Below are 55,592 nucleotides of genomic sequence, written 5' to 3'. Positions count from 1 at the left end.
GATCTCTTCGATCCGGCCGCACCCTTACTTTTGCCTCCCGGTCCTTACTTTTCGTTAGTCGTCCAGCGGGGCTTTCACGACGCGGCCGTCCGGTGCCGCATTCGGTGCGGGCAGCGAGTTGACGGTTGCGTAGACGGATTCACCCCTGATGTCGACGTCGGCCGTGAGCACGCCCGGAAGCACCACCGTCTGCCTCCCTGAGTGGGCGGACAGCCTCAGGACGCCCTCGCCGAACAGCGACGCAACGTACACGTGCCCGTCGTCGTCCATGTCCAGGCCGGTCGGTGACATCACGTTGTCGGCGAACAGCTTAACGTGGCCGTTGTGTGGGTTGACCTTGTACACCGCCCCGCGGGCACCCAGCGCAGGGTCCTCCGGGCCGCCAGGCAGCACCGAGACGTACAGCCAGCCGTCCGGTCCGCGCTTGACGTCGGTGGGCACCGGCTCGAAACGGTAGGTGTGGCCGGCGACGCAGCCCGGAAGCTTGAGGGCCGCGGCTTCCTTGGCGGTGAACGTGTGTGGCCGGGCGGGAAGCACGGCAACGGTTTCGGCCTCGCCTGACTCCACGTCGACCGAGACGATGGCGTTGGCTCCGGCGTCGGCGACGTAGATGGTGCTGCCATAGACATCGATCCCGTAGGGATGCGAATCGATCTGGCCCTTGTAGGAGACCGGAACATCCTTGGGCAGTTTCGCAATGCAGGCGGCAGGAAGGTCCTTGAAGCCGTAGCTGGTGCCGGCGTCGGCGTTGTGCTTTATCTCAAGGGCCGCGAGGTCGCCGAAGGTGCGGTGCTTGCCGTCGGCGTCAATGCTTCTGATGTGACCGGCCAGCGGCTTCGGGTCCATGGGGCCGGCGCCTTGGCTCTCTGCAAGGTAAATGGTGCGGCCGCGGCGGTCGCTGCCGGCCACGTCCCAAGCCGCGTTCCGGTAGACCACCGATTTGCTGCCGTCCCGGGCGATTTTCGTCAGCTGCCCCTTGAATTCCTCGCTGACCAGAACCGAACCGCCCGGTCCGTCGCTGAGGTGGAGCGGGCTCAGCAGGCCCTTGGCAAGCACAGTGTGTGCCGACTGGGTTGCTGCGGCCTTGCCTGCCGGGGCCGCGTGGCCAGCCGGGGACGCCGACAAAAGGAGTGAGGCAGCCGCGACAGCCGCCAAAAGTGCTCGTTGCTTTTCCATGCCGTCTCCAATGTCTTTGTTGCGCATCCAGAAACATTGAGACCGATATGTGGTCCGAAAAACGGGTCCCCCGACGCGCGCATTTTAAGCCCGGCCTTGGCGGCATGTCGATGGGCCGGCGTCTGCTTGCACCGGCGAAAAAGTGTTCGGGGAGCCGGCCCGCGGGGCAGAAAACTGTCAGACCGCCTCTTCAAACTGGATCTATGGAAGCCGTTGGGGGATTCACCGCGGGGAGCGCTGCAGACCGGGCCGGACGGCCCCGTGCTGGTGGGTTGGCTGTTGTTGCGGGGAACGACGGCGGTGGCTGGGACAGCGAGGTTGCTCCCGACGGCGGGGCTGTTAATGTCAGACCCCCTCATCACAATGGATCTATGGAAGCCGTTGGGGGATTCACCGCAGACCGGGCCGGACGGCCCGGTAGCGGTGGGTTGGCTTCCGTCGGAGGGAACGACGGCGATGGCCGGGACAGCGGGGTCGCTCCCGACCCCGAGGCAAAAAATGTCAGACCCCCTCAGCACAATGGTTTTATGGAAACCGTTGGGGGATTCACCGCAGAGGGTGCCGCACACCGGGCCGGACAGCGGGCCGGACAGTCCGGCGGCGGCGGGTTGGTGTCCATGGGGGCGAACGCCCTGCAGAGCCTTCCAGCCGCGGCCGACGCGGTCGACCAGTCCCTTGCGTTGCTGGCCTCGGACCCCATCAGCGCCGAGGACACCGGGCTGTGGGGTTTCCGTCAGTCCGCTGATTTCGCGGACCGGGTCGAGGAGCTCTCCCGGAAGGTGGAGCATCTGCAGGTGCTCGCCGCCGGGGCGGTGGACCGGTCCCGCACCGAGGCCCTCACCGCCGCCGCGGCACCCCTCGTCCCCACCGCTGCTTTGGGCCAGGATTCAGGCGCGGATCCGGGCGCTGACGGTTCCCGGAACACCGTCGAATTCCTCCGCGGCAGGCTGCGGATCAGCGCCGGCGAGGCCAGCCGCCGCCTCGCCCTTGCCGATTCGGTCCTGCCCCGGGCCGGTTTCGGCGGACAGCAGCTCCCGCTCCGCTACGAAGAGCTCGCCGCCGCCATCAGCACCGGGCAGGTCAGCTCACGCGCCGGGACCACCATCACCCTCGCCCTGGACCGGGCACGGCATTTCACCACCCCCGCCCGGGCCGCGGAGATGGAACACGACCTGACCGTCACCGCCGTCGAGAACGACGCGGACTTCCTGACCCGGGTCGCCCGGCACTGGGCCGAAGCGATCGACCAGGACGGCACCGAACCCTCCGAAGCGGCCCTCCGCCAGATCCAGGGCGCCTTCATCCGCCGGCCCAAACACGGCCTGCAGCACCTGGAAATCTTCGCCACCACCGAACAGTTGGAAACCCTCACCACCGTCATGAACACCGCCACCAACCCCCGCACCATCGCACCGGGACACGAAACCGACGGCGGGAACGACAGTGACGGGACCGGTGGTGCCGGGTCCAGCCCCGCCGGCACAGCGGCGGGTGAACAGAGCGATCCAGCCAGGTGGGACACCCCGGGCATCCCGGAGATCACCCTGGACCACCGGTCCGATGCGCAAAAACGGCTCGACGGGCTCGTCGGCGCCTGCCAAACAGCCCTCACCACAGATACCCTGCCCGCCAACGGCGGGCACCGGCCCCAAATCCTGGCCACCATCGATTACCGCGACCTCCTCGCCGAACTCCAACAACGCCAAGACCATCAAAAAGCGCCAGACGCACAGTGGGCCCAGGATGCTCAGGGACGGCAACCGGCCAATACGGGCCGGACCGGCGACGGCACCGCCCTGTTCGCGTTCAGCGGGCCGGTGAACCCGGCCACGATCCGCAAAATCGCCTGCGACGCCGACATCATCCCCGTCGTCCTCGGCACCCAAGGACGCATCCTGGACATCGGCCGCGCCGCACGCGTCTTCCCACCCCACATCCGCAAAGCCATCACCGCCCGCGACCAAGGCTGCGCATTCCCCGGCTGCACCATCCCCGCACCCTGGTGCGAAGCCCACCACATCACCTACTGGTCCCGCGGCGGAACCACCAGCACCGGAAACGGCGTCCTCCTCTGCAGCCACCACCACCACCTCATCCACAAGGAAAACTGGCACATCGACGTCACCAACGAGGTGCCCTGGTTCAAACCCCCACCCGAACTCGACCCCCACCGAAAACCACGCCGCAACCAATACTTCCGCTCACGACCCCAACGGGAATGAGTGCGGCCGACGAGGAGATTCCGCGGGACCGTGCCGTCCTCGCCGTCGAACTGGCACCGGCTACCGCATGTCGACTACCGGGAGATGGCGCCGCCCAGTCCCGCAGTGCCATCCGGCTGGCTATGATCAGACCATGCGCGCCCACCCATCAGCTGCAGACGTGACCGAATACTTGACCGAGGCTGTGGCATTGGCCCAACGGAACGTCGCGGCCGGCGGCGGGCCCTTCGGTGCGCTGGTGGTGACGGCCGACGGCACCGTCCACGAAGGGGTCAACCGCGTCACCCGGGACAACGACCCCACCGCCCACGCCGAGGTGGTGGCCATCCGGACTGCCGCGGCGGAGACTCGGAACTTCGACCTCAGTGGCGCCGTCCTGTACGCCAGCTGCGAGCCCTGCCCGCTGTGCCTCGCGGCAGCGCTCTGGGCGCGGATCGACCGGGTGTACTTCGCCGCCGACCGGCACGGCGCAGCGTCCGCTGGATTTGACGACGCACTCTTCTACGAATACTTCGGCGGCTCCCGGCCGGAACTGCTGCCGGTCAGCCACACCCCGGTTCCGACGTCGGCCGACCCGTTCGATGCCTGGCGCAACAACGCCGAACGCACCGACTACTGAATTCTCTTACCGGGCAGGCTACCGCCCTGGGAGCCTGCCCACGCCCTCGACCAATTCGCTCTGGTCGCCGCACAACGCGATCCGGATCCAGCCCTCGCCGATGGAGCCAAAGGCGGTTCCGGGAGCAAAGGCGACACCGGCCTCGGCGAGGAATTGCTTGACCCAGGCCCGGACGTTTCCGCCGCTCACGTGCGAGACGTCCGCCCACAGGTAGAACGCCCCTTGCGCGCTCAGGAACGGAATGCCCTTCTGTGCCAGCACAGCCGACGCCGCGTCGCGGTTGCCGCGGTAATGCGCGTGGGCCTGCGACACATAGTCCTGTGGTCCGGTCAACGCGGCGAGCGCCGCGTACTGGGACGGCGACGCCACGCAGGAGACGATCGCCTCCATGACGTTGTTCATCCGCTGCTCCAGCCCGGGCGGGCAGATCAGCGCCCCAATACGCAATCCGGTGAGCCCATAGGTTTTGGACAGCGTCAGCGAGGTGAACACGCGCGCCTCGCCTGGGGCAGTGCTGTCGAACCGGGCAGGACTCACGTGCGGGACGTCGTAAGTGAAGGCCTCGTAGCATTCGTCCGAGATGATCCACAGGTCGTGGCGGCGGGCCAGTTCCACCAGTTCACGGGTCAGGTCCTCCCGGAGGACTGCACCCAAAGGGTTCGACGGCGAGTTCAGCATGAGCACACGTGTACGGTCCGTGATGAGCGCCTCGATGTCCCCGATCCGGGGCTGGAAATCGTGCGCGGGGTACAGGGGATACTCCACGGGGACGGCGTGCAGCAGCCGGCTGGTCATGGCAAACGTGGGATAGCCCGGATTGGGGATCAGGATTTCGTCGCCGGGAGCGAGAAGCAGGCTCATGGCGAAGTGCAGACCCTGCTGGGCGCCGTCGACCACGTATACGCGGTCCGCGCCGATGTCTACGCCGGACTGCTCCCGGAACCTGGTGGCGAAAGCCTCCCGGAGCGGCGGGATGCCGGCATTCGGCGTGTAGTTGGTCTCGTCACGGTCCAGGCACGCGATTCCGGCATCCAGGACATGGCGGGGCAGCGGGAACCCGGGCTCTCCGATGCTCAGGATCAGCGCCCCAGGTGTGCGCCACGCCGCCTCGGTGATCTCGCGGATCTGGTTGACGGGAACGTCGCGTATGTGCGCGGAAAGCTCGGGCATGAGTGCCATCCTAGCGCCGGGTGTCGCCGCGTGGCCGATGAGCGGAGCGCGTCCCCAATACCTCCTCCGCGTCCCCGATATACTGATAGGCGTGCTTTCTGGACTGGTAATAGTGGACAAACCGCAGGGATGGACCAGCCACGATGTGGTTGGACGGATGCGGAGAATCGCCGGTACCCGGAAAGTGGGCCACGCGGGAACGCTGGATCCCATGGCCACCGGTGTGCTGGTACTCGGCATCAACAAGGCCACGCGGCTCCTCACGTACATCGTGGGCACGTCCAAGACCTACACGGCGACCATCCGGCTGGGGGAGTCCACCATCACCGATGACGCCGAGGGCGAAGTTGTCAGCCGGGCGAGCGCCGCATTCCTGACCGAGGACGCCATCCGCTCCGGCGTGGAGTCCCTGACCGGGGAGATCCAGCAGGTCCCCAGCAGCGTCAGCGCCATCAAGGTCAACGGTGAGCGCTCTTATGCCCGCGTCCGTTCGGGGGAGGAAGTCAAGCTGGCTGCCCGGCCGGTCACCATTCACCGCTTCGACATTCATGGAATCCGCCGGGACCAGGCCGCCGGACACGACACTGATGTTGTGGACGTCGACGTCACAGTGGAATGTTCATCGGGCACCTACATCCGTGCCCTCGCCCGCGACCTTGGCAACTCCCTCGGCGTCGGCGGACACCTCACCGCACTGCGGCGGACCAACGTGGGACCCTACTCGCTGGACCAGGCGCGCACCCTCGAACAGCTCGCCGAAGATCTCGAAGTCCTGGAAATGTCGCAGGCGGCCAGGGCTCTCATGCCCAACCGGGAACTGAGCGCCGATGAAACCACTGAGATTTCGTTTGGCCGGCGCATTGCCGCCGGCACCGCGGCGGGCACACCGGGAGCCCCCACCGCGGACAAGCCCGCAGCCGCGTTCGCACCTGACGGATCGTTGGTGGCGCTGCTCGCGGACAGCGGAAGCTTCGCCAAACCCGTGCTGGTCTTCGCCCCGGGAACGGGACCCGGCAGCTCCAACAGTTCCGGCAGCTCCAACAGTTCCGGCGGCTCCAGCAGTTCCGGGACAGACGCCGGCGTTCGAAGCGGTTCACCGGCCGACGGCGGCGGGCAGGCCTAGCGTTGGACGCGTATTTTTACATCATCCTGGCCGTCGGCCTGCTCTCCACGCTCATCTGTGTGGCGGCCGGCCTTATGAAGAAGGCCCCGAACGACATCACCATCCTTTCGGTGGCCGCCGTCGAACTGGCCCTGCTGGTCTACCTCGTGGGCTCCATAGTACGGGTGATCGCGGGGGAGCAGATCGCCGGTGAGGCATGGGAGTTCTGGGGCTACCTCGCCACCGCCCTCCTGCTGCCGGTCGCGGCCGTGTACTGGTCCATCCTGGAACGGACCCGCTGGAGCAATTTCGTCCTGGCCGCCGTCGGAGTCACTGCCCTCGTCATGGCCGCCCGCATGAATCAGATCTGGTACTGAAGTGGAAGAAGCACGCAAGTTGACTGATACGTCCGAACACACCGGCAAGCGCCCCGCCGACACGAGGAACACCGGCCCCGGCCGGCTCCTCATCGCCGTCTACGCCATCTTTGCCATATCGGCCACCGCACGGGCCGGATACCAGATCCTCACCAAGTTCTCCGACGCCCCGCTGGCCTACCTGCTTTCCGCCTTCGCCGCCGTCGTCTATGTCGTGGCCACGGTGTCGCTGGCCAAGGCTGGCCGCACGTGGTTCAAGGTTTCCCTGGTCGCAGTGCTGGTGGAACTGGTGGGCGTCATTATCGTGGGGGCGCTGAGCCTGTTCGATTCCGTGCAGTTCCCGCACGAGACCGTGTGGTCCGCGTTTGGCCGCGGCTACGCTTTCGTTCCGCTGATCCTGCCGATCCTGGGCCTCATCTGGCTCTACCGACGTCGGCCGTCGGCCCGGGCGGTCTAGGAACCACCGTTCCGGGCTGCCGGAATGGGCATCCGGCCGGTCTTGAATGCGGCCGGTTTAATAATCCGGTCGCCCGGGTGTCCCCGATCTAGCGGTTCTCGTCGGGCAGGTCCACTTCGATCAGCTCGCCAGGCGTCACCGACCGGTGCGCCGGTGGCGCTGGGTCGTTCGTTGGCGCTGAGCCGTTCGCCTGTCCCGCGTCAATCGGATCCGGTGCCGGGCCGGATTGCGCGGGCGGTTCCTGGTCCTCCCCGGTCAGCGGAGCCTGCTGCGGTTGCGGGCCGCCGCCAAGAATGCCGCCCAGGATATCGCCAAGCCCTCCTGAACCAAGCCCACCGCCGCCCTGTCCGCCGGAACCAAGGCCGCCGAGGCCGCCGCCCAGGATTCCCCCGAGGATGCTTCCCAGATCAATCCCGCCTCCGCCGGCCGGGGATGACTGTGTTCCGGGACTCTGCGCGCCGGAATCCTGCCGGCCGCCGAGGACCTTTTTGGCCAGATAGGACATGACGATCGGTGCGAGGATCGGCAGAAGTTTCCGGACGAGGTCCCCGCCGACACCGCCGAGGTTCGCTGTCCCCGCCAGCCGGTTGGCCACCTGGTCCTGCTGGCCGCCAAAGACATGGCCAACGATCTTTTCGCCGTCCTGGGTGTCAACCTGCGACGGATCCACTCCGCCGTCGGCCAGTCCGTTACGGTGCCTGGCCAGCTCGGATTCCAGCGCCGCGGCACCGTCCGGCGCCTGGGCATTGCTCTGCATTCCGGCAAGCAGCGTCGGCACGGCGGCTTCCACAGCGGCCTGCGCGGACGCCGTATCAGTCCCCAACAGGGAAGCAATCTGCTGGACAGGGATCTGTCCCAGCAGCTCCTGGATATCACTCATGGCGTGGCTCCTTCCGGCCCGCTCATCTCGCGGGCGATCCGTGCGGTTGTAACGCGGATGACACTCAGATAGCTCGGGGCAAGGATGCCCGGGCGCTGGCTTTGCATCCTAGCCGCACGTGCCTGCAGAAGGTAGGCCCTTCCTGACCGCCCGCCCCGCCGCGCACTCCGCGACGCGTCGGGGCCTCCGCGCCGCCGCTCATCTGGCCACTCATCCGGGCGTCCGTGACAGGCAATGATTGCGGGTAACCTTAGAGAGTTCCGGCCCCGGCGCGCCGGAAACACGTTCTGTCAGGCAGTAAAAGGCGAGGTTGATGGTCCACATCTGGAATGATCCGACCGAGGTCCCCGAAGACTTTGGACCTTCCGTTGTCACTATCGGCAATTTCGACGGCGTCCACCGCGGCCACCAGCAGGTGCTGTCCCAGCTCATCAGGACCGCGCGGCTGAACAACGCCAAGTCGGTTGCCGTGACGTTCGACCCCCATCCGGCCCTGGTCCACCGGCCGGAAAGCGCGCCCGAACTGATCATGGGCCTGGAGGACAAACTCCAGGCGCTCGGCGAGCTCGGACTGGACGCCATTCTGGTCATGAAGTACTCCCTGGAGCTCGCCGGCCTCACCCCGGAAGAGTTCGTAGGCTCGGTCCTGGTGGACAGCCTCCACGCGAGCCACGTGGTGATCGGCCACGACACCCGGTTCGGCAAGGGAAACTCGGGCGACCTGAACACCATGCAGGAACTGGGGGAGAAGTTCGGCTTTGAGGTGCTGGTGATTAGCGAGTTCGGCTCCGAAGGCTTCCCGCTGCATGACGACGGCGGAACGGACCGCCGCTGTTCCTCCACCTGGGTGCGTGAAGCGCTCCGGGAAGGAGACGTCGGCACCGCCGCCGCGGTCCTGGGCCGGGCACACCGGATGCGGGGCGAGGTGGTTCACGGAGCCGCGCGTGGACGCGACCTCGGTTTCCCCACTGCCAACCTCTCCAGCGACGCGAGCGGCCTGATTCCCGCGGACGGCATCTACGCGGGCTGGCTCGTGGACGAGGCCGGGACCCGCTGGCCGGCCGCCATCTCGGTTGGCTCAAACCCCACGTTCGACGGCGTGAGCCGCCAGGTTGAGGCACACGTCATCGACAGGCCTGAAGAGCGCATCGAGGACTTCGATCTGTACGGCCAGACAGTAGTCGTGGAATTCGTGGCCAGGCTCCGCGGCATGGTGGCATACCGTGGGCCTGAAGCCCTCGTGGAGCAGATGCGCCAGGACGTCCTGCAGACGCACGACATCCTGCTCAGGCGCTGACCGGCGGCACCTCGCGTTCCTGCACCACACAGGTCCGCACCACACAGTATTGGCAAGGAAGGCGACGCTGTGACCGTAGAGAAGAACACCCGGAAACTGGACAAGGGGATTGTGCGGGATTTCAGTTCCCGCATGAGTTATGCGTCCTACCTTCAGCTGCCCACGCTGCTCAGCGCCCAGCAGCCCGTCAGCATCCCGGAACACCATGACGAACTGCTGTTCATCATCCAGCACCAGACCACGGAGCTGTGGCTGAAGCTCGTGCTCCACGAGCTCCGCAGTGCCGCGCAGTGGCTGCGTTCCGATGACCTCGGCTCGGCCCTGAAGGGCATCGCGCGGGTCAAGCACATCCAGAAGACCCTCACCGAACAGTGGTCCGTGCTGGCCACGCTGACACCCACCGAATACGCGGAATTCCGCGGGTTCCTGGGCAATTCGTCCGGTTTCCAGTCCAGCCAGTACCGTGCCGTGGAGTTCGTCCTGGGCAACAAGAACAGGAAGATGCTTCCCGTCTTCGAGTCCGATCCCGAAGCCCACGCGCTGCTGACCGAGGTCCTGCACGCGCCGAGCATCTATGACGAATTCCTCGCTTACCTGCACCGCCAGGGCTTCGATGTTCCGCCGGAGGTGCTGAACCGGGATGTGACCCGGGCGCATGAGTTTGAGCCCGCGCTGGTGCCTGTCTTCAAGCACATCTACGAGAACGCCGCGCAGAACTGGGGAGCATATGAGGCATGCGAGGAACTGGTTGACCTGGAGGACAACTTCCAGCTGTGGCGGTTCCGGCACCTGCGCACCGTGCAGCGCACCATCGGTATGAAAGCTGGCACCGGCGGCTCCTCCGGAGCAGCCTTCCTGCAAAAGGCGCTCGAGCTGACGTTCTTCCCTGAGCTGTTCGCCGTGCGCACGGAGATCGGACAGTGACCACGCAGGCAGGCGACGCCCTGCTGGAAAAGGCCGCAAGCCTCGACGCCGAAGACCCGCTGTCCCGGTACCGGGACCTGTTCGTCGGCGCGGACACCGAGCTGTCCTACCTGGACGGCAACTCCCTGGGACGTCCGCTCAAGCGGACCGCCGGGGACATTGCCACGTTCATCCAGGAGGGCTGGGGCGGGCGGCTGATCAGGGGCTGGGACGAGGAATGGCTGGACATGCCCCAGGCCATCGGCGACCAGCTGGGGCGGGCGGTGCTGGGCGCCGCCACGGGACAGGCCATCATCGCCGACTCCACCACCGTGGTGCTGTACAAGCTGATCCGGACTGCGCTGGCCGCCGTCGGGGATCCGGCGCGCACAGAGATCGTGGCGGACACAGACAACTTTCCCACCGACCGTTATCTCGTCGAAGGCATCGCCAGGGAGGCGGGCCTGACCCTGCGCTGGATCGAGGCGGATCCCGCCTCGGGTGTCCACCTCGACCAGGTGAGGGAGGCCGTGGGGCCGGCCACCGCCGTCGTCCTCCTTAGCCATGTGGCTTACCGCTCAGGGTATCTTGCGGACCTGCCGGCCATTACGGAGGCAGTGCACGACGCCGGCGGGCTGGTGGTCTGGGACCTGTGCCATTCCGCCGGGGCCGTGGAGTTGCAGCTGGATGCCTGGAATGTGGACTTTGCCGCGGGCTGCACATACAAGTACCTGAACGGCGGGCCTGGCTCGCCCGCCTTCGCCTACGTCAATGACCGGCACCTGCCCGGACTGGCGCAGCCCATCTGGGGATGGATGGGCCGCAAGGACGCGTTCGAGATGGGCCCGGGCTACGAACCGGCCGCCGGCATCCGCGGTTTCCTGAGCGGAACGCCGGCCATCTTTGGAATGATCGCCATGCGCGGCACGCTGGACCTGATTGACGAGGCCGGAATGGCCGCCATCCGCGAAAAGTCGCGGCAGCTCACCGGCTATGCGCTGGAACTGCACGACGCCTGGCTGGCGCCGGCCGGGGTGAGGCTTGCCACGCCCCGGGATCCGGACCGCCGCGGTGGCCACATCACCGTTGACCATCCCGCTTTCCGTGAGGTGACCGCGGCACTCTGGCAGAGAGATGTGATCCCGGACTTCCGCGCACCGCAGGGCATCAGGATCGGACTGTCGCCGCTGAGCACCGGCTTTGCCGAACTCCACCGCGGCATGGCAGCCATCCGGGACCTGCTTCCGGAGGCCTGAGCGGGTTTCGTGCGGTTTGACCGGCCCCGTTGCCGTTTCGACAAGATTGCAACGCGGCCGGTAAACTAAGCGGTGGATCCGGCTGCAGTCCGTGGTTGCTGGGTCCTGTCTTGTGCGGAACGTTCCTCGGAAGTCCGCGCCGGCACCCCCGGCAGTGAATTACTGACTCGGGCCTCACGGCACATCTCTAGGAGTTATTGTGGCACTTGACGCCGCCGTAAAGCAGTCCATCATCAAGGATTTCGCAACGTCCGAGGGCGACACCGGTTCGCCGGAGGTCCAGATTGCGGTCCTGACTCAGCGGATCAAGGATCTGACTGAGCACATGAAGGAGCACAAGCACGACTTCCACACCCAGCGCGGTCTGCTGGCCATGGTTGGTCGCCGCAAGCGCATGCTGACTTACCTGAAGAACACCGACATCGCCCGCTACCGTTCGCTCATCGAGCGCCTCGGCCTGCGCCGCTAGTCTGGTTTGGAGGCGGCCCTTTCCTCCCGGAACGGGCCGCCTCGTCAGTACATAAAAACTAAACAGGAGGATCAACCGCATCACGCATTCGCGGTCCTCGGTAGTGATTCCCGGGAAGCTTCGCTGATTGAAGCCGGCCCGAGGGTCTCGATCGATGACCGGGTGCAGGGCCAGTAGACAGATGCTGGGCTGGGTTGATGCGGCTGGACTTCCGTTACATAGGAAACGGAGGTGACTCTCTTGGAGGGTCCCGAAATCCAGTTCTCAGAAGCAGTCATTGACAATGGCCGCTTTGGCAAGCGTGTAATCCGCTTCGAAACCGGCCGTCTTGCCAAGCAGGCAGCCGGCGCAGCCATGGTGTACATCGACGAGGACACCGCGCTGCTCTCCGCCACCACCGCAGGCAAGCACCCGCGTGAAGGCTTTGACTTCTTCCCCCTGACGGTGGACGTCGAAGAGCGCATGTACGCCGCCGGCCGCATCCCGGGCTCGTTCTTCCGCCGCGAAGGCCGCCCGTCCACCGAAGCCATCCTGGCCTGCCGCCTGATGGACCGCCCGCTGCGCCCCGCGTTCGTCAAGGGCCTGCGCAACGAGGTCCAGATCGTCGTCACCGTTCTGGCGATCAACCCGGACGAGCTCTACGACGTCGTGGCCATCAACGCCTCCTCGATGTCCACCCAGCTGTCCGGCCTGCCGTTCTCCGGCCCGATCGGCGGCGTCCGCGTTGCCCTCGTCGCCGACGAGCAGGGTTCGCAGTGGGTTGCCTTCCCGAAGCACTCCCAGCTTGAGAACTCCGTGTTCAACATGGTCGTTGCCGGTAGGACTGTGTCGGGAGCCGACGGAGACGACATCGCCATCATGATGGTCGAGGCCGAAGCCACTGACAACTCCTGGAGCCTCATCAAGGAACAGGGCGCCACCGCTCCCACCGAAGAGGTTGTTTCCGAGGGCCTCGAGGCTGCCAAGCCGTTCATCAAGGCACTCTGCGAAGCCCAGCAGGACCTGGCCGCCCGCGCCGCCAAGCCCACCGTCGAGTTCCCCGTCTTCCTGGACTACCAGGACGACGTGTACGCCGCCGTCGAGGCTGCCGCAGCCGAGAAGCTCACGTCTGTCTTCCAGATCGCTGACAAGCAGGAGCGCGACAACGCAGCCGACGAGCTGAAGGACGAGGTTGTTGCCTCCCTGTCCGGCCAGTTCGAGGGCCGCGAGAAGGAAGTTTCCGCAGCGTTCCGCTCGGTGACCAAGCACGTTGTGCGCCAGCGCATCCTCAAGGACCAGGTCCGCATCGACGGCCGTGGCCTGACGGACATCCGCCAGCTCACCGCCGAGGTCGAGGTCCTGCCCCGCGTTCACGGCTCTGCCATCTTCGAACGTGGCGAAACCCAGATCATGGGCGTCACCACGCTGAACATGCTCAAGATGGAACAGCAGATCGACTCGCTGTCGCCGGTAACGCGCAAGCGCTACATGCACAACTACAACTTCCCGCCGTACTCCACCGGTGAGACCGGCCGCGTCGGTTCCCCGAAGCGCCGTGAAATCGGCCACGGTGCCCTCGCCGAGCGCGCGCTCGTCCCGGTGCTGCCGTCCCGCGAGGAATTCCCGTACGCCATCCGCCAGGTGTCCGAAGCCCTCGGCTCCAACGGCTCCACCTCCATGGGCTCGGTCTGCGCCTCGACGCTGTCCATGCTCAACGCCGGTGTTCCGTTGAAGGCCGCCGTCGCTGGTATCGCCATGGGCCTGGTCTCCGACCAGGTGGACGGCCAGACCCGCTACGCCGCCCTGACCGATATCCTCGGCGCCGAAGATGCCTTCGGCGACATGGACTTCAAGGTTGCCGGTACCTCCGAGTTCGTCACGGCCATCCAGCTGGACACCAAGCTCGACGGCATCCCGGCATCCGTGCTGGCAGCAGCACTGAAGCAGGCCCGCGAGGCCCGCCTGCACATCCTCGAGGTCATCAACGCCGCGATCGACACCCCGGATGAGCTCTCCGAGTTCGCTCCGCGCGTCATCGCCGTCAAGATCCCCGTGGACAAGATCGGCGAGGTCATCGGCCCCAAGGGCAAGATGATCAACCAGATCCAGGAGGACACCGGCGCGGACATCTCCATCGAGGACGACGGCACCGTCTACATCGGCGCCACCAACGGCCCGTCCGCCGACGCCGCACGCTCCGCGATCAACGCCATCGCCAACCCGCAGGTTCCGGAAATCGGCGAGCGCTACCTGGGTACGGTCGTCAAGACCACCACCTTCGGCGCCTTCGTTTCCCTGACCCCGGGCAAGGACGGCCTGCTGCACATCTCCGAGCTGCGCAAGATCGCCGGCGGCAAGCGCGTGGACAACGTCGACGACGTCGTCTCCGTCGGTCAGAAGATCCAGGTCGAGATCACCAAGATCGACGACCGCGGAAAGCTGTCCCTGTCTCCGGTAGTGGCTGAAGAGGAAGGCGCCGGCGAAGCCGACCGCGTCCACGCTTCGGCTCCGGCAGAAGGCTCGGACGCTTCCGAGTAGTTCCGGGCTCCGGCAGCTGCGTGCTGCCGGAACCCATCAGGGCGGGGCCGTTGGTTGTACCACCGGCCCCGTCCCGTTTAACCCGCACCCCAACCCCGCTTGCGGCGGCAAACAGCCCATGTCAGAGCCACGCCGACGGCGGGGCCCGCTGGTACGATTGCAGGCAGATTTGGCTCCGCTTCCCGAAAGGCCTTGATGACTGTCGTACCCCTGCCGCTGGCGCAGAACCACCCCGGCGACACCCTGATCCATGGAGCCGACGGCGGTTCGGAAGTCCGCCGCTCGGTCCTCCCCGGCGGGGTGCGCGTCCTGACTGAGGCCATGCCGGGGCAGCGTTCAGCCACCATCGGATTCTGGGTGGGCGTCGGGTCCCGTGACGAAGCCCCAGGTCAGCACGGCTCCACGCACTTCCTTGAGCATCTGCTGTTCAAGGGCACCAAGAGGCGCACGGCCCTGGAGATCGCGTCAGCCTTTGACGAGGTGGGCGGCGAATCCAATGCCGCCACCGCGAAGGAAAGCACTTGCTACTTCGCCCGGGTACTGGACACGGACCTGCCGATGGCCATCGACGTCATCGCCGACATGATCACCGGCGCCGTGCTGGATCCCGCAGAGATGGAGCAGGAGCGGGACGTCATCCTCGAAGAGATCGCCATGGACAGCGACGACCCCACGGACGTCGCCCACGAGCATTTCGTGGCCGCCGTGCTTGGCACCCATCCGCTCGGACGCCCCATTGGCGGCACGCCGGACGCGATCCGCGCCGTGGCGCGTGACTCCGTCTGGGACCACTACCGCCGCTACTACCGCCCGGATGAGCTGGTGATCACCGCCGCCGGCGGTTTGGAGCACGACGTCGTCTGCCGGCTTGTGGTGGATGCCCTCCACTCAGCCGGGTGGTCGCTTGAGTCCGGGGCGGCTCCCGTGGAGCGTCGCTCCACCGAGCGCGCGGAGATCACCGGCACCGCCGGGCTGCACGTGGTCACCCGGCCGGTGGAACAGGCCAACATCATCATGGGCTGCCCCACCATCGTTGCCACCGATGAACGCCGTTACGTCATGAGCGTGCTGAACGCCGTGCTCGGCGGCGGAATGTCGTCACGGCTGTTCCAGGAGATCCGCGAGAAGCGCGGGCTCGTGTACTCCACGTATTCCTTCGCGTCCTCCTACGCCGACGCAGGCTACTTCGGCATGTACGCCGGCTGCACGCCCACCAAGGTCCGCCAAGTCCTGGAACTACTTGGCGCCGAACTCGACGACCTCGCGGCCGGCGGCATCTCCGAGGACGAGCTCCGCAAGGCGGTGGGACAGCTCTGCGGCGGAATCGTCCTGGCCCTGGAGGATACCGGCTCCCGCATGTCCCGGCTGGGCCGCGCCGAACTGGTCTCGGGCGAATACCAGGACATCGACGAGACCCTGCGGCTCATCAAAGCCGTGACGGCGGAACAGGTCCAGGAGCTGGCCAGCGAGCTTGCCGCGGCCCCCCGGACGGTCACAGTGGTAGGCCCCTTCGACGAGTCGGAAACCTTCGGGCTCTGAATTCACGGTAGTTCCGGCATAGGAGGAACGATGGACCAGCCGCAACCGGGAACAGCGCATGAAGCGCTGGAGATCTTTGTGGGGCGCTGGCTGGGAACCACCGAACTGGCCGCCTCGCCGTGGGGTCCGGCACGTACGGCCACCGCGGAGGTGACGTTCACCCGCGCGGCCGGCGGGTTCGCCGTCGTCCAGTCCTACCGCCATACCGAAGCCGACGGCACGCATTTTGAGGGGCACGGGGTCTTCACGGTGGATCCGGACCACGACGAAACGCTTTGGTACTACGTCGACAGCATGGGCAGGCCCCCGGCGGCTCCGGCCCGTGGTGTCTGGCACGACGCGACCCTCACGGTGGAGCGGCGCAGCGACCGCGGCACCGCCCGGCACACCTTCCGGGTGGACCAGGACGTGCTGATCCACACGGCCGAACTGCGGCTGGGGGAGGCCCAGGGCTTTCAGCCGTTCATGACCTCCATCTGCCACCGCGCCTGACGTAAGTCCGCCCCAAGTAAGGGCGTGGGGCTCAGCCCACCAGTTCGATGACCCGGGTCTGCGGGGAGCCGGACAGGGCGGGCGCCACATCAGGGGAGCTCCACACATTTTCGCGCAGCTTGGCCAGGAACGCCTCGGCCTGGTCCTGGCGCTCGAAGTCGAGGTCCACCACGATGTACCGGTCGTCCTCCACGGGGCGGCCGATCCGGTGGGCTATGACGCCGGAGCCGGCCCGGTCCACGGGGTCGCGGTCAAAGGCCGCCTTCCACGTGTCGAAGTCCTTGATGGCGTGCTCAATCTGCAGGGTGAACATTTCCGGTCTCCTTTGGCCTGCCTCAGGTCCATTCCCGGTGCGGTCCAATGCCGGCGCGCGTAAATGGCGAGGTAGTGCCATGGTAGGTCCGGGCGTCCGGCCGGACCACCCAACGGGGTGCGACCCAACCCGGTAGCAGCACAGGGCGTTCCCACGGCTGGGAACGCCCTGTGCTGTTACACAGTTGGGTTAGCCGCCGGCGAAGGGCGGCAGGACGTCCACCACGTCGCCGGCCGCAAGGAGGGTGGTGCGGTCCCGGACAGCGACCTCGTTCAGCAGGAAGCTGCTGCGGGCCAGGATCCTGTCCAGCGGCGGCGTTCCGGCCGGAGGCTCAGGGCGTTCGACGCCGAGCACGGCAGCGAGGAGCGCCTCCACCGTGGAGCCGGCGGGAAGTTCGAAGCGCTCTTCATCCACGCCGGCCGCGGCGCGTGCGGCAGCGAAGTATCGTACGTTCAAGGATTAGCCTCCGATGGCGCTCATGCTGCGGTCCGGCTGGACGAAGTCCGGAGCGTCGAGTCCCACGTGGTCCATCCCGTGGGCTTTGGGCTTCAGCCACATGGCGTCCTGCCAGCGTTCGGCGAGCTGCTCGTCGCTGGCGCCTTGCCGCAGCAGGCCGAGCAGGTCGAATTCCTCGCGGGAGAAGAGGCAGCTCATGATCTTGCCCTCGGCGGTGATCCGGGTCCGCCGGCAGTCGGAACAGAACGGCTCGGTGACGGAGGCGATGATCCCCACCGTGCCCAGCACCGGGCCGTGTGAATCAGCGGAGCCGTGTGAATCAGCGGAACCGGATGAATCACCGGAACCGGCCATCCGGCGTCGTACTTCAAAGCGTTCCGCCGGTGCGCCGTCGCGGGCACGCGGATCCGGGCTCAGCACGAACTCCCCGGAGAGCAGTTCGCGGATCTCGGCCGCGGTAATCATGTTCCGGCGGGTCCAGCCGTGGTCGGCGTCCAGCGGCATCTGCTCGATGAACCGCAGCTCGTAGCCGCGCTCCAGCGCCCAGGCGAGGAGGGACGGCGATTCGGTGTCGTTGATGCCCCGCATCAGCACGGCGTTGAGCTTCACGGGTCCCAGGCCGGCGGCCCAGGCGGCGTCCACGCCCGCGAGCACCCGGTCCAGGAACGGGCGCCGGGTCAGTTTGGCGAAGGTTTCCTCGTGCAGCGAGTCCAGGGAGACGTTGATGCGGGTCAGGCCGGCCGCCTTGAGCGCTGCGGCCTTGCGGTCCAGGCCCACGCCGTTCGTCGTCATGGAAATCGGAAGTTCGGGGTGGGCCTGGCGAAGGGCGCCAATGATGTCGACGAGGTCGGCCCGCACCAGCGGCTCACCGCCGGTCAAACGCAGTTCACGCACGCCCAGCCGGTTGACTCCGATGCCGACGATCCGCGCGATTTCCTCGCCGGTCATGACTGCCTGTTTGGCGAGCCACTCCAGCCCCTCGGCCGGCATGCAGTAGGTACACCGCAGGTTGCACTTGTCCGTCAGCGAAAGCCGCATGTCCGTGGCCCTGCGGCCGTACCGGTCGGCGAGGCCGGCGGGAGCCTCAGCCGGGCGGCGGTCGGGAACCCCTGCCGGGCGCGTAGCGGGAAGGGACTGCGAACCCGAATTGGATGCCACTCCCTCGCGGCGCTGCGGTATGCCAAGCTGAACACTCATTACTTAAGGCTACGCCACGATAGGGCGCCGATCACACCGGACCCGTCCCCTGACTGCGCTGCGGCTGTGCCGCCACTGCCGCCCCGCAACTGCGGCGGCCGCAGGAGGGCGGCGGCAGTGCCGGAACGGGCTGGTGAATCTATGCTGGAGGGGTGAACGGGTCCCATGAGCCAAGCCGAAGCCGGCGCAAGTGGGCGGCGGCCGCCGGCGTGGTGGCTGCCGGCGCAGGACTCGTCGCCAGCGAACTCATCGCCGGCTTCGTCAGTCCTTCACTTTCAACGATGACAGCGCTGGGCGGCGCCGTCATCGACGCTGCACCGCCGGGCGTCAAGGACTGGGCTGTTTCCCTCTTCGGAACAGCGGACAAGCTGGCCCTGCTGGCCGGCATGGCGCTGGGCATCGCCGCTTTCGCTGCCCTGGCAGGCGTCCTCGAGCTGCGCCGGCGCTTCGCGGGTGCCGTTGTCTTTGCCGTCTTCGGCGTCGTGGGCCTGGCCGCCGTCCTGACCCGCGCCCAGGTGACGGCCGCCGCCGTCGTCCTGCCTCTCCTTGCAGCCGGGATTGGGATCGCGGTGCTGCTGAAGCTGGTTCGGCGGTTGGCTGATGCGGGCGTTGCCGGTGATGCCGCCCCTGGACCGGCGAGGCGGGGTTTCTTCCAGCTGCTGGGAGGCACCGCCGCCGGTGTCCTGGTGGGCGGCGCCGTCGTTACCGTATGGCGGGGCGGGGCCGCGGGCATCAACGAGGTTCGCCGGACCCTGCGGCTGCCCGTGCCGGAGTCCCCGGCGCCGCCCATTCCGGCCGGCGCTGACACCGGACTCGCGGGGGTTGCCCCGTTGGTGACACCCAACCCGGACTTTTACCGCATCGACACCGCCCTGTCTGTCCCCGTGCTTGATTCCCGCGAGTGGAAGCTCAAGGTCACCGGACTGGTGGAACGCGAGGTGGAGCTCACGTTCGACGCGCTGCTGGCCAAACCCCTGATCGAGCGGTATGTGACCATCGCCTGCGTGTCCAACGAGGTGGGCGGCGACCTGATCGGCAACGCACGCTGGCTGGGCTGGCCGGTGCGGGAGCTGCTCGCCATGGCCGGACCCAGGCCGGACGCGGACATGGTCCTGTCGCGAAGCTCGGACGGCTTTACGGCCAGCACCCCGCTCGAGGCGCTCACCGACCGCCGGGATGCGCTGCTTGCCGTGGGCATGAACGGCGATCCGCTTCCACTCGAACACGGCTTCCCCGTGCGGATGATTGTGCCCGGGCTGTACGGATATGTCTCGGCGACCAAGTGGCTCACCGAACTCAAGGTCACCAGGTTCGCCGACGACGTTGCCTACTGGACGCCGCGCGGCTGGTCTGAGCACGGTCCCATCAAGATCTCATCCCGGATCGACGTGCCCAGGGACGGAGCCTCGGTTCCGGCCGGGACCGTGGTGTTCGGCGGTGTGGCCTGGGAGCAGCACACCGGAATCGGCAGGGTCGAGCTCCGCGTGGACGGGGGGAGCTGGCAACCGGCCAAGCTGGCTCCGGGCATCTCGGTGGACACGTGGTACCAGTGGCAGCTCGGCGTCGACCTGCAGCCCGGGCAGCACGAAATCCAGGTGCGGGCCACGGACCTCAAAGGCACTGACCAGACGGAGGAACAGCGCTCCGTGGCGCCTGACGGTGCCACCGGCTTCCACACCATTAGAGTGGACGTGAAAACGTAGCCCACCAAAGGCCGGACCATGCACAGCCCGCACGAGCACAGCGCCCATCAGCACAGCCAGCACGTTGAGGGCAAGCACGATCACGGTTCCCACCGGAGCGTCGCGGACCACCGGCAGGCGGTCAGGGAGCTCCTCGAACCCCTGCTGTCCCCGGAGCGGACCGAAAAGCTGCCGCTGGTGCGGGCGCTGGGCCGCGGGCTGGCGGAGGATGTCACCGCTCCGTTGAGCCTGCCCCCGTTTCCAAACTCCCAGATGGATGGCTTTGCCATCCGCTCCGGCGACGTGCCCGACGGCGGCGCGGACCTGCGCGTGGCGGCCCCGGTTCCGGCGGGGGCGAAGCCCGCGCCCCTGCAGCCAGGCACCGCTGTCCCCATCATGACCGGTGCCATGGTGCCCGACGGGGCAGACGCCGTCGTACCCATTGAACAGGCCGTCCCCTCCGTCTTTCCGGCCCCGGGCGAAGAAGCTGAGGTGAGGCTGCCCGCCACGGCTGCCGGAACGTACATCCGCGCCGCCGGAAGCGACATCGAAGCTGGCCGGCAGGCCCTGGCAGCGGGCACCTGCCTGGGGCCGGCGCAGCTGGGACTGCTAGCCGCGCTGGGGTTGCCGGAGGTCCTGGTCCACCAGCAGCTTTCGGTCCTGCTGGTCACCACCGGCGATGAGGTGGTGGAACCCGGGGAACAGTTGGGCGAGGGAAAAATCTATGACGCCAACGGCACCCTCCTGGAGTCCTCCCTGCGGCAGGCGGGAATTAGCGTGACCAGGGCAGGGATTTCCGCCGACAGTCCGGACGGCCTGCGGGCGCTGCTGCGCACCCATGCGCGCGAGGTGGACCTGGTTGTCACCACCGGGGGAGTGAGCAAAGGCGCTTACGAGGTGGTGCGGCAGGCCATGGACGGCCAGGACGTCGCGTTCCAGCACGTCGCTATGCAGCCCGGCGGCCCCCAGGGACTGGGAACGTTCGACGGCGTCCCCCTCCTTGCGTTTCCGGGGAACCCCGTCAGCTGCCTCGTCTCCTTCGAGATGTTCCTCCGTCCGGTGCTGGGCGAGCTGTTCGGAGCGCCAGCGCACAGGCCCACGTTCCGCGCCCGGCTGGCCCAGTCGCTGACCTCACCGGCCGGCAAGCACCAGGTCCGGCGCGGGTCTTTCCAGGCTGATGGCACAGTCCGGCTGGAGGGCGGCGAAAGCTCGCATTTGGTGCAGGCGCTGGCCCACTCGAATGCCCTGGTGCACGTACCCGTCGGCACCGCTGCCCTCGACGAGGGCGCCGAGGTGGAAGTATGGATGTTGTGACTGCAGAAAATGACCACGGCGCCCTGACGCACCTGCGCCGTGACGGCACGGCCCAGATGGTGGACGTCTCAGGAAAACCGGAAACCACGCGCGAGGCCACGGCCACGGCGACGGTCCGCAGCACCGCCGAGGTCCTGGCGCTGCTGGGCACCGGCGGCCTGCCCAAGGGTGACGCCCTGGCCGTGGCCCGCGTTGCCGGGATCATGGCGGCCAAGAAAACGCCTGAGCTGATCCCGTTGTGCCATCCGCTCCCCATTTCGAAGGTGACTGTCGACTTCGAACTGGGCCCCGAGACCGTGGAGATCCTGGCCACCGTCAAGACCCGCGGTGTGACCGGCGTCGAAATGGAGGCCCTGACGGCCGCCTCCGTGGCCGCGCTGAGCGTCTACGACATGATCAAGGCCGTGGACAAGCATGCTGTCCTCACGGATATCAAGGTCCTGGCCAAGAGCGGCGGCAAAAGCGGGGACTGGGCCCTGTGAGCAGCACCGATTCCACGGCCCCCGATTCCACGGCCAGCGCCTCCAAATCCAGGGGAGCGCACGTCCACGGCGAGGTGCAGGGCCGCAAGGCCGGCGTCGTCATTGCGTCAACCCGCGCTGCCTCCGGCGTCTACCAGGACGAGACCGGGCCGGTCATCACAGACTGGCTCACCGAACACGGGTTCGTGCCGTATCCGGTGATGGTGGTGCCCGACGGTGAACCGGTGGGCGCGGCGATCCGCGCGCTCCTGAGCCAGGAACCCGCCGTCGTTATCACCAGCGGCGGCACGGGCCTGAGCCCGGACGATCGCACGCCGGAAATGACCCTGCCGCTGCTGGACCGCGAAATCCCCGGCATCATGGAGGGTATCCGCCAGTTCGGAACGGCGAAGACGCCGCATGCCATGCTGAGCCGGGGACATGCCGGTTCGGCCGGCCGGACTTTCATCATCAACCTGCCCGGATCACCCAAGGGCGTCATGGACGGCCTGTCCGTCCTGGACCCGGTGATCGGGCACCTGTGCGACCAGTTGGAGGGCGGACATGGCCACTGAGGCTTCGTTCGAAGTAGTAACCGCGGTGCTCAGCACCGAGCCCATCTCCGTGGATCAGGCCATCGCCGCTGTGGAGTCCGAGACCGCCGGAGCCGTGGTCAGCTTCAGCGGGGTGGTCCGGAACCACGACGGCGGCAAGCCGGTGGACCGGCTCAGCTACAGCGCCCACCCCACGGCCCGGAAAGTTCTGGACGACGTCGTGGCGCAGCTGGTGGCCGAACAGGCCGGGGCCGCCGGGCACGAAGGGACAGAGTCCCAGCCCGTCCGGATCTGGGTCGCGCACCGGGTGGGCCCGCTGGAGATCGGCGACCCTGCCCTCGTCTGCGCGGTATCGGCCGCCCACCGCGGGCAGGCCTTTGCTGTGTGTTCCGAGCTCGTGGACCGGGTCAAGGCGCAGGTGCCGATCTGGAAGGAACAGTTCTTCAGTGACGGCACTGTTGAATGGGTCGGGGCCGGGGAATAGGGGGCGGTGATACGTCCGGCAGTGCGCGGGCTGCAGCGTGCGCGCGTGAGGTAACGCATGCGCTCCGGTTCAGACCGCCAGCCGGCCGAACGGTAGTGTTGAATCCATGACCCAACAACTTCCTGTCGCCGTTCTGGGCGCAAACGGGCGCATGGGCGCCGAGGCCGTCAAAGCTGTGGAGGCCGCTCCGGACATGTTGCTCGTCGCCGCGCTGGGACGCGGCGATTCCCTGGATTCCCTGCTCGACGCCGGTGCCCGGTACGTAGTCGACCTCACCGTCCCGGAGAGTACCGAGGAAAACGTCCGCTTCGCCGTCGAAAATGGCATGCACGCGGTGGTGGGCACCACGGGTTGGGATCTGGGCAGGCTGGAGTCGCTGGAGACCCTGCTGTCCGGCCACCCGGAGGTCGGTGTGCTGATTGCACCCAACTTTGCCCTCGGGTCCGTGCTCACGTCGGCATTTGCCGCCAAGGCGTCCAAGTACTTCGAATCCGTGGAGATCATCGAACTCCACCACCCGGACAAGGTGGACGCGCCGTCGGGCACCGCCGTCCGCACCGCCCAGCTGGTGGCGGCGGAACGTGAAGCGGCCGGCGTCGGCCCCAGCCCCGATGCCACCACCACTGAACTGGCCGGCGCCCGCGGCTGCGAGGTGGACGGCGTGCGCGTGCACAGTGTCCGCCTCCGCGGGCTGGTGGCGCACCAGGAAGTCCTGCTCGGCGGTCCGGGGGAGCAGCTGACGCTCCGTCATGATTCCTTCGACCGCGCTTCGTTCATGCCGGGCGTGCTCCTCGGCGTGCGGAACGTCGCGGCGCACCCGGGGCTCACCGTCGGCCTGGACGGCTACCTGGACCTGGGGCTGTAACGCAGTGAAACCGCTTCTTGGCTGGCTGAGGACAAACCGCACCAAGATCTGGGTGGGCGCGGTGACGCTCCTGCTGGTCTTTTATCTTGTGGTGTCCTTCCAGCGCTCCATCCTGCTGCTGACCGACGCCGAGCCGGTGGCCAAAGCCATCGGCGCGGCGTACCTCGTGCTGCCCGTGATTGGCGCCTGGGCCCTGATCCGGGAACTTCTCTTCGGTGCCCGGACCGAACAGATGGCACGGGTGCTGGAGGCGGAAGGCGGCCTGCCGGAGGACAACCTGCCCCGCACCCCCGCCGGCCGGATCATCCGGGCTGCCGCGGACCAGGAATTCGAGAAGTACCGCGCGGAAACGGAAGCGGCCCCGGACGACTGGCGGTCCTGGTTCCGGCTCAGCTGCGCCTACGACGCGTCGGGAGACCGGAAGCGGGCACGTTCCTCAATGCGCGATGCGGTGCGGCTGTTCCGCGCCTCCGGCGACGCTGTGGTGCGCTAGCCTCGGCACGGCCGCCCTCGGGCCATTGGGCCGGCCGCCCTCGGGCCCTCGGCCCGGCCGCCCTCGGGCCCGTGGCCCGGGCCGCGCCTGGTCGGGGTCCGGTTAGCGGACTCTTGCCGGCTGGTGCCGGCCCACCTGGTTGGCGGCGTGCCCGAGCCATTCCAGCGGACCCCGCCATTTCAGGATGACGAAGAGCATCCCGATCAGCACGGCCAGCGCCGCGTGGGCGAAGTACATGCCGTCCTCGGTCCACCCCGCCGGCAACGGCTTGAGATGGAACGATGCCACCACGCACACATGGGCGGTGTACAGCGTCAGCGTCATGGCCCCCGGTCCGCGCAGCGGAAGCAGCAGGTCCAGGGCCAGCCACTGTCCCAGCCTGCCCACCAGAAGGCAAAGGCCGACGACGGCGGCCGCCACGCCGCTGGTATGCAGCAGGTCCAGCGTGGTTCCGGAATGGGGGGCGCTGCTGGCCAGCCACCACCACGATCCCTCCTGCCGGACGCCGGCCAGATTGACCTGCAGGAGGCTGTCCAGCGGATAGTTGGGGTCGGTGAGGATGTCCTGCAGGGCGGCGCGGCCACCCCATTGCGCCATCGCCGCCGTGCCCAGGACCTTCGAGAAGGCCGCTACTGCGGTGCCGCCGAGCAGCAGCAACACGGGAACGATTGCCGTGGTCAGGGCGAGCCTGCCGATGATGAGCCCCACCAGCAGATAAGAAATCCACTGGAAGACCGGGTAGTACCCCGTCAGGAACAGGTCGCCCAGCAGTTGGCCCGGGGCGGTGATGTCTTCCCACCCCGGGTTGTGGTTGAGCTGCAGCGGCGGATCCGCGGCCATGAGCCAGGGCCGAAGGAGGAACGCAATCAGCGGGGAAAGCAGGATCCAGCCCGCGGCCCAGGCGCACAGGGCCGACAGGTGCAGCCCGATGAACGGCAGGATGCACAGGAACAGCACGGCGTAATGCACCAGGATCACGGCTATGTTGACGTCAAGTCCGCCGAGCGCGAGCCCGACGACGGCGATCACCAGGGCGCGCATCGCGATGCCGCGCCGTGCCGCCGTCAGTCCGGGTCCGTCGAGGGGCTGTTGCTTACCGGTGGACAGGGCCAGGCCGATTCCCGCGAGCACGGCAAACAGGGCAGCGGCGCGGCCGGAGAATGTCAGGCCCACCCAGGTCGGGGTCAGCGCGGCGTTGGGCTCGAAGGTCGGGAGCAGGTGGGTGGCCATCATGCCAAGGAGGGCCAGGCCGCGGGCAGCGTCAATGCCGGCCAGTCGGACGCCTGTGGCTGGCCCCTTCGCTGTCTTGGAAGATGCAGCCGTGCTCCGCGAGGTCATGGTGTGATCGTCTCACATCAGCCATGGCGCACTGATTTTCGTGAACCCCTGGCGCCGGGCCCCTAGCCGCCGCCGGGCTGGGCCTGCAGTTCCGCGATTTGTTCAGGCACGACGTCGTGAATCACCGTCGTGTTCCAGCCGGCCCCGGTGAGGGTCCGCGAAAACACAAACTTGGGCATGCCGCGCCAGATCCCGGCGAACTCGACCATGGGCGCCGGGAGTTCGGGATCCTGGTCCGCTGTAGGCCAGGAACCGGCCATCAGCTCGTGGGTGATGCGTCCGGACATGAAGGCACTCATAGTGCGGAACCGGTCGTTGAGGTGGCCGAGGAGTTCGTCGTTCACCAGATGCCGGCTGATGTCCCGGCCGGGCCCCTCGAAGAATCCATCCAGGGACACCGACATCATCAGGATGATCTTGCGCATCGGGGCACCTCCGGCTGGCGGCGGAAGGCGGCGGGTCGCCGTCGTACCTCCCAGTGACGCACCCGCGCATGCGGCGGGACAGGACAAAAACCCGGCGGGCGGCCCTGGGCCCGCGCTTTGTCACACCCCGCATCCAGAATGAGTCCAGCCCAGGCCTTGTATTCGAATATATGTTCGAATAGTATTTCGGGCATGAAGAAGTCATCGGGGCGTTCGGCAGGTCACGGGCTGGAAGGGCGGAGGCCTGGCGGGCCCCAGCTCAGGACTGACCCCCTCACGGCCCGAGCGCCCCGGGCTGAAGTGTCCCGGGCTGAAGTGTCCAGGGCTGAAGCGGCCAAGGCTGACCTGCCCAGGGCTGACCCGCTCAAGGGTGATCCGCTGAAGGCGATGAGCCCGGGTGTGGTGGACTTCCTTTTCCGGCAACTCGTGGCGGGGGAGCCTGCCGAGGATATCCAGTGGGGCCGGGAAGGTGTTGCACTCTCCGACCAGACGCCGGGAGCCGAGCTTGCCCGCCGGCTGTCTGAAACGGACGTCGAAGCTCTGACGCCCATGGAACTGTTCCACTACGTCCGCGCCGCGCAGCGCCTCACCCTGTGGGCCGAATCACTGCGGGAGGCCGCCGTGGAGAGATACTGCTCGGGGGCCGGCCCGGCCTAGACGATATGTCTGAGGGGTTGTGGCCGGGGCTGGGGTGCTGGCCCTTCTGATTCGTCCATTATCGCCGGGCGGTTCCGGACCGCGGGCTTTGGTGCATGGCTCGTTTCCGGGTGGCCGCGGTCCGGAAACCATCCCGGCGTGAATGACCTCTGTCAGAAGGGCCAGGAATTGGTGGGGCTGGAACCTTCTCTTCAATCTCGCGTGGGTTGTTCCCAGACTTAATCCATTGGGGCAGAGCCACATTTGAAGTTTGGAGGTTCCAGCTATGCACGAGCGTACTCACGTCGGCCTGGATGTCAACGCCCTGTCGGTTGTTGCGTGCGCGATCGATGGTGAGACCGGCGAGGTTCTCCGGGGCCGGCTGACGCCGGACCATGCTGAGATTCTGGCCTGGATCAGGGCCCTGCCTGGCCCGTGCCGGGTGGTTTACGAGGCCGGACCGACAGGTTTCACGCTGGCCAGGTTCCTGCGGAGCTCCGGTGTTGACTGTGTGGTCGCGGCGCCGTCCAAGCTTCAACGCCCGCCCGGGGACAGGGTGAAAACGGACCGGAACGACGCCCTGCATCTGGCCCGGCTGTTGAAACTCGATGAGATCACCGAGGTCACTGTTCCGGATCCCGGGCAGGAAGCTGCCAGGGACCTGGTCCGGGCCCGGGAAGATACCCGCGGGGACCTGATGCGGGCCCGGCACCGGGTCTCGAAGCTGTTGCTGCGCCAGGGCATTCATTACAGCGGCGGGGATACCTGGACCCTGGCCCACATGTCGTGGCTCTACCGGCAACGTTTCGATTCTCCGGCCCTGCAGCTGACCTTCGACCTGGCCCTCGAGACCGTCACCGAAACGTTGGCCCGCCGCGACCGCCCGGATGCAGCCATCACGAAATTGGCCTACGACAGCGAATACACCCCCGTGGTGAGGGCGCTGGAATGCCTGCGCGGCATCTCGACGCTGACCGCGTTTGGGCTGGCCGTGGAGATTGGGGACTGGAACCGCTTCACCGGCCGCACGATCGGCGCTTACCTGGGTCTGGTGCCTACGGAGAATTCCTCGGGCCAGCGCCGCTCCCAGGGCGGCATCACCAAGACCGGGAACACCCATGCCCGCCGGCTCCTGATCGAAGCCGCCTGGCACCACCGCAGACCCTACACGCACCCATCGGTGTTGATGCGCTCCCGCTGGGAAGCGGCGACCCCCACAGCCCGGGCCCGCGGGCAGGCCGGCAACCGCCGCCTGCATGATCGCTGGCTCGTCTACCTCGAACACCGGAAACGGCCCGTGGTCGCGAACGTCGCCATTGCCCGGGAACTGGCAGGCTGGTGCTGGTCCCTGGCCAACGAAGCACAAACCACCGCCGCACGGCAGCGGCACTGAAAAACTCCGGGATGTCTGGTCCGTCGGTAACCTCGCAGCGCGTGGAGCGAACTCGCGTCCATCCTATGGGCAGCCCCCAAAAAGCCACGCCCGACACTAGAGAAGCGATATCCTCCAGCCGAACACCTTCGCCCTGCGGTAACCAACCCGCGCATATTAGTCTGACCACGCCGTCGCCAACGACACGCTGAGCACCCGGCCCAGACACCACGGCCACAACGACAGGGCCCCCACCGACAACCGGTCGCGGCCCCACAACAAACAACCAGCCCACCGGACAGCACACCCCCCGGGCCCGCAGCCGTCTGCCCACTTGACAGAATCCGTCACATATTAGGATGGGCTCGTGACCGCCCCGCTGACCGTATCCGCCATCCAGTACGAGGCCCTGGGCGGCGGCATCGACGCCAACGTGCCTGAGCATGTGCGCCTCATCGAGGACGCCGACTCGCACGGTGCCAGGCTGGTGGTGTTTCCCGAGCTCTCGCTCACGGGGTACGACCTGCCGCTGCTCCGCGGCGGGGACCGGCGGGGCGGCGACCACTCGGGCGGGGACCAGTGGGTGGCGCCCGGGGACCATCGGCTGGACCCCATCCGGGAGATCTGCCGCAGGACCGGGATCACCGCCGTCGTCGGGGCGCCCCTCCGGGAAGGGGACGGCACGCTGCGGCTCGCATCTCTGGCCGTCCACCCGAACGGCACGGAGGAAGCCGGCTTCAAGACGCACCTTCACGGCGACGAACAGGCACTGTTCGAAGCTGGGCCAGGCTACGAATCCCATGCAGGACTTGTTGGCGGGCCTGCGCTTGAACTGGGCCGGGAACCGCTCCTGCTGGACGTGGACGGCTGGAAGATCGCACTGGCCATCTGCTTCGATGCTGCCCATCCGGCACACTCCGGTGGTGCCGCCGCGGCAGGAGCCGACGTGTATGCCGTCTCGGCGCTCTATACGCAGGAGGAAGGCCACCGGCTGGGGCTGCACCTCGGGGCCCGGGCCATGGACAACCGCATGTACGGCGTCCTTGCCAACCTCGGTGGCCGCACGCCGCTGGGACCGTCCTGCGGCCTGAGCGGTTTCTGGGGGCCGGACGGGCTGTCCATGCAGCAGGCGGGGAGTAACGGAACGGAAGTGGTTACCGCTGTGCTGCGGCGGGGTTCCCTGGATCGGTACCGCGGGTAGCGTCCGCGCCGGAATTTGACGATCATCACGCGGCGGCCATTGTCCTAACCTGCACGTGACAGGGTAACGTTTTTCCCATGGCAAACACTTCCGCGAACATTCCTGCCCTGGGCACCCTCCTGACCGCCATGGTCACCCCGTTCACCACTGACGGCAAGGTCGATTACCAGCAGGCCGCGGAACTGGCCAGCAAGCTCGTTGACGACGGTTGCGACGGCCTCGTCGTCACGGGAACCACCGGCGAGACGTCCACCCTCACCGACGAGGAAAACCTCGGAATGTTCCGCGCCGTGATGGAAGCTGTTGGCGGGCGTGCCGCCGTCATCGCCGGCACCGGCACCAACGACACCGCCCACTCCGTGCACCTGTCCCAGGAGGCCGCCAAGCTGGGCGTCGACGGCCTGCTGATCGTCACGCCCTACTACAACAAGCCCAGCCAGGCCGGCGTCCGGGCACACTTCGAGACGGTCGCCTCTGCCACGGACCTGCCCGTCATGCTCTACGACATCCCCGGACGGTCCTCCATCGAGATCGCCCCGGACACCATGATCCGGCTGGCACAGCACCCCAACATCGTGGCCGTCAAGGACGCCAAGGCCGACTTCGCTGCAGCCACCCGCGTTCTGGCCGAGACCGATCTTGCCTTCTACTCCGGCGACGACGGCCTGACCCTGCAGTGGATGGCCCTGGGCGCCGTGGGCCTCGTGGGCGTCACCACGCACGTCGCCACCCGCCGCTTCCGGGAGCTCATCGACGCGGTCAACGCGAACGACCTCGGAACCGCCCGCAAGATCAACTTCGAGCTTGAGCCGGTAATACGCGCAACCATGACCCGTGTCCAGGGTGCCGTTGCAGCCAAACAAATTCTTAAATGGCAGGGAGTCCTGCCCAACTCGATTGTCCGCTTGCCCCTCGTGGAGCCGGACGAAGCCGAGATCGAAACCATCCGCGAGGACTTGGCGGAGGGAGGGCTGGTCTTTTCCTGACGGACTGAGACCGGCACTCTTCCGTCTGGAAAGAAGTGCATTATGACCCAAGTAGCCCTCCCCGGCCTCGTTACCCCTCCCCGCCTTCCCCAGGGCACCCTGCGGATTGTCCCGCTGGGCGGGCTGGGCGAAATCGGCCGGAACATGGCTGTGTTCGAAATCGACGGCAAGCTGCTGGTTGTCGACTGCGGCGTCCTCTTCCCCGAGGAAACCCAGCCCGGCGTTGACCTGATCCTGCCCGATTTCTCCTACATCGAGGACCGGATCGACGACATCGTCGCCGTGGTCCTCACGCACGGCCACGAGGACCACATCGGAGCCGTTCCGTACCTGCTGCGGCTCCGCAACGACATCCCGCTCGTTGGCTCCCAGCTGACCCTGGCACTGATTGAAGCCAAGCTGCAGGAACACCGGATCAGGCCCTACACGCTGTCCGTCACCGAGGGGCAGGTGGAGCAGTTCGGCCCGTTCCAGTGCGAGTTTGTGGCAGTCAACCACTCCATCCCGGACGCCCTGGCCGTCTTCATCCGCACAGCCGGCGGAACCGTGCTGCACACGGGCGACTTCAAGATGGACCAGCTGCCCCTCGACGGCCGCATCACCGATCTCCGGCACTTCGCCAAGCTGGGTGAAGAGGGCGTGGACCTGTTCATGTCCGACTCCACCAACGCCGACGTCCCGGGATTCACCACCGCGGAGAAGGAGATCGGCCCCACCCTGGACCGGCTCTTCGGCCAGGCCAGCAAGCGCATCATCGTGGCATCGTTCTCCTCGCATGTCCACCGCGTGCAGCAGGTCCTGGACGCGGCGGCCAAACACGGCCGCAACGTCGCCTTCGTGGGACGTTCCATGGTGCGGAACATGGCCATCGCCGCCAAACTCGGCTACCTGCACGTGCCGGACGGCATCCTGGTGGACCTGAAGAACATCGACACGCTGCCGGACAACCGGGTGGTGCTGATGTCCACCGGCTCCCAGGGTGAACCCATGGCCGCGCTGTCCCGCATGGCCAACGGCGACCACCGCGTGGTGGTAGGGGAAGGCGACACTGTCATCCTGGCGTCCAGCCTCATTCCCGGCAACGAGAACGCCGTCTTCCGCATCATCAACGGCCTGCTGAAGCTCGGCGCCGATGTGATCCACAAGGGCAACGCCAAGGTCCACGTCTCCGGCCACGCCGCGGCAGGGGAGCTGCTCTACTGCTACAACATCCTCGAGCCGCTCAACGCCATGCCGGTCCACGGCGAGACGCGCCACCTGATCGCCAACGGCAAGATCGCGGAGGAGTCGGGCGTTCCGGCGGCCAGCATCCTGCTTGCGGACAACGGCACCGTGATCGACCTGCGGGACCACCAGGCCGACATCGTCGGCCAGGTCGAGGTCGGCTTTGTGTACGTGGACGGCTCCAGCGTCGGCGAGATCACTGACGCGGACCTCAAGGACCGCCGCGTCCTGGGCGACGAAGGCTTCATCTCCATCATCACGGTCATCAACCGGGCCACCGGCAAGGTTGTCTCCGGACCCGAGATCCATGCTCGCGGCGTGGCCGAGGACGACTCGGTCTTCGACGACATCATTCCCAAGATCAACGCCGCGCTGGAGGAGGCCGTGCTCAGCAACGCCGACCACACCAACCACCAGCTGCAGCAGATCGTCCGCCGGGTCATCGGCACGTGGGTCAACCGCAAGCTGCGCCGGCGTCCCATGATCATCCCGGTGGTTCTGGAGGCCTGACTGGCGGTTCCGGCGGTTCCGGCGGGGCTGACCATCGTTGAACACAGCCCCCGAAGGCCCGGAAATCCGCGGTTCCGCGGCTGCGGTGGAGTACCGTGGCAGATATGGCCACTCGTACTTCCCCCGCGCCAAAACGTACCTCCAGCAGTAAAACGGGCGCATCCGCAGGCCGCAGCGGCTCCCCGGCGGCCAAATCCGGCCGGGCCGGATCGTCAGGCGGCAGCGCCCGCACGCGCCAGCTTCCCGCCGTCGAACACCGGCAGCAGTGGCTGCTGCGCGTTGCCGGCGGGGCCTGGCTGGGCATCGGCCACCTGGTGGGCGGGGGAGTGCGCCGCATCGGCCAGGACGTCAGCGACATCGCACCCGAAGACCGCCGTGACGGGGCTGCCCTGTTCAACCTGGCCCTGGCGGTCTTCATTGCCACGTTCGCCTGGTGGGGTTTCCGCGGCTGGTTCCCGGACGCTGTCTACGCCGTGATCAACGGCACGTTCGGCTGGATGTCGCTCATCCTGCCGCTCATGCTCTTCGTGTGCGCGTGCCGGCTGTTCCGGCAGCCTGTTGACGGACGCGGAAACAACCGCGTGGGGATCGGCTTTCTCATCATGACGTTCGCCGGCTGCGGCATCGCGCACATCGTGGGCGGCCAGCCGACCGTCAGCGAGGGCTTCGACGGGCTGCGGCAGGCCGGCGGCATGCTGGGATTCCTGGCAGCCTCCCCGCTGGCCGCCATTCACCCAGCCGTCCCGGTGGTCCTGTACGGACTGCTGGCGTTCGTGTCCGTGCTCATCGTCACGGCCACGCCGTTCGGTGCGATTCCGCGGCGGCTGCTCGGCGCCTATGAGCACCTTATGGGCATCGACCTTCAGGAGAACGACGGCGACGCCCACGACCGCAGCTATCTTTACGAAAACAGCCCTCCTGCCCCGAGGAAGAAGCGCAGGCGGCTCTTCGGCAAGGACGAGGACGCCGATCCCCGGCTGGAGGGCTACGTCGGAGACGAAGCCTTTGAGCATGCCGTAGTCGACGACGACGACCCGTCACCGGATGCTGGCAAGGGAACCCCTGCCGTGGCCCCCGGAGTCCGGCGCCCCACCCAGGCGGAGATCGCCGTCGAGAAGATCAAGGCAGCCCAGGGGCTCGGCGCCAAGGGCGCCGACGCCGAGAACGCCACCGAAGCCATTCCGCTCGTGGTCCCTGGCATGACCGGCTCCGCGAACGCACCCGGTGCCACTGCCGGTGCTGCCGTGCAGGTGCCGTCCAAGCCTGTGGCGCCTGCGCCGCTGCCCACCCCCATTCCGCAGCGCACTGAACAACTGTCCCTCGCAGGCGACGTCACCTACACGCTGCCGTCGTCCGATGTGCTGACGCCCGGATCCGTTCCCAAGGAACGTACGGAAGCGAACGACGCCGTCGTGGCCGCCCTGACGGACACGCTCCAGCAGTTCAACGTGGATGCCTCCGTGACCGGCTTCAGCCGCGGCCCGACCGTGACCCGCTATGAGATCGAACTCGCGCCCGGCACGAAGGTTGAGCGGGTCACCGCCCTGTCCAAGAACATCTCCTACGCGGTCGCCTCGAGTGACGTGCGCATCCTCAGCCCCATCCCCGGCAAGTCCGCCATCGGCATCGAGATCCCCAACACGGACCGTGAGACAGTGTCGCTGGGCGACGTCCTGCGCAGCCAGAACGCCCGCCGCACGGACCATCCCATGGTCATGGGCGTCGGCAAGGACGTCGAAGGCGGCTACGTCGTGGCCAACCTGGCGAAAATGCCGCACCTGCTGGTGGCCGGTGCTACCGGTGCCGGTAAGTCCTCGTTCGTGAACTCCATGATCACGTCCCTCCTGATGCGCGCAACCCCCGATGAGGTCCGCATGGTCATGGTGGACCCCAAACGCGTGGAACTTACCGCCTACGAGGGCGTGCCCCACCTCATCACGCCCATCATCACCAATCCTAAAAAGGCGGCAGAGGCGCTCCAGTGGGTGGTCCGAGAGATGGACGCCCGTTATGACGACCTCGCCAACTACGGCTTCAAGCACGTCGACGACTTCAATAAGGCGGTGCGTGCCGGCAAGGTCCAGCCGCCCGTCGACTCCAAGCGCGTCATCCGCCCCTACCCCTACCTCCTGGTGATCGTCGATGAGCTCGCCGACCTGATGATGGTGGCGCCGCGCGACGTCGAGGATTCCATCGTGCGCATCACGCAGCTGGCCCGCGCTGCCGGTATCCACCTGGTGCTCGCGACGCAGCGCCCGTCCGTTGACGTGGTCACCGGCCTGATCAAGGCCAATGTGCCCTCCCGCATGGCCTTCGCCACCTCCTCCGTCACCGACTCCCGCGTGGTCCTGGACCAGCCCGGTGCGGAGAAGCTGATCGGGCAGGGTGACGCCCTCTTCCTCCCGATGGGTGCCTCCAAGGCGATGCGTGTGCAGGGTGCCTGGGTCACGGAGTCGGAGATCCACAAGGTGGTCGAACACGTCAAGGGCCAACTCCAGGCCGTGTACCGTGACGACGTCGCACCCGAAGCGCAGAAGAAGCAGATCGACGACGACATCGGGGACGACCTCGAGGTCCTGCTGCAGGCCACGGAGCTGGTGGTCACCACCCAGTTCGGCTCGACGTCGATGCTGCAGCGCAAGCTCCGCGTCGGTTTCGCCAAGGCCGGCCGCCTCATGGACCTGCTCGAATCACGCGGCGTGGTTGGTCCGTCGGAAGGCTCCAAGGCACGCGACGTGCTGGTTAAGCCGGACGACCTCGCCGCCGTGCTGGCTGCGATGAAAGGCCAGGACGCGCCGGCTACGGCCGATTCGCAGACCGCCGCGCTCAGCGACAACGCCAACGCCAACATCGCCCAGGGCGGTTACGCGGAGGACCTTGTTGCCGCCGACCTGGACAACCGCACCCAGAGCATCGACTACTACGACGGCGCCGACAGTTCCGGGGACGACGAGGACGGCTCCGAGGACGCCTGGTCCCTCACCGGCCGGTAGTCCCAAGGTGATGAACAGGAAGCCGGCAGTGCCGAAGACGGTAGCCTAGAAGGGTGACTAGCACCGAAGCGACCGCGGCCGGCTCGAACAGCTCCGGGATCTGGAATCTTCCCAACATCCTCACGATGCTCCGCATTGTGCTGGTGCCGTTCTTCGTGTGGTTCCTCATCGCCGATGCCCCCGGCCTGCGCAGCGAATCCGGGGCCTGGCGCTGGGCAGCCGTGGCGGCGTTCGCCGTCGCGATTTACACGGACAAGCTCGACGGCGACATCGCCCGCAGCAGGGGACTGGTCACCGACTTCGGCAAGATCGCGGACCCAATCGCGGACAAGCTGCTGACCGGCTCCGCACTGGTCATGCTGTGCGTGCTGGGTGAGCTGCCATGGTGGATCACGATCGTGATCCTGGTCCGTGAGTGGGGCGTCACTGCGCTGCGGTTCTTCGTGATCCGCTACGGCGTCATCCCGGCATCACGCGGCGGCAAGCTAAAAACGGTGGTCCAGACCGTGGCGATCTTCCTCTACCTCCTTCCACTGGCATCCATCGCGCCGTGGTTGACCTGGGTGGCCTTCGCCGTGATGCTGGCAGCCGTGCTGATCACCGTCTGGACCGGCGTCGAGTACGTCGTTCAGGCACTGAAAGTCAGGGCGGAGGGTCTCCGGCGGCGCGCTGCCGGTCCGGGCCAGCAGGAAAACGAGGAGGGCCAGCCGTGACGAATCTGCACCGGATCGCCGGGGAGGCCGTCGCTGCGGCTGTGGGACGGGGCGTCACCGTCGCCACCGCGGAGTCACTGACCGCCGGTATGGTCGCCGCGGTACTGGCGGACACCCCTGGGGCGTCCGCCATGCTGCAGGGTGGCGTAGTCTCCTACAACAATGCCGTGAAGCGGGACGTTCTTGGCGTTCCACAGGAACTGCTGGACGCCGTCGGGTCGGTGGATGAAGCGGTGGCCGCGGCCATGGCGGAAGGCGCCCGGCGGGTCTGCGGCGCGGACCTCGCCGTTTCCACCACGGGTGTGGCCGGGCCCGACGCGCATGACGGCAAGGCCGTGGGAACGGTGTTCGTCGGCGTCGCCACCGCTGCCGGCGTGCAGACCTTTCCCTATAACTTCCAAGGCACCCGGGCAGAGATCCGCGGGCTCGCCTGTGGCGCTGCCTTGGAACGTCTTCACGAGGCCCTGGCTGCGTTAAGCTGAGTTTCCGGCTTCGCTGACCTGGCTCCGTGACTGCGCTAAGCTACCCGGAGTAAGGTTGCCGGGAACAAAAAGCGAGTCCGAATAGTTGTCACATTGTGTCGCCTCTGCCTGAGGGAGGCGCCTAGGATGAAGAGAACATATGCGGTTTACGTCACAGTGAACCGGAACCATGAGGGAGCAAGGCGATACAGATGGTAAAGCAGCCCGTGTCCGTAAACGGCGTTGTCCGCTGGAAGGACGTGGGCCTCGCCGATCAGGCCAAGAGCGAACAGAAGGAGCGCAAGATGGTTGTACTTCGTCACGAAATCGGTGATGTACTGCGCGATGTCCGCCAGCGTCAAGGGCGCACCCTCCGCGAAGTCTCGCACAGCGCCCGGGTCTCCCTGGGTTACCTGAGTGAAGTGGAACGCGGCCAGAAGGAAGCTTCCTCGGAACTCCTGTCCTCGATCTGTTCGGCGCTGGATGTACCGCTTTCCAGCATGCTCCGTGAAGTCAGCGACCGCGTGGCTGTCGCCGAAGGCGTTGCCGTGCCGGACACCGTCCCGCAGGAATTCTCCCAGCGTTACGGCCGGGACCTTGAGCGCGACCTGAGCAGCGAGCTTAACAACGAGCTCGCCACGGAAATGCTTTCCGGGGCCCGTTAACAGAAGGGCGCCCGGTAACGGAATCCGGTAACCCGGACCAGATAACTGCAGCGAAGGCCTCCGGCATTGTGCCGGAGGCCTTTGCTGTGCCCTGAAATTTGTCGTGCCCTGAAATTTACTGCTAGGAGGCGCTGTCCCTGGGGAATCCGTCGCGCTCGTAGGTGGCGTTGAGCTTGGCCATGTAGGCGGCCAGCGTCTCGAGGTCCTCCACCGGCCATTCGCCCAGACGCTCCCGGAACACCTGCCGCCGGGCGTCCTGCACCTGGTGCATCCTCTCTTCGCCTTCGGCGGTGAGCCGGATCGTCTGCGCCCGGCCGTCCAGCGGGTCGGCCTCCTTGAGCACCAGGCCGATGCTTTCAAGGAAGGCGATCTGCCTGCTAACGGAGGGCTTGCCGACGCCGATGCAGGATGCGAGCTCGGTGAGCCGGATGGGGCCGTTCTTGCGGATCACGGTCAGCAGCCCGTAGGCGGCGGGCTCCATATCCGGATGGACTTCGCGCGACAGCTGCTGCGACACCGAACGGGCCCGTCGCCAGAAAATGCTGATCTGATGCTCCACGTTGGTCAGTGCCGTATCAAGAGTGTCCTCGAAGGGGGCAGCGGCTCCGGGGGCTTCAGCGGGGTTGCTCATGGCAACCATTCTAGAGTCAGCGTCCGTGAGAGACTGTATTGAGTGAGGATTAGTGATTTCTGGCGGCTGATGGACGATGAATTCGGGGCCGGCTACTCGCGCGTGCTGGGCAGTTCCCTCGTCCTCGCCGGCGTCGGCGGCCGGACTGCGGACCAGGCCCTCGCAGCTGGCGTCAGTCCGCGCGACATCTGGCTCGCGGTGTGCGATGTGCAGGACGTCCCCGACGAGCGCCGCCTCGGCCGCGATATCAAGCCCCGGAAGAACGGGCCGGACCTGGTCTGAAGCGTTCCCCGCCCGGCCTGGGAAGCTGCTGACACGCCGACCGATTGTTCGAATATCTGTTCGGGTGCGACTATGCTTTTTGGCAGCGGGTTATCCACATACGCACACCCGCCCGGTAAGAATGTCAGCGGGTGGCGCTAGCGTCGGTGATGACAGACAAAGGGCCGCAGAGGCCCCTCCACAGCGAGAAAGCATTAGAGGTGTGAACCATGGCGGCAGCCCCGGATCGTGAAAAAGCGCTTGAAGCAGCGCTCGCGCAGATTGACAAGCAGTTCGGCAAGGGATCGATCATGCGGCTGGGCGACGAGACGCGCGCTCCCATTGAGGTCATCCCCACCGGCTCCATCGCGCTGGATGTCGCACTGGGAATCGGAGGTCTCCCGCGCGGACGCGTCGTGGAAATCTACGGCCCGGAATCGTCGGGTAAGACCACCGTGGCCCTGCATGCCGTGGCGAACGCCCAGCGCGCCGGCGGCATCGCCGCGTTCATCGACGCCGAACACGCCCTCGACCCCGAGTACGCCGCCAAGCTCGGCGTGGACACGGACGCCCTGCTGGTCTCCCAGCCGGACACCGGTGAGCAGGCGCTGGAGATCATGGACATGCTGGTGGGCTCCGGCTCGCTGGACATCGTGGTCATCGACTCCGTGGCAGCCCTGGTGCCGCGCGCGGAAATCGAAGGCGACATGGGCGACAGCCACGTCGGCCTGCAGGCACGCCTCATGAGCCAGGCCCTGCGAAAGATCACCGGCCGGCTGAGCCAGACCAAGACCACCGCCATCTTCATCAACCAGCTGCGCGAGAAGATCGGTGTGTTCTTCGGCTCGCCGGAAACCACCACCGGTGGTAAGGCGCTGAAGTTCTACGCGTCCGTGCGTATCGACGTCCGCCGCATCCAGACCCTGAAGGAAGGTGCCGATTCCGTCGGTAACCGCACCAAGGCCAAGATCGTCAAGAACAAGATGGCCCCGCCCTTCAAGATCGCCGAATTCGACATCATCTACGGCCAGGGCATCTCCCGCGAGGGCGGCATCATCGACATGGGCGTGGAGCACGGCATCATCAAGAAGTCCGGTTCGTGGTTCACCTACGACGGCGACCAGCTCGGCCAGGGCATGGAGAACTCGCGCCGCTTCCTGCGCGACAACCCCGAACTCGCCGCGGAACTGGAACGGCTCATCAAGGAAAAGCTCGGCGTGGGAACCAAGCCCGCCGCCGATGCCGAAGCCTCACCGAAGCTGAAGGCCGTTGACGGTTTCTAGCAAACGCCGGTCCTCTCCGGCCTTCGCCAAGGCCGGAGAGGACCGCCAAGCAGGACCCGGTCCGGTAGCCGAAGAGGACCGGGACGCAGATCCCGCGTCGGTGGCGCGCGCCATCGTGCTGCGCCAGCTGACGGCATCGCCCAAGAGCCGGCTGCAGCTTGAACGCAAGCTGGCTGAGCGCAACGTTCCGGAGGACGTCGCCGCGGCCGTGCTGGACCGCTTCGAAGAGGTCCGGCTCGTTGACGACGCCGAATTCGCGGATATGTGGGTGCGGAGCCGGTCCCAGTCGCGCAGGCTGGCCAAGGGAGCCCTGCGCCGGGAACTCGCGGACAAGGGCATTGACGGTGACACGGCTGACTCGGCCCTGGAACAGCTGAGCGACGAGGAGGAGGAAGCCGCCGCGCGCCATCTCGTGGAACGCAAGCTGCGGCCCGGGACAGACCTGTCCGACCGGGCGGAACGGGACAAGACCACGCGTCGGCTCGCGTCCATGCTCGCCCGCAAGGGGTACCAGCCCTCGCAGGCGTTCCGGATCGTGGCCGAGGTCCTGGAAGCTGCAGCCGGAGGTGCCGCGGCCGCCGAGCACACCTACGAGGACCATGCCGACGCCCGCGCTCACTGGGAGTGAGCGCAGCCGGTACCCTTAATGGGTGAGTCTGACCTACCCTTCCCCCGCAAACGGCACCGAAAACGAATCATCTGGTGACCGCGCTATGCACCGGACCTACCAGGTGCGCACTTTTGGCTGCCAGATGAACGTTCACGACTCCGAGCGCATGTCGGGGTTGCTGGAGGCCGCCGGCTACGTGCCGGCGGACGGTGCCCAGGCCGACGTCGTGGTCTTCAACACCTGCGCGGTGCGGGAAAACGCGGACAACAAGCTCTACGGCAACCTCGGCCAGCTGGCGCCGATCAAGGCAGCCAACCCGGGGATGCAGATCGCTGTGGGCGGCTGCCTCGCCCAGAAGGACCGCGAAACCATCCTGAAGAAGGCGCCCTGGGTCGATGCGGTCTTCGGCACGCACAACGTCGGCGCCCTGCCCGCCCTCCTGGACCGGGCGCGCCACAACAGCGAGGCGCAGCTCGAGATCCTCGAGTCGCTGGACGTCTTCCCGTCCACGCTGCCCACCAAGCGCGACTCGGTCTATTCGGGCTGGGTGTCCATTTCGGTCGGCTGCAACAACACCTGCACCTTCTGCATCGTCCCTGCCCTCCGCGGCAAGGAAAAGGACCGCCGGCCCGGGGAAATCCTCGCCGAGGTCCAGGCCCTGGTGGACGACGGCGCCATCGAAGTGACGCTCCTCGGCCAGAACGTGAACTCGTACGGGGTGGAGTTCGGCGACCGCCAGGCCTTCTCCAAGCTGCTGCGCGCCTGCGGTGAGATCCCGGGCCTCGAACGGGTGCGCTTCACCAGTCCGCACCCGGCTGCGTTCACCGATGACGTCATCGACGCCATGGCGGAGACGCCCAATGTCATGCCGCAGCTGCACATGCCGCTCCAGTCGGGGTCGGACAAGGTGCTGCGGGACATGAAGCGTTCCTACCGGTCGGCGAAGTTCCTTGGGATCCTGGACAAGGTCCGCGCCAAGATGCCGCATGCCGCGATCTCCACGGACATCATCGTCGGTTTCCCGGGGGAGACGGAGGAGGACTTCCAGGCGACCCTGGACGTCGTCGAAAAGTCACGCTTCGCCACGGCTTTCACATTCCAGTACTCCAAGCGGCCCGGCACGCCTGCCGCGGACCTGCCGGACCAACTGCCGAAGGCGGTGGTGCAGGAGCGCTTTGAGCGCCTGACCGCGCTCCAGGACCGCATCGCCGCGGAGGAGAACGCCAAGCAGCTGGGACGCCGCGTCGAGGTGATGGTCACCGCCCACTCCGGCCGCAAGTCCGAGGAAACCCATCGACTCTCGGGCCGTTCGCAGGACCAGCGCCTGGTCCACTTCACAGTCCCCGAAGGCGCTCCTGCCCCGCGTCCCGGAGACCTGGTGACCGTCACAATTACCGAAGCGGCCGCCTTCCACCTGGTCGCCGATCCGGCCACCGCGGCCGACTACTCCCTGCGCCGGTCCCGCGCCGGCGATGCCTGGGACAGGGCACAGGCTGACTCCTGCGGCGCGCCGGCACCCGGTGCTGCAGCGGGCAGGACCGGCGTGTCGCTTGGCATGCCCGCACTCCCGGTGCGGAGCCGCTGACCCGGTGGCGGGCCAGCCCCCCGTCATAGCGGTCGTCGGACCCACCGGATCAGGGAAGTCCGACCTCGCCGTCGAACTTGCCCTGGCCCTGGACGGCGAGGTGATCAATGCCGACGCCATGCAGTTCTACCGCGGCATGGACATCGGCACCGCCAAAGTCACGGAAGCCGAACAACGGGGCGTGCGGCACCACCTGCTGGACATCCTGGACGTGACGCAGGAGGCGTCGGTGTCAGACTTCCAGCAGCAGGCGCGGGACGCCATCGCCGACATCCACGGCCGGGGCAAACGCGCCGTCCTGGCGGGCGGGTCGGGCCTATACGTCCGCGCCGCACTGGACGTGCTGGATTTTCCGGGAACCGATCCGGAAATCCGCGCCCGGCTCGAACTGCAGAACGCCGAGGCAGGGACCGCGGTGCTGCTGGACCGGCTCCGGGCGGTGGATCCCGTCTCCGCCGGGCGCCTCGGCGACGCCCGCCGCATCATCCGGGCGCTGGAGGTGTTCGAGCTGACGGGACGCCCTTTCAGCTCCTTCATGCCAACCCGCGAGTACCACCAGCCGGCCATCCAGGTCGGGCTGGAAGTGGACCGTGCGCAGTTGCGGGACCGGCTCGCCGTCCGCGTGCACCGGATGGTGGAGCGGGGGCTGCTGGCGGAAGTCGAACGGCTGGACGCCCGGGGCCTGCGCCGCGGCAAGACCGCACCGCGTGCCCTGGGCTACGCCCAGTTCCTCAAAGTGCTCGACGGCGAAGCGGACGTGGCGCAGGCAGCCGAAGAAACGATCGTGGCCACCAGGCAGTTCGCCCGCCGGCAGCTGACGTGGTTCCGGGCCGATCCCCGCATCAGCTGGCTGGACTGGCAGGACCCTGAGCTGGCTGCAAAAGCCGCCGACCTCTGCCGCTGAGCCCGCACCCAGCACGAAGAAAACCCTGTGACCCTCGCCGTTGCCACCACAGCAAAGCGCTCCTCGCGGCGGACCCTCACTGTTGCGATCTCCTCGCTGCTCGGGGCGACGCTGTTCTGGGCCGGCAACCACATTGTTGGAGCCGGCGCGGTGGAGAGCATCGACCCTCTCAGCCTGGTCCTGCTGCGCTGGTCGCTCGCCCTGGTTCCGCTGCTGGTCATCGCCCAGCTGGTGGAGCGCCCGCAATGGCGTCAGGTGCTGGCCGGCTGGCCATGGCTGATCGCACTGAGTGCGTTCGGGTTGCTGGGCCACCCTTACACTTTTGCGCAGCTATCGGGCGGTGTGATTGTCGTCGCCGGTATCGTCCTGACCAGCGCCGGCAGTCCGAGCGGAGGATCCCAGCCGTTTTTCTGGCGCCGCCGGCGGGCGGGTAACCTTGAACCATGAATGAAACCCTTGCCGAAACAGCCCGGCCCGCCGCCCCAGCCCCGGGCTCGACGCTGAGCGGACTGCGGTTCTCCAAGGGCCATGGAACGGGCAACGACTTTGTCCTCGTCGCTGACCCTGAGGGCGTGCACGCCATCTCCCCGGAGCAGGTCGCCCAGCTGTGCGACCGCCATCGCGGCATCGGCGGTGACGGCCTCATTCGCGCCGTCCCGTCCCGTCTCATTGACGAGGGCCGGCAGCTTCTCGCCGAAAACCCCGACGCCGAGTGGTTCATGGATTACCGAAACGGTGACGGTTCCCTGTCGGAGATGTGCGGCAACGGCGTGCGCGTGTTCGTCCACTTCCTCCTGGCCGAAGGCCTGGCTGCGCTGCCCGCCGGCGGCTCGCTGACCATCGGCACCCGTGGCGGCGTCAAGACCATTGTCCGCACGGGTGACGGCTACGCCGTCGACATGGGCCCCTGGGAGTTCATCTTCCCGGATGAGGCAGCGGCACGCGCCATGGATTCGCTGGTCAGCGCAGACGGACTCGAGGTGCCGCGGCCGGCGCTGTCCGTCAGCATGGGCAACCCCCACACGGTCGTCGCGCTTGCCGAGCTGTCCGAGCTCCGGGACACCCGGCTCTTCACTGCCCCGCACGTCGACCCGACTCCCGCGAACGGCACCAACGTCGAGTTTGTTGTCCCCGCGGAGCCGCTGGTGCATGACGGCGTGGGCACCGTGACCATGCGGGTCCACGAACGCGGTGTTGGTGAAACGCAGTCCTGCGGTACCGGAGCGTGCGCGGCGGCGGTGGCCATCCGCCACTGGGCCGGGCAGGGCGCCCCGGACGCCTGGCAGGTAAAGGTGCCGGGCGGCGTCGTGGGCGTGAAGTTCTTCACCGTTGCCGGCGGCCGCGAGCATGTTGAACTCAGCGGCCCGGCAACGATCGTTGCTACCGGGACGCTTTCCTGACCCGCAGGATCCTGAACGACTTGGACGTGCTTTCCCGCGTCACCGTGAAGGAATCATCCAGCACCTCCGCCAGCCAGCGCTGAAGCGAATCCGAGCCCAGGTTCTTCTGCACCACCAGCCACGCCGACCCGCCTGGCGCCAGCCTCGGCAGCCACATCTGCAGGAGGGAGTGCAGTTCATCCTTGCCGATCCGGATCGGGGGATTGGACCAGATGGTGTCGAAGCGGATTTCGGGGTCCACGCCCTCCGGCGTGCTGGCCACGACGTTGTTCAGTCCAAGCAGTTCGGCGTTCCCGTTCGTGAGCGCAATGCAGCGTTCGTTGACGTCCACCGCATAGACCCGGGCGTGCGGTGCCCGCAGCGCCATGGTCAGAGCGATGGGTCCCCAGCCGCAGCCGATATCGAGCAGGTTTCCCTGCGGCGCAGGTGCGGGAACCTCGGCCAGCAGGACGGCGGTCCCCTTGTCGATGCCGTCCGGGCTGAAGATGCCCGACGAGGTCTGCAGCTTCCGCGTTTCACCGGCCAGTTCCACTGTGAGGGGCTTGCGGGTGAACGGCCCCGCAGGTGAGGCGCTGAAATAGTGGGCAGACTCCATAACTGGCCAGATTAGTGGGCCGCCCGCCCGATGGGAAACCGGCCAGCTGCGAAATCCGGTGCTGCGGTTCTGCTATCCTTGAACGCATGTTCCTGATTTTTGAGTAGCCGGCTTTCTTTGCCCGCGGCCTTCGGCCGCCGGTACCGGCCCGGGGCTCCCTTCCGACGCGATGCAGGCTAACCGCCTTCCGCCGGAGCGCAGTTGCAAACACAGCGCAGCTGGATGCACGCAGGGCAGCCCAAAACAGCACTCGATCAGTCCACTTCCCGCCGGCCCAGCATGTCCGCTGCCGGCATGTCAGGAGCACCTCCATGACCCCTCGCAGTCAGCCCAGCGCGAATACCGCAGCCAAGGGCGGCAATCAGCACTATTCTGAAGATGCAGAACCTTCAAAGGAGACCATGACCAATCAGCATAATTCCGGATCCGAGCCAGCAGCCCAGGACATGAGTCCCGAGGAGATCCAGGCTGTCATCGACCGGATCCTCGCCAAGGATGTCCCGGCCAGGAACGCAGCGGCAGCCGACGGCAGCCGCGCCGACAGCAAGGGTGTCCTGGGCAAGGCGCAGGCCATCTCGCAGCTCGCCGAAGAGCACAGCACGTTCGACGGCGACCAGCAGGACCTCGAGGAACGCCGGGCACTGCGACGCACGGCCGGGCTGTCCACCGAACTCGAAGACGTCACCGAGGTTGAATACCGCCAGCTGCGCCTGGAACGCGTTGTTCTCGCCGGCCTCTGGAGCGAAGGCACGCTGGCTGACGCCGAGAACTCGCTGCGTGAACTCGCCGCGCTGGCCGAAACGGCGGGCTCGGAAGTCCTCGACGGCCTGGTCCAGCGGCGGGCCAAACCGGACCCCGGTACCTTCCTCGGGGCGGGCAAAGCGTTGGAGCTCAAGGACGTCGTCATGTCCACCGGCGCCGACACCGTCGTAGTGGACGCGGAGCTTGCCCCGTCCCAACGGCGCGGCCTTGAAGACATCGTCAAGGTGAAGGTCATCGACCGAACGGCCCTCATCCTGGACATCTTCGCCCAGCACGCCAAGAGCCGCGAGGGCAAGGCCCAGGTGGAGCTGGCACAGCTCGAATACCTCCTCCCGCGCCTCCGCGGCTGGGGTGAATCAATGTCCCGCCAGGCCGGTGGCCAGGTGGGCGGCGCAGGTGCCGGCATGGGCTCGCGTGGTCCCGGTGAAACCAAGATCGAACTGGACCGGCGGAGGATCCGCACCCGGATGGCCAAGCTGCGGCGCGAGATCGCCGCGATGAAGCCGGCCCGGGAGACCAAACGGGCCAACCGCCGTCGTAATGAAGTCCCGTCAGTGGCAATTGCCGGATACACCAACGCAGGCAAGTCCTCGCTGCTGAACCGACTTACCGACGCCGGCGTCCTCGTCGAGAACGCACTGTTCGCCACCCTGGACCCCACTGTCCGCAAGGCCGAGACCTCGGACGGGGTAGGCTACACGCTGGCCGATACCGTGGGCTTCGTCCGGTCCCTTCCCACCCAGCTGGTGGAGGCCTTCCGCTCCACCTTGGAGGAAGTGGCGGATGCAGACCTGATCCTGCACGTAGTGGACGTGTCCCACCCTGACCCGGAGGGCCAGATCGCCGCGGTGCGCTCGGTGTTCGCCGAAGTGGATGCCCGCAAGGTGCCTGAGATCATCGTCCTGAACAAGGCCGACGCCGCCGACCCGTTTGTGGTGGAGCGGCTCAAGCAGCGCGAACCGCGGCATGTGGTGGTTTCGGCACGCACCGGGGAGGGCATCGCCGAGCTGCTCACGGCCATCAGCGAGTCCATCCCGCGGCCCAACGTCAAGATGCAGCTCCTGGTCCCGTACCACCGCGGCGATCTCATCAGCAAGCTGCATGACTCCGACGCCGAGATCCTGAGCCTGGATCACGAGGAGGGCGGCACCCGCGCCGTGGTCATGGTCCGGGAAGGCCTCGCGGCTGAACTGGAATCCTTCAGCACCAATGACTGACGGGGCGCCCGCCGCTGGTGCCGCGGCCACGGCCGGTGAGCAGCATGTGCTTGACCTGCTCGACCGTGCCGTGGCGGGCATGGGCGGCCAAAGCCGCACCGGCCAGCACGAGATGGCCCGTCAGGTGGCGCGCGCCATAGAAACGGGCGACCACCTGCTGGTGCAGGCCGGCACGGGAACCGGCAAGTCGCTGGCCTACCTGGTCCCGCTCATCGCGCACTCGCTCGAGAGCAACAAGCCTGCGCTCGTTTCCACTGCCACCCTCGCACTGCAGACCCAGATCGTGGGACGGGACCTTCCCCGGCTGCTGGAAAGCCTCAAACCGGCACTCGACCGGCCTGTGAAGATTGCACTGGTCAAGGGCCGCGCCAACTACGTCTGCAGGCACAAGCTCGAGGGCGGCTTTCCCTCCGAGGAACCCTCCGAGGGACAGCTCTTCTCGCTGGGCGAGGACACCAGTGTCCCGCACTTCGCCGCGTCGGTGGGAGGCCCCTCGTCGCAGCTTGGCAAGGAGGTGGTCCGGCTCCGCGAATGGGCGGAACAGACCACCACGGGCGACCGTGACGAGCTGCTTCCCGGCGTCACGGACCGGGCCTGGCGGCAGGTGTCCGTCACGTCCATGGAATGCCTCGGCTCGCAGAAGTGTCCCCTCGCTGAAGAGTGCTTCAGTGAGCTTGCCCGCCATAACGCCACGGAAGCCGACGTCGTGGTGACCAACCACGCCATGCTGGCCGTCAGTGCCTTCGAAGGCCTGGCCGTGCTGCCGGAGTACGACGTCGTGGTGGTGGACGAGGCCCACGAACTCCAGGACCGGGTGACCGGCGCCGTTTCCGGGCAGCTGTCGGTGGCCATGGTCCACGCGGCTGCGTCCGGCGCCCGCAAGCACACTGGCATTACCGTTGACGCGCTCAACACTGCTGCGGCCAACCTCGAGGTGGCTCTCGCCGGCGTTCCCAGCGGCCTGCTTCCCAACGGCCTGAACGACGAGCAGCTGGACTGTGTGGACCAGCTTCGTGAGGCTTGCCGGGCCGCGCTGTCGGATTCCAAGGGGGACAGCAATACAACGGCCGACGGCGGACGGCAGCTAGCGCGTTCCCGCCTGCTGGTGATTTTGGAGCTTTGCGAACGGCTCGTCGCCGCGCGGGAAAACCGGGAGGTCGTCTGGTTCTCCCGGAACAGCACGTTTGATCCGCAGCAGGGATATTCGGCGCCCGACGAGACTGCCCCTGCGCTGGTCAACATCGCCCCGCTGAGCGTGGCGGGCCGGCTCCGGGAAGGACTGTTCGCCGGGCACACCGTGGTGCTGACGTCGGCCACACTGGCCATCGGCTCTGCCTTCGAGCCCGCGGCCGGCGGGCTGGGCCTGGTGGGCGACGGCGCACCGAGCTGGACCGGCGTCGACGTGGGGTCGCCCTTCGACTACCCCCGTCAGGGCATCCTGTACGTGGCAGGCCACCTGCCAAAGCCGGGTCGCGGCACTTCGCCGGAGGCGCTGGACGAACTCGAATCACTCATCCGTGCCTCCGGCGGGGGAGCGCTATGCCTGTTCTCCTCACGGCGGGCCGCCGAGGAAGCGGCCGACGCCCTCCGCACCCGGCTGGACGTCAGCATCCTTTGTCAGGGTGAATCCACCATGACTGCCCTGGTGAAGCAGTTTGCCGACGAGCCCGATACCTGCCTGTTCGGGACGATGTCGCTGTGGCAGGGGGTCGACGTGCCGGGAGGATCATGCCGCCTGGTGGTCATCGACAGGATTCCCTTCCCGCGCCCCGACGACCCGCTGATGACCGCACGGTCCCGGGCCGTTGCCCAGGCCGGCGGCAACGGCTTCATGTCCGTATCCGCCACGCACGCGGCGATCAGGCTTGCCCAGGGGGCGGGACGGCTCATCCGGTCCACGTCTGACAAGGGCGTGGTGGCGGTGCTGGATTCCCGGCTGTCCACGGAACGCTATGGCGGGTTCCTGCGGGCCGCACTGCCGCCGTTCTGGCCGACGACAGACCGGAAGACTGCCGTGGCGGCCCTCGAAAGGCTCGCCGGCGCGCAGGCATAAGGACGCCCCGGGCTGTTACAGCCCGGGGCAGAAGGTTTTGTGCCGACAAGCCCCAGCTGCTACAGCGAGCGGAGCACGGAAACCACCTTGCCCATGACCACGGCGTGGTCGCCGAGGATGGGTTCGTACTGCGTGTTCTGCGGAAGCAGCCAGGTGTGGCCGTCCCGCTGCCGGAAGGTCTTGACCGTGGCTTCGTCATCGAGCAGCGCCGCGACGATGTCACCATTAACCGCATCGCTTTGCCGCCGGACCACAACCCAGTCTCCGTCGCAGATGGCGGCGTCCACCATGGAGTCGCCGGCGACCTTGAGCATGAAGAGTTCACCGTGGCCCACCAGCTGGCGGGGCAGCGGCATCAGGTCCTCCACCATCTGGTCCGCCAGGATGGGGCCGCCGGCGGCAATCCGGCCGACCAGCGGGACCATGGCGGTGTCCATCGCGCTGGGCAGTTCGGACACGGAGCCGCCTGCCGTGCCCAACGCCGGGGCCTTGTCCGCGCCGCCGGATTTGGCCGTCCCTGCATCCAGGGTCAGCGGCATGAGGACCTCCATGGCGCGCGGCCGTTTGGGGTCCCGCCGCAGGTAGCCAAGCTTTTCCAGCTGGGAGAGCTGATGGGTCACGCTGGACAGGCTGGCAAGGCCAACGGTGTCGCCGATTTCCCGCATCGACGGCGGGTAGCCGTTCTCGTTGACCGAGCGCTGGATGGTTTCCAGGATCTTCTTCTGGCGGAGCGTAAGTCCCTTGGGGGTCCGCTGAGACCGCGGGCTGCGCTGGGGAGCCTTGCCGTCAGAGGCCTGTGCTGCCATGTTCGCCAACGCCTTTCCGTTCCTCCCGGCCGCGCTAGCTGGTGGCCGGGAACTTCCGGCCTGAAAAATGTCAGACCCTGCTGATCAACTGCAGATGTGGTTGTTCTGTGATTTCCAACGTAGGCCAGCCATAGGGCTTTTTCAAACATTTGTTCTAGCGAGTCTCGACTTAATTCGTTGATAGGTGCTAAAACTTAGGAAAAGCAAAGTTCGAACATGTGTTCTAGTGAGGGCGGTTTTTCAGCCCGATGTTCGAACTGTCTATTCGAACGCGAGGCAGTACAACTTGGTCCAGGAGGGCTCACGCCATGTCAGCTTCAACAGCAATAACCCAGTCCCGCGGAGTGTCCCGGCCCGGTAAGCCGCCGCGCCTTCGCCTCACCCGCCGCGGCCGGATTGTCCTCATCGGGCTGCCGCTTGTCATGCTCGCCGCCGTGCTCCTGTCGCTGACCGGGCTCCTTAACTCGCCGGCCAAAGCAGCGGACAGTGCCAGCGGCCTGTCTGTCACGCCGACGGTTTCGGTTACGGTGCAGCCCGGCGAATCACTCTGGGCCATCGCCGGAAAAGTCGATCCGGGCCGCGATCCCCGCGACGTCATTGCGGACATCGTCCAGCTCAACGACCTTCAGGCCGGGAAGGTCATGCCCGGGCAGCAGCTGTTTGTGCCCAACAAATAACTTGTGCCAACAAATAACGCCGGCAAATAGTGCCGGCGCGCGGTTCCGTGGGCTTCGGGACCGTCACAGTTTCCGGCCAGCCCTCCGGGTTACTTAAACTGTCTAGGTGACTGACCAGCTTGAGCGACTGAACCGACTGCCCCTGCGGACCAACCTGAGGGGGCTGTCCCCTTACGGCGCCCCGCAGCTTGACGTTCCGATCCTGCTCAACGTCAACGAGAACACTCATGGTGTGCCCGCCGACGTGCAGGCGGCCATTACCGCGGCCGTAAGCGAGGCCGCCACGGGACTCAACCGCTACCCCGACCGCGAATTCACCGAACTCCGGGAAGCGCTGGCGGAATACCTCGGCCACGGACTCAGTGCGGACAATCTCTGGGCAGCCAACGGCTCCAATGAGGTCCTCCAGCAGATCCTCCAGGCCTTCGGCGGCCCGGGTCGCTCGCTCCTGAGCTTCCCGCCGACGTACTCGATGTACCCGCTCCTCGCCAGCGGCACGGATACCGCCTACATTGCCGGCAAGCGCGCCGAGGATTACGGACTCAGCGCCGAGTCGGCCGCACGCCAGGTGCGCGAACTCCAGCCGAACATCGTCTTTCTGTGCTCGCCCAACAACCCCACCGGCACCGGCCTGGGCCTGGATGTGGTGGAAGCCGTCTACGAGGCGGGCGAGGCCAGCCAGGCGATCGTCGTCGTGGACGAGGCCTACCACGAGTTCGCGCACGACGGCACGCCCAGCGCCCTCACCCTGCTGCCCGGCCGGGAGCGGCTCATCGTCTCCCGGACCATGAGCAAGGCGTTCGCCCTGGCCGGCGCCCGCCTCGGTTACATGGCCGCGGCCCCGGAGGTGACCGACGCCCTCCGGCTGGTGCGCCTGCCCTACCACCTCTCGGCCGTCACGCAGGCAACCGCCCTCGCGGCGCTGCGGCACCGCGAGGCGCTCATGGCCGACGTCGAGGACATCAAGCGCCAGCGCGACCGGATTGTCGCAGAGTTGACGCGGATGGGGCTGCGGCCCGCGGCGTCCGACTCCAACTACGTCTTCTTCGGCGGGCTGGAGAAACCCCACGAGGTCTGGCAGGAACTGCTCGACGCGGGGGTGCTCGTCCGGGACGTCGGCATCGCCGGCCACCTGCGGGTCACCGCCGGCACTGAGACGGAAACCACAGCCTTCCTGGAAGCGCTCGAAAGCATCCTGGCCCGGCAAGCCGCACTTCCGGCCTAAACTTGACCATGGACCAGGTCAGGTCCGCCCCCATCCTTCGTCAAAGGACATCTATCACCATGAGCGACACCGGAATCAAGGCTGCCGAGGCACGGACTGCACGCATGGAGCGTGCCACCAGCGAATCTTCCGTGCTGGTGGAGATCAACCTCGACGGCACCGGAGTGTCGGACATCAGCACCTCGGTCCCGTTCTACGACCACATGCTGACGGCGCTGTGCAAGCACTCGCTCATCGACATGACGGTGAAGGCCACCGGCGACACCCACATTGACGTCCACCACACCGTCGAGGACGTTGCCATCACGTTCGGCGAGGTGCTGCGCACCGCGCTCGGCAACAAGGCAGGCATCCGCCGCTTCGGCGAGGCCACGGTCCCCCTGGACGAGGCCCTTGCACACGCCGTCGTTGACGTCTCCGGCCGGCCGTACCTGGTGCACGGTGGCGAGCCCGCCGGGCAGGAGTACCACCTGATCGGCGGCCACTTCACGGGATCGCTGACCCGGCACGTTTTCGAGGCCATCACGCTGCACGCCGGCATCTGCCTGCACATGAACGTCATCGCCGGCCGGGACCCGCACCACATCGTGGAAGCCCAGTTTAAGGCTTTCGCCCGGGCTCTCCGTGCTGCCGTCGAGCCGGACCCCCGCGTCGAAGGCATTCCGTCCACCAAGGGAGCACTGTGACCGGCAAAGTATTGCGCGAGGGCGCGATCATCGACCCCTCGGCCACGCTGAAGCCGGCCTCTCCGGAGGGCAAGCCCACCGTCACCGTCCTGGATTACGGCTCCGGCAATGTCCGTTCGGCCGTGCGTGCCCTGGAACGCGCCGGTGCCGAGGTCATCCTGAGCTCCAAGCCCGAGGATGTGCTGAACGCCGACGGGCTGGTCGTCCCCGGTGTCGGCGCCTTCGAAACCGTCATGCGGGAGCTCAAGGCCGTGGATGGCATCCGGATGATCGGCCGCCGCGTAGCCGGCGGACGTCCCGTCCTCGGCATCTGCGTCGGCCTGCAGGTGCTTTTCGAAGCCGGAGTGGAACACGGAACCGAAGCCGAAGGCATGGGAGAGTGGCCCGGCAAGGTGGAGCTCCTGCCGGCCGAAGTGGTGCCGCACATGGGGTGGAACACCGTCAAGGTCCCGGAAGGGTCCAGGCTTTTCGACGGCGTCGAGGGTGAGCGCTTCTACTTTGTGCACTCCTACGGCGTCCAGAACTGGGACTTCGACGTGATCCAGCCCCGGATGGCGCCGCCCCTGGTCACGTGGTCCGAGCACGGCGGCCCCTTCATCGCCGCTGTGGAGAACGGCCCCCTCTGCGCCACCCAGTTCCACCCGGAAAAGTCGGGCGACGCCGGTGCGCGGCTGCTCAGGAACTGGGTGGACGGGCTTCGCGGCCCGCGCTACCGGCAGCCGGCGGACGCGTAATGTGGTCAATCCTCCTGATGGGACTGGCTGGCCTCCTGGTGGGCGGTGGACTGTCCTTCAGGCAGCAGCACAAGCCGCTGTGGATCCAGATCGGCTTCTACGTGCTGGCCGCCATGTCGCTCCTGGCCGCCTACCTGCTGACCCTGCCCGGCAAATAACCAACTAACCCGCCCTCTGCGCCGCAGGTTACCCCGCGCAGGGGAACAGCGCCCACAGAACTACAGCGCCCTACAAGAACTGAGGACCTCCGATGACCAGCCAAAACGAGCTGCCGGTACTTGAACTGCTTCCCGCCGTCGACGTCGTGAACGGCCAGGCCGTCCGCCTGGTCCAGGGCGAGGCCGGCAGTGAAACCAGCTACGGAACGCCGCTGGAGGCAGCGCTGAACTGGCAGCAGCAGGGCGCGGAATGGGTCCACTTGGTGGATCTGGACGCCGCCTTCGGACGGGGCTCGAACGCGGACCTGCTGCGCGAAGTGGTGGGTCGGCTGGACATCAAGGTTGAGCTCTCCGGCGGGCTTCGTGACGACGAGTCGCTGGAGAAGGCGCTGGACCTGGGGGTCGCCCGGGTCAACCTCGGCACCGCCGCCCTGGAGAACCCGGAATGGACGGCACGGGCCATCGACCGCTTCGGTGACCGGATCGCCGTCGGCCTGGACGTCCGCGGGACCACCCTGGCCGGACGCGGGTGGACCAAGGAAGGCGGTGACCTGTGGGACGTGCTGGGCCGCCTCGAAGAGGCCGGCTGCGCCCGCTACGTGGTCACGGACGTGACCAAGGACGGCACCCTGCAGGGGCCGAACGTTGAACTGCTGCGCCAGATGGTCGAGAAGACCGGCAAGCCCGTCGTGGCATCCGGGGGCATTTCCAGCCTGGATGACCTGAAGGTCCTGCGTTCCCTGGTACCGCTCGGCGTCGAAGGCGCCATCGTCGGTAAGGCGCTGTACGCCGGCGCCTTCACCCTGCCCGAGGCCCTCGACGTCGCCGGACGCCGCTAGGACACCGCCGTGGCCGAGCACCACAGCAATCCCGCGGAGGGCGGCGCGCCGGGTACGGACGTGCCGCCGGCACGCCGGCTGCCCGGTCACATCGAGGCGGCCCTCGCCGGGGCGGGAGGCGCCGCCGATTCGGCCGGACAGCCCTGGGCCGGGCGCAGCCTCGCCGGTGACGACGCCAAGATCCATAATTTCGAGGACGACGACGGCACGGCCGACGCCGGCTATCTCACCGCACTCTCGGCCCTTGTTGCAGGCGACGGCGACGAAGCCGCGGTGGTGGCCTCGCTGGCCACTGCCCGCGTCTTTGTCCCGGTGGTGGCCCAGCTGGCGGAGGAAGCGGAGGGTGCGCACGGCGTGCACGCCGACAAGCAGGCGGACATGGCGCTGGTGACGCTCAAGGCGCCGGATGGCCGCGTCGCCATGCCGGTGTTCACGTCGGCAGCGGCCCTGGCGGCGTGGCACCCGGAGGCGCGGCCCGTGGCCGTGTACGCCGCGAGGGCGGCCCTGTCGGCCGTCTCCGAGGGGGCCGAGCTGCTGGTGGTGGACCCCGGGTCAGAGGTGACCTTTGTGGTCCGGCGGCCCGGCGTGTGGGCCCTCGCGCAGCAGCGGCAGTGGGTACCCGCCTACCTGGACGACGAACTTGCCGCGGTGCTTCGCGCCGGAGCCCACGGTACACCTGCGGTCCGCGGGCTCGACGTCCTGCCCGGCGGGGGAGTGGCCACTGCCACGGCCTCCGGCAGCCGCGTCGAAGGCGGCGGAGCCGGACCGGAGCTGCGGGTGGTGCTCTACCTCGAGGACGGCCTCGACGCCGCCGCGGTACAGACGCTCGTTGCCGGCCTCCAGGCTGAGTGGAGCCGGAATGTATTGTTTGGTGAGCGCGTTGATTCGATCGAAGTCAAGCTAAGGCGCGCCGCGCAGTAACCGAAGGAGATCCCTTTCCGACGCTGCCGGCGGCGGAACCGAGGACCTACCTGTGAATTTCACCCTGTACCGGGAGCTGCTGGCCGTCCGGCCCATCCGTCGTCTCCTGGCCGTCGGCATGATCGCCCGCATTCCCCATTCGGCGGCGGGCGTGCTGCTGACCCTGCACATCGTCCTGACCCTCGGCGAGGGGTACGCGGCGGCGGGAGCGGCAGCGGCCGTGATGACCATCGGCATCGCGCTCGGAGCACCGTGGCGCGGCCGCCGGGTGGATACCGTGGGCCTGCGGACTGCGCTGATTCCTTCGGTGGTTTCGGAAACCGTCATCTGGTCCATCGTGCCGCACGTCTCCTACCAGTGGCTGCTGCCGCTCGTGTTCGTCGGCGGCCTGCTGACGCTTCCAATTTTCAGCGTGGTGCGGCAATCCCTGGGAGTTCTGGCGGACGGCGACCAGCGCAGGACGGCGTTCGCGCTGGATGCGGTCAGCACCGAGCTGGTGTTCATGATCGGCCCGGCCGCCGGTGCCGTCGTTGCCACGAGCGGTCATTCCGTGCTGGGCCTGACTGCCGTCGGCGTCTCGACGTCGCTGGCCGGGCTCTTCCTCATGTGGTTCAACCCGCCCACCCGCAGCGCGGTCCGCTCCGAGTCCTGCGAGGCGGACGAGCAGGAGGCCGCGGAGGTAGCCGTGGTGGCCGCCGCCCCAGCACACCTGCAGGAGGCAGCGGCTGAACTCGGTCCGGCGGCTGCGGGCAGCAGGCGGCGGGCAGTTCTGAGGCGCAAGGTGGCCCACAGCTTCGCCTGGTTTACCGCTGGGGTAGCAGCGGTGTTCGCCGTGGCTGCCGGGGCCGGGATGGTGCTCAGCGGCACCGACGTGGGAATCGTGGCCGCGCTGGAAACCGGCGGCCACCAGGGCGAGATCGGCGTCGTGTTCCTCTTCTGGTGTGCCGCGTCGGTGATCGGCGGCCTCGTCTATGGGGCCATGCACCGGCCCGTTTCACCGATCCTCCTGCTGCTGGGCATGGCTGCCCTCACCATTCCCATGGGGTTTGCCACCGACACCCTGACCCTCAGCCTGCTGTCGCTGCTGCCGGGGCTCCTCTGCGCGCCGGTCCTTTCGGCAGCCTCCGAGAAGGTGGCCGAACTGGTGGACGAGGCCAGGCGGGGCGAGGCCATGGGCTGGTACGGGTCCGCGCTGACTGCCGGCGTGGCACTGGGAGCTCCGCTGGCCGGACTCTTCATCGACGGGATCGGGCCGGCTGGAGGCTTCGTGTCCGTCGGAGTGGCAGGCGTGCTGCTCTGCGTCGTGGGGCTCGTCCTGCAGCAGCGCCGGCGCCGCGCCGCCACGTCCTGACGGTCCGGGGTTCGGAGAGAAGAGGATTTGGGAGAAGGAATGCTTCCGGAGGAAGCGCCCGCAGGGTGAAAAAAC

The 55,592-nt window shown here is 67.2% G+C and carries 56 protein-coding genes; 45 read left to right on the top strand and 11 right to left on the bottom strand.

The genetic code is table 11. The features are described 5' to 3' along the window. Positions 1-54: 54 nt before the first annotated feature. Positions 55-1,176, bottom strand: coding sequence for a ScyD/ScyE family protein (locus tag ACFQ50_RS14605; protein ID WP_377996262.1), 1,122 nt, complete (start codon positions 1,174-1,176; stop codon positions 55-57). A 527-nt stretch (positions 1,177-1,703) separates the two neighbouring features. On the opposite strand from ACFQ50_RS14605, the gene ACFQ50_RS14600 reads away from it, so the two are divergent. After that, a complete protein-coding gene (locus ACFQ50_RS14600) occupies positions 1,704-3,398 on the top strand; it encodes a DUF222 domain-containing protein (RefSeq protein ID WP_377996261.1) in 1,695 nt (564 codons plus the stop codon). Positions 3,399-3,531: 133 nt separating this feature from the next. After that, positions 3,532-4,017: a nucleoside deaminase gene (locus ACFQ50_RS14595; protein WP_377996260.1), complete on the top strand. Its 486-nt coding sequence runs from the start codon at positions 3,532-3,534 to the stop codon at positions 4,015-4,017. An 18-nt stretch (positions 4,018-4,035) separates the two neighbouring features. Here the strand turns inward: ACFQ50_RS14595 and ACFQ50_RS14590 are convergent, their stop codons facing one another. Beyond that, a complete protein-coding gene (locus ACFQ50_RS14590; RefSeq protein ID WP_377996259.1) occupies positions 4,036-5,187 on the bottom strand; it encodes a pyridoxal phosphate-dependent aminotransferase in 1,152 nt (383 codons plus the stop codon). A 91-nt stretch (positions 5,188-5,278) separates the two neighbouring features. On the opposite strand from ACFQ50_RS14590, the gene truB reads away from it, so the two are divergent. Genes truB through ACFQ50_RS14575 form a run of 3 tightly spaced genes read left to right on the top strand, consistent with a single transcriptional unit; the run spans position 5,279 to position 7,123 of the window. Then, complete coding sequence (gene truB, locus ACFQ50_RS14585) at positions 5,279-6,310, top strand: tRNA pseudouridine(55) synthase TruB (protein ID WP_377996258.1); 1,032 nt, start codon at positions 5,279-5,281, stop codon at positions 6,308-6,310. A 2-nt stretch (positions 6,311-6,312) separates the two neighbouring features. Then, a complete protein-coding gene (locus ACFQ50_RS14580) occupies positions 6,313-6,666 on the top strand; it encodes a hypothetical protein (protein ID WP_377996257.1) in 354 nt (117 codons plus the stop codon). 19 nt (positions 6,667-6,685) lie between these two features. After that, entirely contained in the window at positions 6,686-7,123 is a 438-nt protein-coding gene (locus ACFQ50_RS14575; protein WP_377996256.1) for a hypothetical protein, read from the top strand. A gap of 88 nt (positions 7,124-7,211) precedes the next feature. On the opposite strand, the gene ACFQ50_RS14570 is transcribed toward ACFQ50_RS14575, so the two are convergent. Continuing rightward, complete coding sequence (locus tag ACFQ50_RS14570) at positions 7,212-8,003, bottom strand: DUF937 domain-containing protein (protein ID WP_377996255.1); 792 nt, start codon at positions 8,001-8,003, stop codon at positions 7,212-7,214. Between the two features lie 313 nt (positions 8,004-8,316). On the opposite strand from ACFQ50_RS14570, the gene ACFQ50_RS14565 reads away from it, so the two are divergent. From ACFQ50_RS14565 to ACFQ50_RS14535, 7 genes are all read left to right on the top strand, one after another. After that, on the top strand, positions 8,317-9,300 hold the full coding sequence (locus ACFQ50_RS14565; protein ID WP_377996253.1) for a bifunctional riboflavin kinase/FAD synthetase: 984 nt from the start codon (positions 8,317-8,319) through the stop codon (positions 9,298-9,300). 69 nt (positions 9,301-9,369) lie between these two features. Beyond that, positions 9,370-10,224, top strand: a complete 855-nt coding sequence (gene kynA / locus ACFQ50_RS14560) for a tryptophan 2,3-dioxygenase (RefSeq protein ID WP_377996252.1) — start codon at positions 9,370-9,372, stop codon at positions 10,222-10,224. Further along, entirely contained in the window at positions 10,221-11,459 is a 1,239-nt protein-coding gene (gene kynU / locus ACFQ50_RS14555; protein ID WP_377996251.1) for a kynureninase, read from the top strand. Before kynA ends, kynU begins: the two co-directional genes overlap by 4 nt. Before the next feature lie 199 nt (positions 11,460-11,658). Then, the gene (gene rpsO / locus ACFQ50_RS14550) at positions 11,659-11,928 is read left to right on the top strand and encodes a 30S ribosomal protein S15 (RefSeq protein WP_102970860.1); all 270 of its coding nucleotides are present in this window, start codon (positions 11,659-11,661) and stop codon (positions 11,926-11,928) included. A gap of 240 nt (positions 11,929-12,168) precedes the next feature. Continuing rightward, positions 12,169-14,445, top strand: coding sequence for a polyribonucleotide nucleotidyltransferase (locus ACFQ50_RS14545; RefSeq protein ID WP_377996266.1), 2,277 nt, complete (start codon positions 12,169-12,171; stop codon positions 14,443-14,445). 195 nt (positions 14,446-14,640) lie between these two features. Beyond that, on the top strand, positions 14,641-15,984 hold the full coding sequence (locus ACFQ50_RS14540; RefSeq protein ID WP_377996250.1) for a M16 family metallopeptidase: 1,344 nt from the start codon (positions 14,641-14,643) through the stop codon (positions 15,982-15,984). A 30-nt stretch (positions 15,985-16,014) separates the two neighbouring features. Continuing rightward, positions 16,015-16,476: a DUF1579 family protein gene (locus tag ACFQ50_RS14535; protein ID WP_377996249.1), complete on the top strand. Its 462-nt coding sequence runs from the start codon at positions 16,015-16,017 to the stop codon at positions 16,474-16,476. Positions 16,477-16,507: 31 nt separating this feature from the next. On the opposite strand, the gene ACFQ50_RS14530 is transcribed toward ACFQ50_RS14535, so the two are convergent. From ACFQ50_RS14530 to moaA, 3 genes are all read right to left on the bottom strand, one after another. After that, on the bottom strand, positions 16,508-16,789 hold the full coding sequence (locus tag ACFQ50_RS14530) for a hypothetical protein (RefSeq protein WP_377996248.1): 282 nt from the start codon (positions 16,787-16,789) through the stop codon (positions 16,508-16,510). A gap of 189 nt (positions 16,790-16,978) precedes the next feature. Beyond that, positions 16,979-17,245, bottom strand: a complete 267-nt coding sequence (locus ACFQ50_RS14525; RefSeq protein ID WP_377996246.1) for a MoaD/ThiS family protein — start codon at positions 17,243-17,245, stop codon at positions 16,979-16,981. Between the two features lie 3 nt (positions 17,246-17,248). Then, positions 17,249-18,442 (bottom strand): GTP 3',8-cyclase MoaA, encoded by a 1,194-nt coding sequence (gene moaA / locus ACFQ50_RS14520; protein ID WP_377996245.1) that lies wholly within the window; start codon positions 18,440-18,442, stop codon positions 17,249-17,251. 281 nt (positions 18,443-18,723) lie between these two features. Between moaA and ACFQ50_RS14515 the strand changes: the two genes are divergently transcribed. The 7 genes from ACFQ50_RS14515 (at position 18,724) to ACFQ50_RS14485 (ending at position 24,295) form a co-directional block, all read left to right on the top strand. Further along, a complete protein-coding gene (locus ACFQ50_RS14515) occupies positions 18,724-20,145 on the top strand; it encodes a molybdopterin-dependent oxidoreductase (RefSeq protein ID WP_377996265.1) in 1,422 nt (473 codons plus the stop codon). 18 nt (positions 20,146-20,163) lie between these two features. Further along, positions 20,164-21,438, top strand: a complete 1,275-nt coding sequence (gene glp, locus ACFQ50_RS14510) for a gephyrin-like molybdotransferase Glp (RefSeq protein WP_377996244.1) — start codon at positions 20,164-20,166, stop codon at positions 21,436-21,438. Beyond that, the gene (gene moaC, locus ACFQ50_RS14505; protein ID WP_377996243.1) at positions 21,426-21,920 is read left to right on the top strand and encodes a cyclic pyranopterin monophosphate synthase MoaC; all 495 of its coding nucleotides are present in this window, start codon (positions 21,426-21,428) and stop codon (positions 21,918-21,920) included. The genes glp and moaC overlap by 13 nt, the downstream gene beginning before the upstream one ends. Before the next feature lie 74 nt (positions 21,921-21,994). After that, positions 21,995-22,474, top strand: a complete 480-nt coding sequence (locus ACFQ50_RS14500; RefSeq protein ID WP_377996263.1) for a molybdenum cofactor biosynthesis protein B — start codon at positions 21,995-21,997, stop codon at positions 22,472-22,474. Beyond that, positions 22,464-22,937, top strand: coding sequence for a molybdenum cofactor biosynthesis protein MoaE (locus ACFQ50_RS14495; protein WP_377996242.1), 474 nt, complete (start codon positions 22,464-22,466; stop codon positions 22,935-22,937). The genes ACFQ50_RS14500 and ACFQ50_RS14495 overlap by 11 nt, the downstream gene beginning before the upstream one ends. A 106-nt stretch (positions 22,938-23,043) precedes the next feature. Next, on the top strand, positions 23,044-23,802 hold the full coding sequence (dapB, locus tag ACFQ50_RS14490) for a 4-hydroxy-tetrahydrodipicolinate reductase (protein WP_377996241.1): 759 nt from the start codon (positions 23,044-23,046) through the stop codon (positions 23,800-23,802). Between the two features lie 4 nt (positions 23,803-23,806). After that, complete coding sequence (locus ACFQ50_RS14485) at positions 23,807-24,295, top strand: hypothetical protein (protein WP_377996240.1); 489 nt, start codon at positions 23,807-23,809, stop codon at positions 24,293-24,295. 102 nt (positions 24,296-24,397) lie between these two features. Here the strand turns inward: ACFQ50_RS14485 and ACFQ50_RS14480 are convergent, their stop codons facing one another. Both ACFQ50_RS14480 and ACFQ50_RS14475 read right to left on the bottom strand, forming a co-directional pair. Beyond that, entirely contained in the window at positions 24,398-25,633 is a 1,236-nt protein-coding gene (locus tag ACFQ50_RS14480) for a heparan-alpha-glucosaminide N-acetyltransferase domain-containing protein (RefSeq protein ID WP_377996239.1), read from the bottom strand. 62 nt (positions 25,634-25,695) lie between these two features. After that, complete coding sequence (locus tag ACFQ50_RS14475; RefSeq protein ID WP_377996238.1) at positions 25,696-26,058, bottom strand: dihydrofolate reductase family protein; 363 nt, start codon at positions 26,056-26,058, stop codon at positions 25,696-25,698. A gap of 192 nt (positions 26,059-26,250) precedes the next feature. On the opposite strand from ACFQ50_RS14475, the gene ACFQ50_RS14470 reads away from it, so the two are divergent. From ACFQ50_RS14470 to ACFQ50_RS14430, 9 genes are all read left to right on the top strand, one after another. Continuing rightward, positions 26,251-26,715 carry a hypothetical protein gene (locus tag ACFQ50_RS14470; protein ID WP_377996237.1) on the top strand — a complete coding sequence of 155 codons (465 nt, stop codon included), beginning with the start codon at positions 26,251-26,253 and terminating at the stop codon, positions 26,713-26,715. A 265-nt stretch (positions 26,716-26,980) separates the two neighbouring features. After that, positions 26,981-28,087, top strand: a complete 1,107-nt coding sequence (locus ACFQ50_RS14465; protein WP_377996236.1) for an IS110 family transposase — start codon at positions 26,981-26,983, stop codon at positions 28,085-28,087. 346 nt (positions 28,088-28,433) lie between these two features. Next, the gene (locus ACFQ50_RS14460; protein WP_377996235.1) at positions 28,434-29,267 is read left to right on the top strand and encodes a carbon-nitrogen hydrolase family protein; all 834 of its coding nucleotides are present in this window, start codon (positions 28,434-28,436) and stop codon (positions 29,265-29,267) included. Positions 29,268-29,344: 77 nt separating this feature from the next. Then, complete coding sequence (dapA, locus tag ACFQ50_RS14455; protein ID WP_377996234.1) at positions 29,345-30,253, top strand: 4-hydroxy-tetrahydrodipicolinate synthase; 909 nt, start codon at positions 29,345-29,347, stop codon at positions 30,251-30,253. Positions 30,254-30,295: 42 nt separating this feature from the next. Beyond that, a complete protein-coding gene (locus ACFQ50_RS14450; protein ID WP_377996233.1) occupies positions 30,296-31,987 on the top strand; it encodes a ribonuclease J in 1,692 nt (563 codons plus the stop codon). Positions 31,988-32,091: 104 nt separating this feature from the next. Next, entirely contained in the window at positions 32,092-34,980 is a 2,889-nt protein-coding gene (locus ACFQ50_RS14445) for a DNA translocase FtsK (RefSeq protein ID WP_377996232.1), read from the top strand. Positions 34,981-35,033: 53 nt separating this feature from the next. Further along, the gene (pgsA, locus tag ACFQ50_RS14440; protein ID WP_377996230.1) at positions 35,034-35,693 is read left to right on the top strand and encodes a CDP-diacylglycerol--glycerol-3-phosphate 3-phosphatidyltransferase; all 660 of its coding nucleotides are present in this window, start codon (positions 35,034-35,036) and stop codon (positions 35,691-35,693) included. Continuing rightward, positions 35,690-36,175, top strand: coding sequence for a CinA family protein (locus tag ACFQ50_RS14435; protein WP_377996229.1), 486 nt, complete (start codon positions 35,690-35,692; stop codon positions 36,173-36,175). Before pgsA ends, ACFQ50_RS14435 begins: the two co-directional genes overlap by 4 nt. A gap of 191 nt (positions 36,176-36,366) precedes the next feature. Next, a complete protein-coding gene (locus tag ACFQ50_RS14430) occupies positions 36,367-36,819 on the top strand; it encodes a helix-turn-helix domain-containing protein (protein WP_003798764.1) in 453 nt (150 codons plus the stop codon). A gap of 121 nt (positions 36,820-36,940) precedes the next feature. On the opposite strand, the gene ACFQ50_RS14425 is transcribed toward ACFQ50_RS14430, so the two are convergent. After that, entirely contained in the window at positions 36,941-37,450 is a 510-nt protein-coding gene (locus ACFQ50_RS14425) for a MarR family winged helix-turn-helix transcriptional regulator (protein WP_377996228.1), read from the bottom strand. 42 nt (positions 37,451-37,492) lie between these two features. Here ACFQ50_RS14425 and ACFQ50_RS14420 point away from each other — a divergent pair, with 42 nt between their 5' ends. The 7 genes from ACFQ50_RS14420 to dapF all read left to right on the top strand — a co-directional run bounded on the left by ACFQ50_RS14420 (position 37,493) and on the right by dapF (position 43,493). Continuing rightward, the gene (locus tag ACFQ50_RS14420; RefSeq protein ID WP_377996227.1) at positions 37,493-37,732 is read left to right on the top strand and encodes a DUF3046 domain-containing protein; all 240 of its coding nucleotides are present in this window, start codon (positions 37,493-37,495) and stop codon (positions 37,730-37,732) included. 209 nt (positions 37,733-37,941) lie between these two features. Then, on the top strand, positions 37,942-38,994 hold the full coding sequence (recA, locus tag ACFQ50_RS14415; RefSeq protein WP_003798759.1) for a recombinase RecA: 1,053 nt from the start codon (positions 37,942-37,944) through the stop codon (positions 38,992-38,994). Next, a complete protein-coding gene (locus ACFQ50_RS14410) occupies positions 38,981-39,622 on the top strand; it encodes a regulatory protein RecX (protein ID WP_377996226.1) in 642 nt (213 codons plus the stop codon). Before recA ends, ACFQ50_RS14410 begins: the two co-directional genes overlap by 14 nt. Positions 39,623-39,644: 22 nt before the next feature. Further along, positions 39,645-41,189, top strand: coding sequence for a tRNA (N6-isopentenyl adenosine(37)-C2)-methylthiotransferase MiaB (miaB, locus tag ACFQ50_RS14405; protein ID WP_377996225.1), 1,545 nt, complete (start codon positions 39,645-39,647; stop codon positions 41,187-41,189). A 4-nt stretch (positions 41,190-41,193) separates the two neighbouring features. After that, positions 41,194-42,093, top strand: coding sequence for a tRNA (adenosine(37)-N6)-dimethylallyltransferase MiaA (gene miaA / locus ACFQ50_RS14400; RefSeq protein WP_377996224.1), 900 nt, complete (start codon positions 41,194-41,196; stop codon positions 42,091-42,093). Positions 42,094-42,120: 27 nt separating this feature from the next. Then, complete coding sequence (locus ACFQ50_RS14395; protein WP_377996223.1) at positions 42,121-42,540, top strand: EamA family transporter; 420 nt, start codon at positions 42,121-42,123, stop codon at positions 42,538-42,540. Further along, on the top strand, positions 42,537-43,493 hold the full coding sequence (gene dapF, locus ACFQ50_RS14390) for a diaminopimelate epimerase (RefSeq protein ID WP_377996222.1): 957 nt from the start codon (positions 42,537-42,539) through the stop codon (positions 43,491-43,493). Before ACFQ50_RS14395 ends, dapF begins: the two co-directional genes overlap by 4 nt. On the opposite strand, the gene ACFQ50_RS14385 is transcribed toward dapF, so the two are convergent. Then, positions 43,474-44,088, bottom strand: coding sequence for a class I SAM-dependent methyltransferase (locus ACFQ50_RS14385; RefSeq protein WP_377996221.1), 615 nt, complete (start codon positions 44,086-44,088; stop codon positions 43,474-43,476). The genes dapF and ACFQ50_RS14385 overlap by 20 nt on opposite strands. Positions 44,089-44,489: 401 nt before the next feature. Here ACFQ50_RS14385 and hflX point away from each other — a divergent pair, with 401 nt between their 5' ends. Next, complete coding sequence (gene hflX, locus ACFQ50_RS14380) at positions 44,490-46,067, top strand: GTPase HflX (RefSeq protein WP_377996220.1); 1,578 nt, start codon at positions 44,490-44,492, stop codon at positions 46,065-46,067. Next, entirely contained in the window at positions 46,060-48,120 is a 2,061-nt protein-coding gene (locus ACFQ50_RS14375) for an ATP-dependent DNA helicase (RefSeq protein ID WP_377996219.1), read from the top strand. The genes hflX and ACFQ50_RS14375 overlap by 8 nt, the downstream gene beginning before the upstream one ends. 59 nt (positions 48,121-48,179) lie before the next feature. On the opposite strand, the gene lexA is transcribed toward ACFQ50_RS14375, so the two are convergent. After that, positions 48,180-48,926, bottom strand: a complete 747-nt coding sequence (gene lexA, locus ACFQ50_RS14370) for a transcriptional repressor LexA (protein WP_377996218.1) — start codon at positions 48,924-48,926, stop codon at positions 48,180-48,182. A gap of 308 nt (positions 48,927-49,234) precedes the next feature. Here lexA and ACFQ50_RS14365 point away from each other — a divergent pair, with 308 nt between their 5' ends. From ACFQ50_RS14365 to ACFQ50_RS14330, 8 genes are all read left to right on the top strand, one after another. Then, a complete protein-coding gene (locus tag ACFQ50_RS14365; protein ID WP_377996217.1) occupies positions 49,235-49,603 on the top strand; it encodes a LysM peptidoglycan-binding domain-containing protein in 369 nt (122 codons plus the stop codon). A gap of 106 nt (positions 49,604-49,709) precedes the next feature. Beyond that, positions 49,710-50,828 (top strand): histidinol-phosphate transaminase, encoded by a 1,119-nt coding sequence (locus ACFQ50_RS14360; protein ID WP_377996216.1) that lies wholly within the window; start codon positions 49,710-49,712, stop codon positions 50,826-50,828. A gap of 59 nt (positions 50,829-50,887) precedes the next feature. After that, positions 50,888-51,514, top strand: a complete 627-nt coding sequence (gene hisB, locus ACFQ50_RS14355) for an imidazoleglycerol-phosphate dehydratase HisB (RefSeq protein WP_003798736.1) — start codon at positions 50,888-50,890, stop codon at positions 51,512-51,514. After that, positions 51,511-52,248, top strand: a complete 738-nt coding sequence (hisH, locus tag ACFQ50_RS14350) for an imidazole glycerol phosphate synthase subunit HisH (RefSeq protein ID WP_377996215.1) — start codon at positions 51,511-51,513, stop codon at positions 52,246-52,248. Before hisB ends, hisH begins: the two co-directional genes overlap by 4 nt. Beyond that, entirely contained in the window at positions 52,248-52,406 is a 159-nt protein-coding gene (locus ACFQ50_RS14345) for a hypothetical protein (RefSeq protein ID WP_307101115.1), read from the top strand. The genes hisH and ACFQ50_RS14345 overlap by 1 nt, the downstream gene beginning before the upstream one ends. A gap of 92 nt (positions 52,407-52,498) precedes the next feature. Next, complete coding sequence (gene priA / locus ACFQ50_RS14340; protein WP_087873510.1) at positions 52,499-53,245, top strand: bifunctional 1-(5-phosphoribosyl)-5-((5-phosphoribosylamino)methylideneamino)imidazole-4-carboxamide isomerase/phosphoribosylanthranilate isomerase PriA; 747 nt, start codon at positions 52,499-52,501, stop codon at positions 53,243-53,245. Positions 53,246-53,254: 9 nt separating this feature from the next. Next, a complete protein-coding gene (locus ACFQ50_RS14335) occupies positions 53,255-54,166 on the top strand; it encodes an SseB family protein (RefSeq protein WP_377996214.1) in 912 nt (303 codons plus the stop codon). Positions 54,167-54,218: 52 nt separating this feature from the next. Next, a complete protein-coding gene (locus ACFQ50_RS14330; protein WP_377996213.1) occupies positions 54,219-55,517 on the top strand; it encodes an MFS transporter in 1,299 nt (432 codons plus the stop codon). Positions 55,518-55,592 lie beyond the last annotated feature (75 nt).

Source organism: Arthrobacter sp. NPDC056493 (assembly GCF_042795115.1).
Lineage (GTDB): Bacteria > Actinomycetota > Actinomycetes > Actinomycetales > Micrococcaceae > Arthrobacter.
Note: the sequence above shows the minus strand (reverse complement) of the source record. Positions and strands in the feature narration are given on the sequence as shown.

Bases quoted from the DNA above. Each gene is read 5' to 3' on its own strand.
- ACFQ50_RS14605 (WP_377996262.1), bottom strand. From the start codon at position 1,176: ATGGAAAAGCAACGAGCACTTTTGGCGGCTGTCGCGGCTGCCTCACTC.
- ACFQ50_RS14600 (WP_377996261.1), top strand. From the start codon at position 1,704: ATGGAAACCGTTGGGGGATTCACCGCAGAGGGTGCCGCACACCGGGCC.
- ACFQ50_RS14595 (WP_377996260.1), top strand. From the start codon at position 3,532: ATGCGCGCCCACCCATCAGCTGCAGACGTGACCGAATACTTGACCGAG.
- ACFQ50_RS14590 (WP_377996259.1), bottom strand. From the start codon at position 5,187: ATGCCCGAGCTTTCCGCGCACATACGCGACGTTCCCGTCAACCAGATC.
- ACFQ50_RS14570 (WP_377996255.1), bottom strand. From the start codon at position 8,003: ATGAGTGATATCCAGGAGCTGCTGGGACAGATCCCTGTCCAGCAGATT.
- ACFQ50_RS14565 (WP_377996253.1), top strand. From the start codon at position 8,317: ATGGTCCACATCTGGAATGATCCGACCGAGGTCCCCGAAGACTTTGGA.
- ACFQ50_RS14540 (WP_377996250.1), top strand. From the start codon at position 14,641: ATGACTGTCGTACCCCTGCCGCTGGCGCAGAACCACCCCGGCGACACC.
- ACFQ50_RS14535 (WP_377996249.1), top strand. From the start codon at position 16,015: ATGGACCAGCCGCAACCGGGAACAGCGCATGAAGCGCTGGAGATCTTT.
- ACFQ50_RS14530 (WP_377996248.1), bottom strand. From the start codon at position 16,789: ATGTTCACCCTGCAGATTGAGCACGCCATCAAGGACTTCGACACGTGG.
- moaA (WP_377996245.1), bottom strand. From the start codon at position 18,442: ATGAGTGTTCAGCTTGGCATACCGCAGCGCCGCGAGGGAGTGGCATCC.
- ACFQ50_RS14515 (WP_377996265.1), top strand. From the start codon at position 18,724: ATGACAGCGCTGGGCGGCGCCGTCATCGACGCTGCACCGCCGGGCGTC.
- glp (WP_377996244.1), top strand. From the start codon at position 20,164: ATGCACAGCCCGCACGAGCACAGCGCCCATCAGCACAGCCAGCACGTT.
- moaC (WP_377996243.1), top strand. From the start codon at position 21,426: ATGGATGTTGTGACTGCAGAAAATGACCACGGCGCCCTGACGCACCTG.
- ACFQ50_RS14495 (WP_377996242.1), top strand. From the start codon at position 22,464: ATGGCCACTGAGGCTTCGTTCGAAGTAGTAACCGCGGTGCTCAGCACC.
- dapB (WP_377996241.1), top strand. From the start codon at position 23,044: ATGACCCAACAACTTCCTGTCGCCGTTCTGGGCGCAAACGGGCGCATG.
- ACFQ50_RS14480 (WP_377996239.1), bottom strand. From the start codon at position 25,633: ATGACCTCGCGGAGCACGGCTGCATCTTCCAAGACAGCGAAGGGGCCA.
- ACFQ50_RS14475 (WP_377996238.1), bottom strand. From the start codon at position 26,058: ATGCGCAAGATCATCCTGATGATGTCGGTGTCCCTGGATGGATTCTTC.
- ACFQ50_RS14470 (WP_377996237.1), top strand. From the start codon at position 26,251: ATGAAGAAGTCATCGGGGCGTTCGGCAGGTCACGGGCTGGAAGGGCGG.
- ACFQ50_RS14465 (WP_377996236.1), top strand. From the start codon at position 26,981: ATGCACGAGCGTACTCACGTCGGCCTGGATGTCAACGCCCTGTCGGTT.
- dapA (WP_377996234.1), top strand. From the start codon at position 29,345: ATGGCAAACACTTCCGCGAACATTCCTGCCCTGGGCACCCTCCTGACC.
- ACFQ50_RS14450 (WP_377996233.1), top strand. From the start codon at position 30,296: ATGACCCAAGTAGCCCTCCCCGGCCTCGTTACCCCTCCCCGCCTTCCC.
- ACFQ50_RS14445 (WP_377996232.1), top strand. From the start codon at position 32,092: ATGGCCACTCGTACTTCCCCCGCGCCAAAACGTACCTCCAGCAGTAAA.
- ACFQ50_RS14430 (WP_003798764.1), top strand. From the start codon at position 36,367: ATGGTAAAGCAGCCCGTGTCCGTAAACGGCGTTGTCCGCTGGAAGGAC.
- ACFQ50_RS14425 (WP_377996228.1), bottom strand. From the start codon at position 37,450: ATGAGCAACCCCGCTGAAGCCCCCGGAGCCGCTGCCCCCTTCGAGGAC.
- recA (WP_003798759.1), top strand. From the start codon at position 37,942: ATGGCGGCAGCCCCGGATCGTGAAAAAGCGCTTGAAGCAGCGCTCGCG.
- dapF (WP_377996222.1), top strand. From the start codon at position 42,537: ATGAATGAAACCCTTGCCGAAACAGCCCGGCCCGCCGCCCCAGCCCCG.
- ACFQ50_RS14385 (WP_377996221.1), bottom strand. From the start codon at position 44,088: ATGGAGTCTGCCCACTATTTCAGCGCCTCACCTGCGGGGCCGTTCACC.
- hflX (WP_377996220.1), top strand. From the start codon at position 44,490: ATGACCAATCAGCATAATTCCGGATCCGAGCCAGCAGCCCAGGACATG.
- ACFQ50_RS14375 (WP_377996219.1), top strand. From the start codon at position 46,060: ATGACTGACGGGGCGCCCGCCGCTGGTGCCGCGGCCACGGCCGGTGAG.
- lexA (WP_377996218.1), bottom strand. From the start codon at position 48,926: ATGGCAGCACAGGCCTCTGACGGCAAGGCTCCCCAGCGCAGCCCGCGG.
- ACFQ50_RS14365 (WP_377996217.1), top strand. From the start codon at position 49,235: ATGTCAGCTTCAACAGCAATAACCCAGTCCCGCGGAGTGTCCCGGCCC.
- hisB (WP_003798736.1), top strand. From the start codon at position 50,888: ATGAGCGACACCGGAATCAAGGCTGCCGAGGCACGGACTGCACGCATG.
- ACFQ50_RS14345 (WP_307101115.1), top strand. From the start codon at position 52,248: ATGTGGTCAATCCTCCTGATGGGACTGGCTGGCCTCCTGGTGGGCGGT.
- priA (WP_087873510.1), top strand. From the start codon at position 52,499: ATGACCAGCCAAAACGAGCTGCCGGTACTTGAACTGCTTCCCGCCGTC.